Annotated in this window: 56 protein-coding genes, 1 tRNA gene and 1 other RNA gene (1 of these 58 cut by a window edge); 35 read left to right on the top strand and 23 right to left on the bottom strand. The window is 62.9% G+C overall.

Annotated features, from left to right (window positions below; genetic code table 11):
• From ACKAMS_RS11550 to ACKAMS_RS11510, 9 genes are all read left to right on the top strand, one after another.
• Nucleotides 1-1,044: the 3' portion of an ABC transporter ATP-binding protein gene (locus ACKAMS_RS11550; RefSeq protein WP_019748976.1), read on the top strand. The gene continues 51 nt to the left of window position 1, outside the view; the window shows 1,044 of its 1,095 coding nt (coding positions 52-1,095); its start codon lies off the left edge, out of view; its stop codon occupies nt 1,042-1,044.
• Between the two features lie 95 nt (nt 1,045-1,139).
• The gene (locus ACKAMS_RS11545) at nt 1,140-2,057 is read left to right on the top strand and encodes a carbohydrate kinase (RefSeq protein ID WP_060939197.1); all 918 of its coding nucleotides are present in this window, start codon (nt 1,140-1,142) and stop codon (nt 2,055-2,057) included.
• A 95-nt stretch (nt 2,058-2,152) separates the two neighbouring features.
• Nucleotides 2,153-4,369, top strand: coding sequence for an MMPL family transporter (locus ACKAMS_RS11540; protein WP_408989058.1), 2,217 nt, complete (start codon nt 2,153-2,155; stop codon nt 4,367-4,369).
• Nucleotides 4,370-4,387: 18 nt separating this feature from the next.
• Nucleotides 4,388-5,590: a sensor histidine kinase gene (locus tag ACKAMS_RS11535; RefSeq protein ID WP_019748973.1), complete on the top strand. Its 1,203-nt coding sequence runs from the start codon at nt 4,388-4,390 to the stop codon at nt 5,588-5,590.
• Nucleotides 5,587-6,261, top strand: coding sequence for a response regulator transcription factor (locus ACKAMS_RS11530; RefSeq protein WP_019748972.1), 675 nt, complete (start codon nt 5,587-5,589; stop codon nt 6,259-6,261). Before ACKAMS_RS11535 ends, ACKAMS_RS11530 begins: the two co-directional genes overlap by 4 nt.
• Before the next feature lie 64 nt (nt 6,262-6,325).
• Nucleotides 6,326-7,636, top strand: coding sequence for a DUF222 domain-containing protein (locus ACKAMS_RS11525; protein WP_408989057.1), 1,311 nt, complete (start codon nt 6,326-6,328; stop codon nt 7,634-7,636).
• 310 nt (nt 7,637-7,946) lie between these two features.
• The gene (locus tag ACKAMS_RS11520) at nt 7,947-9,074 is read left to right on the top strand and encodes an NDMA-dependent alcohol dehydrogenase (protein WP_019748970.1); all 1,128 of its coding nucleotides are present in this window, start codon (nt 7,947-7,949) and stop codon (nt 9,072-9,074) included.
• Nucleotides 9,075-9,110: 36 nt separating this feature from the next.
• On the top strand, nt 9,111-9,950 hold the full coding sequence (locus ACKAMS_RS11515; protein ID WP_408989056.1) for a serine hydrolase domain-containing protein: 840 nt from the start codon (nt 9,111-9,113) through the stop codon (nt 9,948-9,950).
• 128 nt (nt 9,951-10,078) lie between these two features.
• Nucleotides 10,079-10,588, top strand: a complete 510-nt coding sequence (locus ACKAMS_RS11510) for a DUF3145 domain-containing protein (protein ID WP_003941617.1) — start codon at nt 10,079-10,081, stop codon at nt 10,586-10,588.
• Nucleotides 10,589-10,698: 110 nt separating this feature from the next.
• Here ACKAMS_RS11510 and ACKAMS_RS11505 read toward each other — a convergent pair whose 3' ends face one another.
• From ACKAMS_RS11505 to aceE, 6 genes are all read right to left on the bottom strand, one after another.
• A complete protein-coding gene (locus ACKAMS_RS11505) occupies nt 10,699-12,132 on the bottom strand; it encodes an acyl-CoA carboxylase subunit beta (RefSeq protein ID WP_166502393.1) in 1,434 nt (477 codons plus the stop codon).
• A gap of 108 nt (nt 12,133-12,240) precedes the next feature.
• Entirely contained in the window at nt 12,241-13,491 is a 1,251-nt protein-coding gene (locus tag ACKAMS_RS11500) for a KasA/KasB family beta-ketoacyl-ACP synthase (RefSeq protein ID WP_003941591.1), read from the bottom strand.
• A 7-nt stretch (nt 13,492-13,498) separates the two neighbouring features.
• Nucleotides 13,499-13,774 (bottom strand): meromycolate extension acyl carrier protein AcpM, encoded by a 276-nt coding sequence (gene acpM / locus ACKAMS_RS11495; protein WP_003941649.1) that lies wholly within the window; start codon nt 13,772-13,774, stop codon nt 13,499-13,501.
• Nucleotides 13,775-13,858: 84 nt separating this feature from the next.
• Complete coding sequence (locus ACKAMS_RS11490; RefSeq protein WP_020908154.1) at nt 13,859-14,767, bottom strand: ACP S-malonyltransferase; 909 nt, start codon at nt 14,765-14,767, stop codon at nt 13,859-13,861.
• A gap of 127 nt (nt 14,768-14,894) precedes the next feature.
• The gene (locus tag ACKAMS_RS11485) at nt 14,895-16,223 is read right to left on the bottom strand and encodes a CdaR family transcriptional regulator (RefSeq protein ID WP_019748966.1); all 1,329 of its coding nucleotides are present in this window, start codon (nt 16,221-16,223) and stop codon (nt 14,895-14,897) included.
• 99 nt (nt 16,224-16,322) lie between these two features.
• A complete protein-coding gene (aceE, locus tag ACKAMS_RS11480; RefSeq protein ID WP_007735476.1) occupies nt 16,323-19,178 on the bottom strand; it encodes a pyruvate dehydrogenase (acetyl-transferring), homodimeric type in 2,856 nt (951 codons plus the stop codon).
• A gap of 233 nt (nt 19,179-19,411) precedes the next feature.
• On the opposite strand from aceE, the gene ACKAMS_RS11475 reads away from it, so the two are divergent.
• The 6 genes from ACKAMS_RS11475 (at nt 19,412) to ACKAMS_RS11450 (ending at nt 22,581) form a co-directional block, all read left to right on the top strand.
• Nucleotides 19,412-19,972, top strand: coding sequence for a hypothetical protein (locus tag ACKAMS_RS11475; protein WP_020908152.1), 561 nt, complete (start codon nt 19,412-19,414; stop codon nt 19,970-19,972).
• 177 nt (nt 19,973-20,149) lie between these two features.
• Nucleotides 20,150-20,575, top strand: coding sequence for a DUF3052 domain-containing protein (locus ACKAMS_RS11470; protein WP_003941575.1), 426 nt, complete (start codon nt 20,150-20,152; stop codon nt 20,573-20,575).
• A gap of 35 nt (nt 20,576-20,610) precedes the next feature.
• Nucleotides 20,611-21,075 (top strand): peroxiredoxin, encoded by a 465-nt coding sequence (locus tag ACKAMS_RS11465; RefSeq protein ID WP_019748962.1) that lies wholly within the window; start codon nt 20,611-20,613, stop codon nt 21,073-21,075.
• A 32-nt stretch (nt 21,076-21,107) separates the two neighbouring features.
• Nucleotides 21,108-21,179, top strand: a tRNA-Val gene (locus tag ACKAMS_RS11460).
• A gap of 92 nt (nt 21,180-21,271) precedes the next feature.
• Nucleotides 21,272-21,496 carry a hypothetical protein gene (locus ACKAMS_RS11455; RefSeq protein WP_003941648.1) on the top strand — a complete coding sequence of 75 codons (225 nt, stop codon included), beginning with the start codon at nt 21,272-21,274 and terminating at the stop codon, nt 21,494-21,496.
• Between the two features lie 65 nt (nt 21,497-21,561).
• Entirely contained in the window at nt 21,562-22,581 is a 1,020-nt protein-coding gene (locus ACKAMS_RS11450; RefSeq protein ID WP_020908150.1) for a cobalamin biosynthesis protein, read from the top strand.
• Here the strand turns inward: ACKAMS_RS11450 and ACKAMS_RS11445 are convergent.
• Genes ACKAMS_RS11445 through ACKAMS_RS11435 form a run of 3 tightly spaced genes read right to left on the bottom strand, consistent with a single transcriptional unit; the run spans nt 22,522 to nt 24,700 of the window.
• On the bottom strand, nt 22,522-23,460 hold the full coding sequence (locus ACKAMS_RS11445) for an SURF1 family protein (protein ID WP_020908149.1): 939 nt from the start codon (nt 23,458-23,460) through the stop codon (nt 22,522-22,524). The genes ACKAMS_RS11450 and ACKAMS_RS11445 overlap by 60 nt on opposite strands.
• Before the next feature lie 48 nt (nt 23,461-23,508).
• Complete coding sequence (locus ACKAMS_RS11440) at nt 23,509-24,018, bottom strand: low molecular weight protein-tyrosine-phosphatase (RefSeq protein ID WP_019748959.1); 510 nt, start codon at nt 24,016-24,018, stop codon at nt 23,509-23,511.
• Entirely contained in the window at nt 24,005-24,700 is a 696-nt protein-coding gene (locus ACKAMS_RS11435; RefSeq protein WP_019748958.1) for an HAD hydrolase-like protein, read from the bottom strand. The genes ACKAMS_RS11440 and ACKAMS_RS11435 overlap by 14 nt, the downstream gene beginning before the upstream one ends.
• A gap of 56 nt (nt 24,701-24,756) precedes the next feature.
• On the opposite strand from ACKAMS_RS11435, the gene cobC reads away from it, so the two are divergent.
• The 4 genes from cobC to ACKAMS_RS11415 all read left to right on the top strand — a co-directional run bounded on the left by cobC (nt 24,757) and on the right by ACKAMS_RS11415 (nt 28,888).
• Nucleotides 24,757-25,791 carry an Rv2231c family pyridoxal phosphate-dependent protein CobC gene (gene cobC / locus ACKAMS_RS11430; RefSeq protein ID WP_046378731.1) on the top strand — a complete coding sequence of 345 codons (1,035 nt, stop codon included), beginning with the start codon at nt 24,757-24,759 and terminating at the stop codon, nt 25,789-25,791.
• Complete coding sequence (locus tag ACKAMS_RS11425) at nt 25,788-26,921, top strand: Nif3-like dinuclear metal center hexameric protein (RefSeq protein WP_019748956.1); 1,134 nt, start codon at nt 25,788-25,790, stop codon at nt 26,919-26,921. Before cobC ends, ACKAMS_RS11425 begins: the two co-directional genes overlap by 4 nt.
• A 108-nt stretch (nt 26,922-27,029) precedes the next feature.
• Nucleotides 27,030-27,767 carry a zinc ribbon domain-containing protein gene (locus ACKAMS_RS11420; RefSeq protein ID WP_019748955.1) on the top strand — a complete coding sequence of 246 codons (738 nt, stop codon included), beginning with the start codon at nt 27,030-27,032 and terminating at the stop codon, nt 27,765-27,767.
• Nucleotides 27,764-28,888, top strand: a complete 1,125-nt coding sequence (locus ACKAMS_RS11415) for a bifunctional RNase H/acid phosphatase (RefSeq protein WP_019748954.1) — start codon at nt 27,764-27,766, stop codon at nt 28,886-28,888. The genes ACKAMS_RS11420 and ACKAMS_RS11415 overlap by 4 nt, the downstream gene beginning before the upstream one ends.
• A 29-nt stretch (nt 28,889-28,917) precedes the next feature.
• Here the strand turns inward: ACKAMS_RS11415 and ACKAMS_RS11410 are convergent, their stop codons facing one another.
• On the bottom strand, nt 28,918-30,153 hold the full coding sequence (locus ACKAMS_RS11410) for an SLC13 family permease (protein ID WP_019748953.1): 1,236 nt from the start codon (nt 30,151-30,153) through the stop codon (nt 28,918-28,920).
• Nucleotides 30,154-30,181: 28 nt separating this feature from the next.
• Nucleotides 30,182-30,709: a DUF1697 domain-containing protein gene (locus ACKAMS_RS11405; protein WP_019748952.1), complete on the bottom strand. Its 528-nt coding sequence runs from the start codon at nt 30,707-30,709 to the stop codon at nt 30,182-30,184.
• A gap of 54 nt (nt 30,710-30,763) precedes the next feature.
• Between ACKAMS_RS11405 and rnpB the strand changes: the two genes are divergently transcribed.
• From rnpB to ACKAMS_RS11390, 3 genes are all read left to right on the top strand, one after another.
• Nucleotides 30,764-31,178, top strand: an RNA gene (rnpB, locus tag ACKAMS_RS11400) — RNase P RNA component class A.
• A gap of 320 nt (nt 31,179-31,498) precedes the next feature.
• Nucleotides 31,499-31,684 (top strand): hypothetical protein, encoded by a 186-nt coding sequence (locus ACKAMS_RS11395; RefSeq protein ID WP_007735457.1) that lies wholly within the window; start codon nt 31,499-31,501, stop codon nt 31,682-31,684.
• Between the two features lie 108 nt (nt 31,685-31,792).
• Nucleotides 31,793-33,202, top strand: a complete 1,410-nt coding sequence (locus ACKAMS_RS11390) for an RNB domain-containing ribonuclease (protein WP_408989098.1) — start codon at nt 31,793-31,795, stop codon at nt 33,200-33,202.
• 4 nt (nt 33,203-33,206) lie between these two features.
• Here ACKAMS_RS11390 and pip read toward each other — a convergent pair whose 3' ends face one another.
• The 3 genes from pip to panB are packed head-to-tail and all read right to left on the bottom strand — an operon-like array spanning nt 33,207 to nt 35,533.
• On the bottom strand, nt 33,207-34,190 hold the full coding sequence (gene pip / locus ACKAMS_RS11385; RefSeq protein WP_029255612.1) for a prolyl aminopeptidase: 984 nt from the start codon (nt 34,188-34,190) through the stop codon (nt 33,207-33,209).
• Nucleotides 34,190-34,630 (bottom strand): hypothetical protein, encoded by a 441-nt coding sequence (locus ACKAMS_RS11380; protein ID WP_020969914.1) that lies wholly within the window; start codon nt 34,628-34,630, stop codon nt 34,190-34,192. The genes pip and ACKAMS_RS11380 overlap by 1 nt, the downstream gene beginning before the upstream one ends.
• Nucleotides 34,631-34,681: 51 nt before the next feature.
• Entirely contained in the window at nt 34,682-35,533 is an 852-nt protein-coding gene (gene panB / locus ACKAMS_RS11375; protein ID WP_133727521.1) for a 3-methyl-2-oxobutanoate hydroxymethyltransferase, read from the bottom strand.
• Nucleotides 35,534-35,740: 207 nt separating this feature from the next.
• Between panB and ACKAMS_RS11370 the strand changes: the two genes are divergently transcribed.
• From ACKAMS_RS11370 to ACKAMS_RS11360, 3 genes are all read left to right on the top strand, one after another.
• Nucleotides 35,741-37,312, top strand: coding sequence for an alpha/beta hydrolase (locus tag ACKAMS_RS11370; protein ID WP_408989055.1), 1,572 nt, complete (start codon nt 35,741-35,743; stop codon nt 37,310-37,312).
• Nucleotides 37,313-37,419: 107 nt separating this feature from the next.
• The gene (locus ACKAMS_RS11365) at nt 37,420-38,760 is read left to right on the top strand and encodes a glutamine synthetase family protein (RefSeq protein ID WP_003941637.1); all 1,341 of its coding nucleotides are present in this window, start codon (nt 37,420-37,422) and stop codon (nt 38,758-38,760) included.
• Nucleotides 38,757-41,771: a bifunctional [glutamine synthetase] adenylyltransferase/[glutamine synthetase]-adenylyl-L-tyrosine phosphorylase gene (locus tag ACKAMS_RS11360; protein ID WP_019748946.1), complete on the top strand. Its 3,015-nt coding sequence runs from the start codon at nt 38,757-38,759 to the stop codon at nt 41,769-41,771. The genes ACKAMS_RS11365 and ACKAMS_RS11360 overlap by 4 nt, the downstream gene beginning before the upstream one ends.
• A 9-nt stretch (nt 41,772-41,780) precedes the next feature.
• On the opposite strand, the gene ACKAMS_RS11355 is transcribed toward ACKAMS_RS11360, so the two are convergent.
• Nucleotides 41,781-42,641 carry a spermidine synthase gene (locus ACKAMS_RS11355; protein WP_029255610.1) on the bottom strand — a complete coding sequence of 287 codons (861 nt, stop codon included), beginning with the start codon at nt 42,639-42,641 and terminating at the stop codon, nt 41,781-41,783.
• 166 nt (nt 42,642-42,807) lie between these two features.
• Here ACKAMS_RS11355 and ACKAMS_RS11350 point away from each other — a divergent pair, with 166 nt between their 5' ends.
• From ACKAMS_RS11350 to ACKAMS_RS11335, 4 genes are all read left to right on the top strand, one after another.
• Nucleotides 42,808-43,935, top strand: coding sequence for an NDMA-dependent alcohol dehydrogenase (locus ACKAMS_RS11350; protein WP_020908136.1), 1,128 nt, complete (start codon nt 42,808-42,810; stop codon nt 43,933-43,935).
• Nucleotides 43,936-44,124: 189 nt separating this feature from the next.
• The gene (locus ACKAMS_RS11345; RefSeq protein WP_408989054.1) at nt 44,125-44,946 is read left to right on the top strand and encodes an alpha/beta fold hydrolase; all 822 of its coding nucleotides are present in this window, start codon (nt 44,125-44,127) and stop codon (nt 44,944-44,946) included.
• A gap of 43 nt (nt 44,947-44,989) precedes the next feature.
• On the top strand, nt 44,990-46,021 hold the full coding sequence (locus ACKAMS_RS11340) for a cupin domain-containing protein (RefSeq protein ID WP_205906327.1): 1,032 nt from the start codon (nt 44,990-44,992) through the stop codon (nt 46,019-46,021).
• 18 nt (nt 46,022-46,039) lie between these two features.
• On the top strand, nt 46,040-46,561 hold the full coding sequence (locus tag ACKAMS_RS11335) for a hypothetical protein (RefSeq protein ID WP_046378726.1): 522 nt from the start codon (nt 46,040-46,042) through the stop codon (nt 46,559-46,561).
• A 47-nt stretch (nt 46,562-46,608) separates the two neighbouring features.
• On the opposite strand, the gene ACKAMS_RS11330 is transcribed toward ACKAMS_RS11335, so the two are convergent.
• Nucleotides 46,609-47,295: a GntR family transcriptional regulator gene (locus tag ACKAMS_RS11330; RefSeq protein ID WP_021344625.1), complete on the bottom strand. Its 687-nt coding sequence runs from the start codon at nt 47,293-47,295 to the stop codon at nt 46,609-46,611.
• 128 nt (nt 47,296-47,423) lie between these two features.
• Between ACKAMS_RS11330 and ACKAMS_RS11325 the strand changes: the two genes are divergently transcribed.
• The 3 genes from ACKAMS_RS11325 to ACKAMS_RS11315 are packed head-to-tail and all read left to right on the top strand — an operon-like array spanning nt 47,424 to nt 50,342.
• Nucleotides 47,424-48,344, top strand: a complete 921-nt coding sequence (locus ACKAMS_RS11325) for a sulfurtransferase (RefSeq protein WP_279163947.1) — start codon at nt 47,424-47,426, stop codon at nt 48,342-48,344.
• 43 nt (nt 48,345-48,387) lie between these two features.
• Nucleotides 48,388-49,233 carry a hydroxyethylthiazole kinase gene (gene thiM, locus ACKAMS_RS11320; protein ID WP_408989053.1) on the top strand — a complete coding sequence of 282 codons (846 nt, stop codon included), beginning with the start codon at nt 48,388-48,390 and terminating at the stop codon, nt 49,231-49,233.
• Nucleotides 49,233-50,342 carry an LLM class flavin-dependent oxidoreductase gene (locus tag ACKAMS_RS11315; protein ID WP_020908129.1) on the top strand — a complete coding sequence of 370 codons (1,110 nt, stop codon included), beginning with the start codon at nt 49,233-49,235 and terminating at the stop codon, nt 50,340-50,342. The genes thiM and ACKAMS_RS11315 overlap by 1 nt, the downstream gene beginning before the upstream one ends.
• Here ACKAMS_RS11315 and ACKAMS_RS11310 read toward each other — a convergent pair.
• Both ACKAMS_RS11310 and ACKAMS_RS11305 read right to left on the bottom strand, forming a co-directional pair.
• Nucleotides 50,335-50,685, bottom strand: a complete 351-nt coding sequence (locus ACKAMS_RS11310) for an inorganic pyrophosphatase (protein ID WP_029255604.1) — start codon at nt 50,683-50,685, stop codon at nt 50,335-50,337. The two genes, ACKAMS_RS11315 and ACKAMS_RS11310, sit on opposite strands and share 8 nt — an antisense overlap.
• Before the next feature lie 2 nt (nt 50,686-50,687).
• Nucleotides 50,688-51,467, bottom strand: a complete 780-nt coding sequence (locus ACKAMS_RS11305) for a helix-turn-helix domain-containing protein (RefSeq protein WP_256064314.1) — start codon at nt 51,465-51,467, stop codon at nt 50,688-50,690.
• Nucleotides 51,468-51,523: 56 nt separating this feature from the next.
• On the opposite strand from ACKAMS_RS11305, the gene ACKAMS_RS11300 reads away from it, so the two are divergent.
• Nucleotides 51,524-51,916: a VOC family protein gene (locus ACKAMS_RS11300; protein ID WP_256064315.1), complete on the top strand. Its 393-nt coding sequence runs from the start codon at nt 51,524-51,526 to the stop codon at nt 51,914-51,916.
• A 72-nt stretch (nt 51,917-51,988) separates the two neighbouring features.
• Here the strand turns inward: ACKAMS_RS11300 and ACKAMS_RS11295 are convergent, their stop codons facing one another.
• From ACKAMS_RS11295 to ACKAMS_RS11275, 5 genes are all read right to left on the bottom strand, one after another.
• Nucleotides 51,989-53,017 (bottom strand): alpha/beta hydrolase family protein, encoded by a 1,029-nt coding sequence (locus tag ACKAMS_RS11295; protein WP_175413854.1) that lies wholly within the window; start codon nt 53,015-53,017, stop codon nt 51,989-51,991.
• 151 nt (nt 53,018-53,168) lie between these two features.
• A complete protein-coding gene (locus ACKAMS_RS11290; RefSeq protein ID WP_020908124.1) occupies nt 53,169-53,534 on the bottom strand; it encodes a DUF3349 domain-containing protein in 366 nt (121 codons plus the stop codon).
• Between the two features lie 11 nt (nt 53,535-53,545).
• Nucleotides 53,546-53,872 (bottom strand): DUF3349 domain-containing protein, encoded by a 327-nt coding sequence (locus ACKAMS_RS11285; RefSeq protein WP_408989052.1) that lies wholly within the window; start codon nt 53,870-53,872, stop codon nt 53,546-53,548.
• Between the two features lie 34 nt (nt 53,873-53,906).
• Complete coding sequence (locus ACKAMS_RS11280) at nt 53,907-54,188, bottom strand: hypothetical protein (RefSeq protein WP_408989051.1); 282 nt, start codon at nt 54,186-54,188, stop codon at nt 53,907-53,909.
• Nucleotides 54,189-54,202: 14 nt separating this feature from the next.
• Nucleotides 54,203-55,390 carry an inorganic phosphate transporter gene (locus tag ACKAMS_RS11275; RefSeq protein WP_003941590.1) on the bottom strand — a complete coding sequence of 396 codons (1,188 nt, stop codon included), beginning with the start codon at nt 55,388-55,390 and terminating at the stop codon, nt 54,203-54,205.
• Nucleotides 55,391-55,573: 183 nt separating this feature from the next.
• On the opposite strand from ACKAMS_RS11275, the gene ACKAMS_RS11270 reads away from it, so the two are divergent.
• Together ACKAMS_RS11270 and ACKAMS_RS11265 are read left to right on the top strand one after the other, a co-directional pair.
• Nucleotides 55,574-55,882, top strand: coding sequence for a F420-dependent protein (locus tag ACKAMS_RS11270; RefSeq protein ID WP_041815033.1), 309 nt, complete (start codon nt 55,574-55,576; stop codon nt 55,880-55,882).
• A gap of 96 nt (nt 55,883-55,978) precedes the next feature.
• The gene (locus ACKAMS_RS11265) at nt 55,979-56,437 is read left to right on the top strand and encodes a DUF5994 family protein (RefSeq protein ID WP_003941615.1); all 459 of its coding nucleotides are present in this window, start codon (nt 55,979-55,981) and stop codon (nt 56,435-56,437) included.
• Nucleotides 56,438-56,842 lie beyond the last annotated feature (405 nt).

Here is a 56,842-nt window from a genome sequence, read left to right as displayed (position 1 = left end):
ACCCTCGCTGTAGATTCACTCGATCTTGACATCAAGGACGGGGAGTTCATCGTGCTCGTCGGTCCGTCAGGTTCCGGAAAGTCCACGGCCCTGCGCATGTTGGCGGGGCTCGAGGACATCGATTCCGGTGCGATCACCATCAACGGCAAGGACATGACCGATGTCCCGTCGAAGGATCGCGACATCGCAATGGTCTTCCAGAATTACGCGCTGTACCCCAATAAAACCGTCGGCGAAAACATGGGGTTCGCGTTGAAGATGCGCGGTGTGCCCGTCGAGGAGCGTAAGAAGAAAGTTGCCGAAGCGGCCAAATTGCTTGACCTGACGGAATACCTCGACCGCAAACCGGCCAAGCTTTCCGGTGGTCAACGGCAGCGAGTTGCCATGGGCCGAGCAATCGTTCGTGAACCGCAAGTGTTCTGCATGGACGAGCCGCTCTCCAACCTCGACGCAAAGCTACGCGTCCAGACCCGCACGCAGATCGCGGCGTTGCAGCGTCGTCTCGGAACCACCACCGTCTACGTCACGCACGATCAGGTGGAAGCGATGACGATGGGTGATCGCGTGGCAGTGCTCAAGGGCGGCAAGTTGCAACAATTCGCTTCTCCGACCGAACTTTACGATCGGCCGGCCAATGCGTTTGTTGCCGGCTTCATCGGATCTCCAGGTATGAACTTGGTAACGGCGCCGGTCAGTTCGGGTGGGGTGCGTTTCGGCGACGTCGAGGTTCCGCTGGACCGCGAGCAGATGGCGGCTATCGCCGCGGCCGGTCTGGCTTCGGTCACAGTAGGAATTCGGCCCGAGCAATTCCAGGTGGTTGCTGCCGGAGACGGAATCGCAGCTCAGATCGACCTGGTAGAGGAACTGGGCAACGAGTCGTATATCTACGCACACGTGCCTGGTACCGAAGCCGACCCGATCTCGCTCGTTGCACGCACCGGCGGGCGATCGAAGCTGCAGTACGGCCAGACGCTGGGCTTCGAGCGGGTGGACGGTCCTGTTCACCTCTTCGACCCGACTACGGGTGAGCGCGTGGGTAGCTGAATCCCACCACAATCGTGACCTGCTCGGCACCCGAACTCGTTCGTGCCGAGCAGGTCACATCCATCTTCGACTGGTGAGAAGGTTAGGGTCTACCGATGAGTGATACACGCGAACGATCCGTCGTGGTGTGTGGTGAGGGACTGGTTGATCTGGTTCCGGTGGGGGAGAACTTCTCACCCAAGTTGGGCGGTGGACCGTTCAACGTTGCGATCGCGGTGGGTCGACTCGGATCCGACGTGGGATTCGTCTCTCGCTTGTCCACCGACGCCTTCGGAGATCGGATGATCGACTCGCTGGCCGCGTCGAATGTCGACACGACCGGAGTCGAACGTGGGCCCGAGCCGACAACTCTGGCCGTCGTGAACCTTGCAGCGGACGGAGGTGCGCGGTATTCCTTCTACCTCGAGGGAACGGCGGATCGACAGTTCGCGCTGCCGAAGCTTCCCTCTGCCCGGGCATTCTCGTTCGGAACGCTGTCGCTGGTGCTCGAGCCGGGGGCCTCTGCCTACGAAGCCATGCTGCACGAAGCACACGCCCGCGGTCGACTCACCATGGTGGACCCCAATATTCGTCCGGCGGTGATCTCGGACCCGGAAGCATATCGACGACGATTTCGTTCGTGGTTGCCCGCCATCGATATTCTCAAAGTGAGCGACGACGACGCGAAGTGGTTGGGTTCGGTCGACGGCGCCGAGTGGCTCGACGAAGGCGTCGGCGCCGTACTGCTCACCCGTGGTGGTGACGGGTTGCGGTTGATCACCAAGGAACTCGATGTTTCGGTGCCGGCGCCCGCGGTCGACGTCGCGGACACGATCGGTGCGGGCGATACCGTTCACGGAGCCCTGCTGGCCTACCTTGATCGTCACGATGCACTCGACGTCGCCGTTGTGCGCGGGTTCTCCGAGGCAGACTGGTCGGCCGCGTTGACCTTTGCCGCACGCGCGGCAGCCGTCACCGTGTCACGACCAGGGGCGGATCCGCCGTGGTCAAGGGAGTTGGGCCTGCCCATCTAGCACTGGGGACCACCGCCCTACTGCGAGCGCAGTACGTCGAACTGCCTACCTGTGCACGATGTGCGACGGGGTCGTGTATCGGCACAGTGATACGCATGTCGATATTCCTGTACAAACTCTCGCGACTCGCGTTTCGGCGCCGCTGGGCAATGGTGGGCTTCTGGGTCGTCCTGCTGGTGGCGGGCGGAGTAGGCGCAGCAACGCTGTCCGGTCCGACCGTCAATACGTTGTCGATCCCGGGCACAGAATCGCAAGCGGCACAGGACCTTCTGGCTGAACGGTTCCCGGAATCGTCCACCGGCGGAGCCAGTGCTCGCATAGTCTTCGAATCTCCGGCGGGCACGACGCTCGCCGATCCGGCCATTCGAGAATCCGTCAGTGGATTGGTCTCTGCGCTCGGGAAGGACCCCGAGGTTGCAGCGGTATCGGATCCGTATGCCTCCGGCGGAGTGTCTCCGACTGGGACGATCGGATACATGCAGGTCTCCTATACCGCCGACTCGATGGACTTGCCGGACAGTTCGAAAGAACTGCTCGAGTCCGCTGTCCACGACGCCGCGGATTCAGGGCTGGCAGTCGATGTTGCCGGCAACGTGCTGATGGAAAGCAGCGCCGAATCGATGGGAGAGGTGATCGGAGTCGCGATCGCCGCGGTGGTGCTGACCGTCACCTTCGGTTCCTTGGTGGCGGCGGGGCTTCCTTTGATCAGCGCGTTGATCGGCATCGGCATCGCGATCTGCACGATCACCATCGCAACTGGTTTCATCGAATTGGGTTCGAGCACAACCGTCCTGGCAATGATGCTGGGGCTCGCCGTGGCGATCGACTATTCGCTGTTCATCGTCTCGCGCTACCGCTCCGAACTACGTGACGGACATGATCCGGAAATTGCTGCGGGCCGCGCAGCGGGGACTGCGGGTTCGGCCGTAGTGTTCGCGGGGTTGACCGTCCTCATCGCACTGGCCGGACTGTTCGTCGTGAACATCCCGTTCCTGACAAGCATGGGTCTGGCTGCAGCATTCGCAGTTGCTGTTGCAGTGGTGATTTCACTGACGCTGCTGCCCGCCACACTCGGATTTGCAGGGTCGCGCGTCCTGAGTCGGTCTGATCGTCGACTGCTGGCGTCCGGCGGTGAACTGACACACCGGAAACAGTCGGAGGGGGCGGGCTCGCGATGGGCCAAGTTCGTGATCCGGCGTCGAGTTCCGGTTTTGCTCGCGTCAGTCCTCGGGCTGGGATTGCTGGCGATCCCCACCTTCGGAATCAACCTGAGTTTGGCGAGCCCACCAGTGCCCGACACAACTGCCGCCAGGGCTACCGACCGACTATCCGAGGGGTTCGGTGCCGGGTTCAGCGGTCCGCTCATGGTGGTTGTCGACGTTGCCGACGCCGCAGATCCGGCAACGGCATTGAGCGGCGCCCAGGAAAAGCTCGGTGCTCTGCCCGACGTAGCGGCAGTGACGCCGCCAGCACTCAATCAGGCCGGCGATACAGCAGTCATCACGGTGGTTCCCTCGAGTGGCCCGGAAACCGAGGCAACAAAGGCGCTCGTCGCAGATATACGTGAGGTCGCCGGATCACTGACCGACGAGACCGGAGCCACGATGTCGGTCACCGGTCAGACAGCGTTGACGATCGACGTCTCGGACCGCCTGGCCGATGCCCTCGTTCCCTACCTCGCATTGGTCGTCGGCCTCGCCTTCATTCTTTTGATGCTGGTGTTCCGCTCGATCTTGGTACCGCTCAAGGCAACTCTCGGATTTCTGCTCTCGATCGGTGCGACGTTCGGTGTGCTGGTCGCGATCTTCCAGTGGGGTTGGTTCGCCGGCATTCTCGGAATCGAAGGCCAAACCGGATCAGTTGTGGCGATGTTGCCCATCTTCATGATCGGCATCGTCTTCGGGTTGGCGATGGACTACCAGGTGTTCCTGGTGACCAGAATGCGTGAGGCCTTCGTCCACGGTGACGGACCGGACGAAGCAGTCGTGAAGGGCTTCGACCAGGGCGCGCGAGTCGTCACGGCCGCGGCGCTGATCATGATCGCCGTTTTCGCGGGCTTCATCTTCGGCGGCGACGCCTTCATCATGCAGATCGGACTCGGACTCTCGTTCGCGGTTCTGTTCGACGCCTTCGTGATTCGTATGACCGTCGTACCGGCCGTCATGTCCCTGTTGGGCTCGAAGGCATGGTGGTTCCCCTCATGGCTGGACCGGTTGGTCCCGAACGTCGATGTCGAGGGGGAGCAGTTGACTGCGCTGCTCGCAGATTCGAAGGAATCCAGTGAACCCACGAGCGACAAGTTGTCGGTATGACCCGGATACGGTAGATCGATGACTTCGACATCGACGTGGGGTCGATGGTGTGCGGAACACCCGCGCACCATCGATCTGGCACTGACGATCCTCGTGCTCCTTGCCACGTGGACGGCGCACCGCATCGCGCTCGATGGCAATGACACCCGCGAAGTAACAGTTGTGGGAGTCCTTGTAACAGCGATCGCAGCGGCAACCATCGTATTCCGGAGGCGTTACCCGTTCTCGGCGCTGGCGGTGGCAGTACTTCTCGGCGTATTGATGATTGCACTGTCAGCGCCGCCGAATGCCGGCACAGGTTCCGCGGCGATGGTGTGCCTCTACTACGTTGCCAGCACGAGTGACCGCCGGAGGACCTTCTTCGCAGCGGCGAGCACAGTCAGCTCGCTGATGCTCGTCACGATCTTCCTGGGAGTGGGGAACAATCTCCTGCAGGAGGCACTGGGGTTGTTGGCCTGGTTGCTGATGGCAAGTTTCGCCGGCGCCGAGGTCCGTTCTCGCCGAGCCTATCTGGAGTCCGTCGAGGCGCGCGCGGTGCAAGCGGAAAGAATGCGCGAGGACGAGGCCCGACACCGCGTCGTCGAAGAAAGGATGCGGATTGCGCGAGACTTGCACGACGTTGTCGCGCACCACATTGCCTTGGTCAACCTGCAAGTCGGGGTCGCGTCGCACTTAATCGGGAAAGACCCGGAGAAGGCGACGACTGCACTACGCGGAGTGGAGGAAACGTCCAAGGCGGCACTCGATGAAATTCGGGCCACGGTCGGAGTTCTCCGTGACGCTCAGGACGGTGATCGCTCGATGAAACCGGCACCGGGGCTTTCGGATCTACCGGCACTGGTGGATCAATTCGTCAGTGCGGGAATGGAAATCGAAGTGCGCGCAGTGGGTTCGTTGCGCCCTCTCGGGCCAGCAGTAGACCTCACGGCGTACCGAATTATCCAGGAAGCACTCGTGAATGCGAGCAAGCATGCGTTGCCAGGGGCCGTCACCGTGTCGTTGTCGTACGAAGCCGAGGTTCTGGTGCTGTCGGTCGAAAACTCCGGAACGGCAGTGCCTTCGACGTCACCGCCCGGGTACGGACTGCTGGGAATGAAGGAGAGGGCACAGGCAATGGGAGGCGAGGTCTCAGCAGGATTCCGCGCGGACGGGGGATTTCGTGTGGACGCCCAACTGCCGCTGGTCTCGGTCTCCAGCGGTTCGGAGCGTGAGGAGTCGTGAGTATTCGGGTGGTAGTGGCAGACGATCAGGCGCTCTTCCGTCAAACGCTTGCGCTGCTGATCGGTTCGGAAGACGACATGGAGGTGGTCGCCGAGGCGGCAGACGGAGAGCAGGCATTCCAGGCGGCGCTCGAGCACCGACCCGACGTTGTACTGATGGACATTCGCATGCCGGGCACCAGCGGAGTCGAAGCGACCGCCATGATCGCCGATCATCCGGATTTGTCCGACGTACACGTACTGATCCTGACGACCTTCGAAGTGGATGAACATGTGGCACAGGCGATCCGGGCGGGAGCGAGCGGCTTCATCGGCAAAGGAATCCGAGCGGAGGATCTACTTGATGCTGTTCGGACGGTCGCAGGTGGGAACTCTTTGTTGTCGCCGATTGCGACCAGTGCGTTGATTTCTCGATTCCTTTCCACTCCGTCGCGGGCCGACTCGACTTCCGGGATTTTCGGTCAATTGACACCACGCGAACTCGAAGTAGTAACCCTCGTTGCCCTCGGGATGTCCAACGACGAAATCGCCGCGGAATTGGTGATCAGCGCGGTCACGGCAAAAACCCATGTGAACCGGGCGATGACAAAACTGGATGTCCGCGACCGCGCGCAACTGGTGGTTCTCGCCTATCAATGCGGTGTGGTGATTCCGGGACGCTCGGTGGATTGACTCGAGAAACTCTTGACTCGAACGGGTGTTCGAGTATTGTTTTGGGTGGGGATCGGGGGATTCAATGAGTGTCTATCTGTCGGACGTGGTTTCGGGTTCTGCGGTGGGGTTGCGCGGACGTCTGTGGCGGTTGTCTGCTGCGGAGTTACGTACCGCTGCTATCGAGGCGAGTGCGGAGATTCTTCGTCTCGAGGCTGTTCGTGTGGCGGTGGTGGACGAGTTGTCGTTGCGGCCCGATGATCAGGTGATCGCCAGCCGCGGGGTGGGTTGCTGGTTGGCGGCGAATACGATGCTGCAGGTTCGGGACGGGAAGAAGATCGCCGCCCTGGGTGCGGCGCTGCGGCCGTTTCCCGCGGTGGCTGCCCGGTTCGATGTCGGGGACTGCTCCTTCGAGCACGCGGTGTTGATCGTGGCGTTCTGCGAGTCACCGCCGAAGGGCATGCCGGAGGAGGCGCTCCCTCGCTGTGTCGATTTGTTGTTGGCTGCTGCGTCGGGGGTGGAGGCGACGACGACGAAGGTGCGGAGTGTTATCGCGACTTTGGAGCGAGTGTTCGAATCGGATGACATTCCGCCCGCCGAGGATGTGGATCGTAACGAGTTGCGGATCGCGTCGACGTTGAATGGTCGGGTGGTGGTGCGCGGTGATTTCGATGCTCTCACCGGGGAAATGTTGTTGTCGGCGTTGTCGAATCTGACGATGCCGACGCCGGCACCGGATGGAACCCCGGATTCTCGGTCGGCGGCGAAGCGGACTGCGGATGGGTTCACCGAACTGATCCGCCGGTATTTGGACTGCGCGAAGACCGGTACGGACGGTGGGCAGCGGCCGCACGTGAATGTTCACATCAACGCCCGTGATCTGGCGGAGCACCGGAACTGCGCCGCAACATCCGCTGCTCCTGGTGGTGGAGTGGCTGTGGCTGTGTCGGATCTCGATGTCGGGCACATGCCCTGGCTGGGGCCACTGTCGGTGTCGCAGAGCAGACTCCTCGGTTGTGATTGTTTCCTCTCCACTGTCCTGCTCGACGATCACGGGGCGCCGTTGGATGCGAGACCCGGGAAACGGTTGGTCTCCGCCGAACAGCGCGTGGCGTTGATCGCCCGGGACAAGGGGTGCGCGTTCCCGGGTTGTGCGTGTGTTCCGGCGTGGACGGATGCGCACCATATTCGGCACTGGGCGAACGGTGGCCCGACGGTGATGAGCAACCTTGTCCTGCTGTGCCGTTCGCATCACCGGTTGATGCACCGGAAAGCCGGGTTCGTCGGGAAGTGGGTGATCCGGATCGGGGTCGACAAGAAACCGTGGTTCATCCCACCGCCCTCGATCGACCCGCAGCAGCACCCGCGACCGGCCAACACCACCTTCAAAACCTGAGGGGTTAAACCTCACACGCACCAGAACATGGCCAGGCCTGTCTCGGACCCGCTGCTCTGTGTCCGACCGATTGGTGGGAGGTGGAGTCGAATGGGTGCGTGCTTTGGGGGTGGCTCTACTTTTGGGTGCCCGTGTGGCCTGTCCCACTCAGTGGGTCATTCTTTCGTCGTCGCCGAGCCGGTTGTGCCAGGTCATTTGGACGTCTGACCTGCAGTTCAAAATCTTTCGTTAGAACACGTTCCAATTTCGTGGATTTGTGGCTATGGTCACAGAGATAGATGCGGGTGTGCGAATGAAAGGGTGAAGTGACGTGAAGACCAAGGGTGCAATCCTGTGGGGCCTCAATGAGAAGTGGTCCGTCGAGGAGATCGAGATCGGCGAGCCGGTAGCCGGCGAAGTTCAAATTCGCATGGAAGCGGCCGGAATGTGCCACTCCGATCACCACATCGTCACCGGCGCGACCCCGATGCCGTCGTTCCCGGTCATGGGCGGGCACGAGGGTTCGGGCGTCATCACCAAGCTCGGCCCTGAGGTCAAGGGACTGGAGGTCGGCGACCACGTCGTTCTGTCCTTCATTCCGGCTTGTGGAACCTGTCCGGCGTGTTCGGCCGGGCATCAGAATCTTTGTGACCTCGGGATGGGCCTCCTCAGCGGCCAAGCCATCAGCGACGGCACGTACCGGATCCAGGCTCGCGGCGAAAACGTGATCCCGATGTGCCTGCTAGGGACGTTCTCGCCCTACATGGTCGTGAACCAGTCGTCAGTGGTGAAGATCGACAAGGACATTCCGTTCGAGGTTGCCGCACTCGTCGGTTGCGGCGTCCCGACCGGTTGGGGATCGGCAACCCACATCGCCGATGTGAAGCCCGGCGAAGACGTTGTGATCATGGGCGTCGGCGGCGTCGGTATCAGTGCGCTACAGGGTGCGGTTGCATCGGGCGCTCGGTACATCTTTGCCATCGACCCCGTGCCGTGGAAGCGTGAGCAGGCTCTGAAGTTCGGCGCAACGCACGCTTTCGAAAGCGCTGCCGCTGCCATTCAGCCGATCATCGACGCCACGTACGGACGCATGGCGCAGAAGACGATCATCACCGTCGGCGAAATGAAGGGTGAGTACGTCGAAGAAGCCATGATTCTGACGGCAAAGGCTGGTCGTTGCGTTGTCACTGCAATGGGGCACCTGACGGACATGGATGTGAAGCTGAACCTGTTCCTGATGTCGATGCTTCAGAAGGACCTTCAGGGCAACATTTTCGGCGGTGGCAACGCTCGCCAGGACGTGCCTAACCTCCTCGCGATGTACAAGGCAGGCAAGCTGAACCTTGACGACATGGTCACTCGGACCTACACGCTCGAAGGCGTGAACGACGGGTACCAGGACATGTTGGATGGCAAGAACATCCGCGGCGTCATCCGCTACACCGAAGCTGACTGGTGATCGAAAGCGCAACTCTTGTGCCAGTAGTCTGATCGGGTGCCCAGTACTCACAGTCTCGACGTAATCCAGCAGTGGCCGGTCGACAATGCGGCAGCGGTCGTCCTCTCCGGGAATAATCCGGGTGAGGGCGACCGCATTCGTGGTTTCAGCGGCGACCAGTCGCATGTTTTCCCCCTGGCTTCGGTGACAAAACTGTTGTGCGCCTACGCGATTCTGGTGGCGGTGGAGGAAGGGGCGGTCGAGTTGGATGGGCCGGCCGGGCCTGAGGGGTCGACCGTTCGTCATCTCCTCGCACATGCTTCCGGGTTGGCATTCGCCGAACGTGTTGTTCAGGCGCCGGTGGCGTCGAAGCGGATCTACTCGAGTGCGGGATTCGAGGTGCTTGCCGAGTTGGTTTCCCGGGAGACCGAGATCGAGTTTGCCGACTATCTTGCCGAGGCGGTGTTCGCGCCGTTGGGGATGACCAGCGCGACTCTTGTCGGTCCTGCCGGTCACGGTGCACAGGCATCGGCAGACGACTTGGCCAAGTTCGCGGCTGAACTGCTCTCGCCGACCCTGATCTCGACGCAGACGTTCGCAGAGGCGACAACCGTGCAGTTCCCGAGGCTCAACGGAATTCTTCCGGGTTACGGCTCTCAGCGCCCCAACGACTGGGGACTCGGATTCGAAATTCGCGGCGACAAGCGTCCGCATTGGACAGGTCTCGCGAACTCGGCCGCAACTTTCGGTCATTTCGGCCAGTCCGGGACGTTCCTGTGGGTCGATCCCACGATCGATACTGCGTGCGTCGTGCTTACCGATCGCGACTTCGGTGATTGGGCCAAGCCTTTGTGGACCGAATTGTCAGATGGCGTGGTCGGTGAAGTTTCGCGATAGAGCACAAATTTCTCTCCTTCCACTGGCGCAACACGGGTAACACAAGGCACACTGTTCAATCGAGCGTGCTGCACGAACTCGACAGAGGTCGTTGGGGAAGACGTCCCTCGTCGAAGCAGGAGGCTCGAGTGCGCGAAATGAATCAATTCGCGGACGTGACGACTGGTGTGGTTTACATCCACTCGTCGCCCGCGGCGCTGTGCCCGCACGTGGATTGGGCTTTGTCCGCCACGTTGGACAGCCCTGCCAAGCTCAGATGGACCTCACAGCCTGCCTACGACGGACTTCTGCGTGCGACGACGGACTGGACAGGTCCCGTCGGAACCTGTGCCCGCCTGGTCGATTCGCTACGGGCGTGGCCGATGTTGCGCTTCGAGGTCACCGAGGACCCGAGCCACGGCGTCGACGGCGAACGGTACAGCCATGTGCCCGGTCTGGGCTTGTGGCGCGGATCCACCAGTGCGAACGGTGATGTCGTTGTTGGGGAGATGAAACTGCGGTCCATCATGAATTCCGGTGGAGACATCGCCGCGGAGATCGATCGGGCGATAGGCGCACCGTGGGACGAGGAACTCGAGCCCTTCCGGAGTTCGGGCGAAGGCGCCGAAGTGACATGGCTGCGTAGGCGTGTCAGTTGACCGAGGTCCATCCTGAACCCTGAGTGCTCTCGCGGATTGAACGACAAAGACTTGAATGACAAAGGTGGGCCCCGCCGTATCGGCGAGGCCCACCTTGCTGTCCAGGGTTGTCAGAGCGGAATGTTCTTGTGGCGCGCACGGACAGATGGTGCAGACGCGAGCGCAGCGGTGACGATGCTGCGAGTCTTCGCCGGGTCGATTTCCTCATCGACGACGCCGATTTCGACAGCGCGGTCGACGCCGCCTGCGATCGCCTCGTGTTCGGCAGCGAGACGGTCGTGCAATGCTTCACGCTCGTCGTCCGGTGCCGCAGCGAGAGCCCGCTTGTGCAGGATGCCGACAGCAGCCTTCGCGCCCATCACGGCCACTTCGGAGTTGGGCCAAGCGAAAACGGCCGTGGCTCCCAGTGCTCGCGAGTTCATTGCGATGTATGCGCCGCCGTAGATCTTTCGAGTGACAACGGTGACGCGGGGGACAGTCGCCTCGGCGAAGGCGTGAAGTAACTTCGCGCCGCGCCGAACCACGCCTTCCCACTCCATCGACACGCCAGGCAGATACCCGGGAACATCGACGACGACTACGAGCGGCACGCCGAATGCGTTGCACAGTCGCACGAATCGAGCGGCCTTCTCTGCACTTTCGGAGTTCAGGCACCCCCCGAGTCGCAGTGGGTTGTTCGCGATGACGCCAACCGTGCGTCCGGCCATCCGGCCGAAACCGGTGACGATGCTCCGCGCGTAATTGCCTTGCAGTTCTTCGAAGCTCGACTCGCCTTCGACGTTGTCGAGCATTTCGTGAACGATGGGACGAACGTCGTATGCACGTTTTGCGGACGCAGGCATCATGGCGCGCAGATCGCTGTCGCCGAGTTCCGCTGCCCGCTGATCGAATTCGCCCTGCTCGCACATCATCGAGACCAGGCGTCGTGCGCGGTGCAATGCGTCGGCCTCGTCGTGTGCGGCGATGTGCGCGACACCCGACTTCTTGGTGTGTGTGTCCGGACCGCCGAGTGACACCATGTCGACCTGTTCACCGGTGACACTGCGAACTACGTCTGGGCCGGTGACGAACACTCGGCCTTCCGGCGCCATGATCACGACATCGGTGAGGGCTGGACCGTACGCGGCTCCACCAGCGGCAAAGCCGAGCACGACGGAAATTTGAGGTATGAGACCCGACGCACGGACCATGGCCTCGAAGACCAGTCCGACTGCGTGGAGTGCTTCGACGCCTTCAGCCAGACGCGCGCCACCGGAGTGCCAGAGACCCACGATGGGGGACTCTTCCTCGATGGCGGTATCGATGGCTTTGACGAGGTGTTTGCAACCGTCGACGCCCATTGCGCCGCCCATGACGGTGGCATCGGAGCAGTATGCGATGGTGCGGACGCCGTCGATGTTTCCGGACGCAGCGAGCACGCCGGACTTGTCACGGGCGTGGAGCGGCAATGTTGTGCCGGGGTCGAACAGATTTTCCAGGCGCGCAAGAGGATCGCGCGGGTCTGTCGATGATTCGGACTTTGTCACGGGGGCCAGGATGGTCATCGCGTCCTCCTTCAGTACGAGCCTTGGGTGGAACGAAAGGTCGGTGTTGTCCGCGGGTGACGTTGTGTTGCAACGACACCCGCGGACAGGTGCAAACCGCGGTTCGGGCTAGGCCCGACCGAAGGCGAGCGCGACATTGTGCCCACCGAAACCGAACGAGTTGTTCAGTGCGAAATCGAAAGAGCCGGTTCGGGGTTCACCCTTGACGACATCGAGATCGATTTCTGGATCCTGGCTGTCAACATTGAGCGTGGGCGGGATGATCCCGTCACGCACCGCCAGAACCGTGAGGACTGATTCGAGGGCGCCGACAGCGCCGATCGAGTGTCCCAGCGCGGATTTCGGGCCGTACACCGCAGCGTGATTGCCGACCGCTGCGTTGATTGCCTTTGCCTCTGCGATGTCACCGATCGGCGTCGCAGTGGCGTGGGCGTTGATGTGCTTGATGTCGGACTTCGTCAGTCCGGCCATCTCGATTGCTCGGGTCATGGCTCGCGCCGCGCCCAGGCCTTCCGGATGCGGTGCCACGATGTGGTACCCGTCCGAAGTGATTCCGGAACCGAGCAGGCGGGCATGAATGGTGGCCCCGCGTGCCTTTGCGTGTTCCTCGGTTTCGAGGATCATCAGTGCGCCGGCTTCGCCGAAGACGAATCCGTCGCGGTCCTTGTCGAAAGGACGTGAAGCTGCGGCCGGATTGTCGTTGTTGGTGCTCATTGCACGCATCATGGCGAAGCTCGCGATCGGAACCGCGTCGATGAAGCTCTCGACTCCACCAGCCACAACCATGTCCGCGTCACCCATGACAAGCATGCGGTGAGCGTGAGCAATTGCCTCGGAACCTGACGAACATGCCGACACCGGGGTGATGACGCCGCCGCGGGCCCCGAGTTCGAGCCCGACTGTTGCGGCCGGTCCGTTGGGCATGACCATCTGCACCGAGAACGGGGACACCTTGCGGTATCCGCCGCCACGGAGCTTGTCGACGGCGTCGATGAGCGTGTCTCCGCCGCCGAGTCCGGTGCCGATGACAACCGCGAGGCGGTCCTGATCGACTTCGGGGCTGCCGGCGTTGCTCCAGACCGTGCGACTCAACGTGAGGGCAAGGCGTTCCACCCAGCTCATCCGTCGAATTTCGACGCGGGACAAGCCCTCGTCTGGTGAAACCTTCAGGTGCCCGCCGATGCGAATGGGAAGGTCGAACTCGTCGATGAACGGGTCATCGAGGATTCCGATGCCGCTTTCGCCGGCGAGTAGCGCCTTCCACGTGCCATCCACATCACCAGCCACCGAGGTCGACGTCGCGAGGCTCGTGACGACGATGTCGGGGAATTTCCCTTTGCGGGTAGAAGCGGAAGTCACGGTCGGCTCACTCTGCGTTCTTGGCTTCGGCGCCTTCGGCTTCGAGCTTCTGGATGTACGCGACGATGTCGCCGACGGTGCGCAGGCCTGCGAGATCCTCGTCGGGGACCTTCACGCCGTACTTGTCTTCGGTCTGAACAGCGATCTCGACCATGGACAGGGAGTCGATATCGAGGTCGTCCACGAAGGACTTGTCAACGGTGACCTCGGAAGGCTCGATACCGGTGACCTCCTCCACGATCTGGCCGAGTTCCGCGATGATTTCTTCCTGAGTGTGGGCCACTGGTGTGGCTCCCTTCTTGATCGATTGAGGTGGGGTGAAACGTCCGGCCGCCGTTCGGGCTGATCGGCCGGGTGGGCGTCCGAGCTAGGTCAGCTCGGACAGTGCGGAGATATCCTCCGGGTTCTTGAGGGCCACCGTCGGTGTGCCACGCATTTCGCGCTTGGCAATTCCGACGAGGGTTCCGGCCGGCGGGAGTTCCACGATCGCGCTGACTTCTGCTGTCCGCAACGACGCGGAGCAGAGGTCCCAACGAACGGGGCGGGTTACCTGCGCGGCAAGTTTGGTGAGGGCGTCGGCGCCCGAGGAGACGGGTGCGCCATCCGAGTTGGAAAGCAGCGTGCGCGTCGGATCGGACGGGGTGATCTTGGCGGCAGCAGCTGCGACGGCGTCCTGTGCAGGTGCCATGAAGCGGGTGTGGAAAGCGCCGGCGACGGGCAGTGCGCGGACTCGGGCCTTTTCGGGTGCGTTTGCTGCGAGTTCTTCGAGCGCGGTGAGCAGTCCGGCAGCCACGATCTGGCCGGCCGCATTGCGGTTGGCCGCTTCCAACCCGAGTTCTTCGAGTCGTGCGAGCACTTCGGCTTCGTCGCCACCGAGAACGGCTGACATGCCGGTGGGCTCGAGCGCACAAGCCTTGGCCATCTCGGCGCCGCGGAGGGCGGCAAGCGCGACCGCGTCGTCAGCGGAAATAACACCGGCGACCGCAGCAGCGGCAAGTTCACCCACTGAATGGCCGGCAGCGATGACGTCGGCGCCGAGGAGCCCACGTGATTCGATTTCCTCGTACGCCAGCAGAGCAGCGGCAACGACGAGGGGCTGGGTTACCGAGGTGTCGGTGATTTCTTCTGCAGTCGCGGTCGTGCCGAGTCGGACGAGGTCAAGGCCAGCCGCCTTCGACCACACTTCGAGGCGGTCTTGCGCTCCGGGCAGTGCCAGCCATGGGCTGAGCATGCCGGGTGTCTGAGAGCCCTGTCCCGGGGCGAGCAACGAAATCACTTATTAAGAGAACACCGCCGCGAGTGACCTGCGAGATGTCGGTCGCGATGAACTCTGGCGAAGTGTTTTGTAGGGTTCCCACAAAATCCCACGTCGCGCCCGGCCATCGAAATTGGACGCTCGGGGGTTACAGGTTTGTTTGTCCGGATGTTAAAGATGTGACTGAAGTAACCGAATTGTTCGATTTGAGATCGATTTGTGTCAATCGGCCCACGGTAGCGGCGATCCGTAGTACGTATGCGTCGCGTGGATTCGTAGGATCCCGGCCGGTAACTTCCGCGATTCGCTTCAAGCGGTACCGAACGGTATTTGGATGAACAAACAGAAGACGTGCACAAGTCTCAACCGCACCTCCACAGTCGAGATAACTGTCTAAAGTATCGGTCAAGACTGTGCCGGATTCCGCTAAAGGTGCGACCAGGAAATCGCGAAGAGCCTTTACGGCAGCGTCGTCTCCCAGTAGTGCCCGTTCCGGGAGCAGTTCAGTCGCGAAAACGGGACGAGGTGCGCCGCGCCACCCGGCGACGGCCTTGATTCCCGCGAGAGCTTCGGACGCACTGAAGTGTGCTGCGCTCAACGAGGGCGTTGTCGGGCCGATCACCACCGGCTCGTCGGCGAAACTCATGAGCAGGTCTTGAAGGAATTGGCTGCCTTCCGTCTTACTGCTCAGCTCGCCGCTGACGATCATCACCAGTCGCGGACCCTGCACCACGGCGAGAACAGCGCGCCCGTGCGCGGCGGCAGTGGCGTGGACGGTGCCGGCAACCGAGACCCGCTCGTCCGGCGGGGGAGACCCGACGATGACGGTGGCCGGAGCGGTGGCGTCCCAGTTCAAGGTGGCTGCGCGGGAGAGCATGTCCGATCCGGTGTCTCCCTGCACGACGGCGTCGACGACGAGCGCTTCCAGCCGCGTGTCCAGGGCGCCTCGCGACTCGGCGGCGCTTGCGTACACCGTCGCTGCTGCGAAACCGAGTTCACGCCCGTAGCGCAGGACGGCTTCTGTCAGCGCGATCAGCTGCTGATCGTTGCGGGCGAGAGCGGGCAGCCATTTCTCGAAGAACTCCATCGCCACCCGGACCATGTCGACGGTCTGGCGCAGCGTGAGCTGTCGAGCAAGATCCTGAGGGATGACCGGAAACGACTCGTATCCGAAGCTGATCTCCGAGTCGAGTTGCCGCAGCCATTCCAGGAAATTCACCACCGACGTCTGCACCAAGAGTTGAACGTCGGCACGTTGCGAAGCGTCGAGACTGTCGAAGAACGGAAGCTGCTCCTCCATCACGGTCACGGCCTCGGTGGAGAGCCGACCGGAGAACTGTTTGACGCGGCGGAGCAAGGCTTCTGGAAGTGGATCGCGAACCTGACGACGGCGGGCGAGTACAGCCTGCAACCCGGACGACTGTGGTCGAGTGCGGCGTACGCCCTCTTCGGGTTTCTCGGGATCAGGTTCGGGCATGAGAAAAACCTACGCCCATCGCCGCAGCGGATGTCGAGATGACACCCGCGGCGATGGGCGTAGGTCTGTTTTCGATCGCTGGGACTGTTGCCCTACGACTTAGGCGCTACCGGTGTCCCCGGTCTGCTCGGGAGCAGCATTCACGTCGTCGATGCGGTATCGGCTCGCTGCTTCGACGGCCTTCGACCGCTCGATCGATCCTTCCTTCGCCAAACCGATCAGCACGGCAACGACGATGGACTCGGCATCGACGTTGAAGTAGCGACGCGCTGCAGTGCGTGTGTCGGAGAACCCGAACCCGTCCGTGCCGAGCGTGGTGTAGTCGCCGGGAACCCACTGACGGATCTGATCCGAGACCGCCCGCATCCAGTCCGAAGCCGCGACGACAGGGCCTTGGGCCGAGGACAACGCCGTGGTGACGAAAGGAACCGGAGCATCCTCGGACGGATTGAGCAGCGCTTGACGTTCGCATTCGACGCCTTCGCGGCGCAGCTCACCCCAGGACGTGACCGACCAGACGTCGGCCGAGACGCCCCATTCGTCGGCGAGCAGCTTCTGCGCACGCAGACCCTCGGGCATCGCGACACCGGAGACGAGGATCTGTGCCTTCGGGCCGGCTGCTTCGGACGTCTTGTAGAGGTAGATGCCCTTGAGCAAGCCCTCGACGTCGAGACCTTCGGGCTCGGCCGGCTGAACGTACGGCTCGTTGTAGATGGTCAGGTAGTAGAAGATGTTCTCGCCACCGAAACCGTCGACGCCCTCGGTGCCGCCGTACATGCGGCGCAAGCCGTCCTTGACGATGTGCGCCAACTCGTACGAGAACGCGGCGTCGTACGTGACAGCGGCCGGGTTGGTCGATGCCAGGAGCAGCGAGTGTCCGTCGGCGTGCTGGAGACCTTCACCGGTCAGAGTGGTACGACCGGCGGTCGCGCCGAGAACGAATCCGCGAGCCATCTGGTCGGCGGCCGCCCACAGGCCGTCGCCGGTGCGCTGGAAACCGAACATCGAGTAGAAGATGTACAGCGGAATCATCGGTTCACCGTGGGTGGCGTAGGACGTGCCGACTGCGGTGAACGATGCCGTCGAACCGGCCTCGTTGATGCCCTCGTGCAGGATCTGGCCGATCGGGCTCTCCTTGTAGGCGAGCATGAGTTCGGCGTCGACGGAGGTGTAGAGCTGTCCGTTGCGGTTGTAGATCTTCAGCGACGGGAACCACGAGTCCATACCGAACGTACGGGCCTCGTCCGGAATGATCGGCACGATCCGCTTGCCGATCTCCTTGTCGCGCAACAGTTCCTTGAGGATGCGCACGATCGCCATGGTGGTGGCGACTTCCTGCTTGCCCGAGCCCTTGCGGATGACGTCGTACGTCTTGTCCTCGGGGAGCTTGAGCGGAGCAGCGTCGGTGTTGCGGGAAGGCAGGAACCCTCCGAGTGCTTTGCGACGGTCGAGCATGTACTTGATCTCGGGAGCGTCCGCGCCCGGGTGGTAGTACGGAGGCAGGTACGGATCCTTTTCGAGCTCGGCATCCGAGATCGGGATGTGCTGCATGTCGCGGAACGCCTTGAGATCGTCCAGCGTCAGCTTCTTCATCTGGTGTGTGGCGTTGCGGCCCTCGAAGTGCTTACCGAGGGTGTAGCCCTTGATGGTGTGCGCCAGGATGACCGTCGGCTGGCCCTTGTGTGCCATGGCCGCTGCGTAGGCGGCGTGGACCTTGCGGTAGTCGTGGCCACCGCGCTTGAGGTTCCAGATTTCCTGGTCTGTGAGGTCCTTGACCAGTTCCTTGGTGCGGGGGTCACGTCCGAAGAAGTGATCGCGCACGAACGCGCCGTCGTTGGCCTTGTACGTCTGGTAGTCACCGTCCGGCGTCACGTTCATCAGGTTGACCAGTGCGCCGTCGCGATCGGCGTGCAGCAGCGCATCCCACTCGCGACCCCAGACCACCTTGATGACGTTCCAGCCGGCACCGCGGAAGAACGATTCCAGTTCCTGGATGATCTTTCCGTTGCCGCGGACCGGGCCGTCGAGGCGTTGGAGGTTGCAGTTCACGACGAACGTGAGGTTGTCGAGGCCTTCGGTTGCCGCGACGTGAGCGAGGCCGCGTGATTCGGGCTCGTCCATCTCGCCGTCGCCGAGGAACGCCCACACGTGCTGATCGGTGGTGTCCTTGATGCCGCGGTCGTTGAGGTAGTGGTTGAACCGGGCCTGGTAGATGGCGTTCATCGGACCGAGGCCCATCGAGACCGTCGGGAACTCCCAGAAGTCGGGAAGCAGCCGCGGGTGCGGGTAGGACGGCAGTGCGCCGCCGAAGTCGGCGTGGGACTTCTCCTGGCGGAATCCGTCGAGCTGTTCCGCGGGGATGCGGCCCTCCAGGAAGGCGCGTGCGTAGATGCCGGGGGAGGCGTGACCCTGGATGAAGATGTGGTCGCCACCGCCCGGGTGGTCCTTGCCGCGGAAGAAGTGGTTGAAGCCGACCTCGTACAAGGCTGCCGAGGAAGCGTAGGTGGAGATGTGACCGCCGACGCCGACGCCCGGTCGCTGCGCGCGGTGGACCATGATCGCGGCGTTCCAACGGATCCAGGCGCGATAGCGGCGCTCGACCTCTTCGTCGCCGGGGAACCACGGCTCGTTTTCGGTCGGAATCGTGTTGACGTAGTCGGTCGAGGTGAGCGCGGGGAGTGCGACGTGCTTCTCACCGGCGCGTTCGAGCATGCGGAGCATGAGGTAGCGGGCACGCGTGGGTCCGGATCGATCCAGAAGTCCGTCGAATGATTCGAGCCATTCGGTGGTCTCGTCCGGATCGATGTCCGGCAGGTACGACGCAACACCTTCGCGAATGACGCGAACGCGACCGTCGGTTCCCCCCGGCGTGTTCGACGCGGGCGAACCCGACTCGCCGGCGGCGCCGGAATCGGCGTTCTGCCCGGACGCGGGACCCTGGATCAGGTCAGACAACGTGTGCTCCTCATTGGTTTGGGGACGCGTGGTGGGGCGTCCTTACATAGGTGATCGAGGCCTTGTTAGGTCCGACGCACTTCCATCGTGAATATGGCGCGTACCTCATCTTTCACCATCCCGGTCGGTCCGGCACACCTCGCCTCTGGTTACTCTCGGGTAGCGTTTTTCGGCGTGACGCAGGGGTGTGATGGTTCCCCGTAGTCACAGGCTTGGGGGATCGATCGGAACGTATGAAGGGGTGGGAAAAAATAAACAAAGAAATCAATTACGGCAGGGTCGGGGCGTGGGTCTCGGTCGGATCGATCGCAGTGGGACTGTCGGTGATCGTGGGATGTTCGGCGGCGGTGACCGGATCGGCAGTACCCAATGAAGCGCACGTGGCTGCATACCAATCCGAGGTGAGTGTTTCGATGGCCGCCGCGTCCTCGTCGAAAGCGGCGGCAGATGCGGCAGAGGCAGCTTTCGCGATCTGTGAGGAAGCGGTCTCTCGATCGAAAAACGACGTGGTCGCGTTCAATGCCTACGTCGACGCCGGAAATCATGGTGAGACCGACCTGAGAGCCGAAGCAAGCGCTGCTGCTTCGTCGGCCAGGGACACCGCCTCGTGGTTCGACTCGGTCGCGAGTGAACTTCCGGCGCAACTTTCCGGACTGTTCGACGAATTGGCCGCGAACCTACGTTCATCTGCAGTCGTGATCGAGAGTGATCATTCGGCGGATGAAATCAATTCGATCAGCGATACGAGCAATTCGATTCGCAAGTCGATCTTCGATGAATGTGGATCCCTGTGACCTGCGGTAATCCGCAGGCGTAAGGTTCGCCGTGTGTCAGAAGACGATCTTTGGTGAAAGTTTTCGGCGTGGTCGGCTTGCGCTAACGCCTCAGACCATGTTCGCTTTCCCTAATTGATCGTCAAACGGTAGGTGTGCGGGGTCGCCACACACCATCAACAAAAGGAGGACCCCACCGTGGTCGCCGCGGCGGATGCCCAGAACTACGCTCAGAAACTCGGGATTACCACTGACATGGTGGTGCAGGAACTGGGCTGGGATGAGGATACCGACGACGGCATTCGTGCCGCGGTTGAGGAAACCATCGGCGGGGAAATGCTCGACGAGGATTCCGACGAGGTCATCGACGTCGTGCTGCTGTGGTGGCGCGACGAGGACGGTGACCTGGTGGATGCCTTGATGGATGCCATCGGGCCCCTCGCCGACGAAGGCTTCGTGTGGGTTCTCACTCCCAAGACCGGTCTCGACGGACATGTCGAGCCCAGCGAGATCGCCGAATCGGCGCCGACTGCCGGCTTGACGCAGACATCGGCAGCCAACCTCGGTGACTGGTCGGGAAGTCGACTGGTTCAGCCGAAGGCTCGTCCGGCCAACAAGCGCTGACCCGGCCCTTTCCGCACTTTCCCAAGGAATTGCACATGCCTCTCGAAGTTGGTGCCCAGGCACCGGATTTCACCTTGAAGGACCAGAACAACCAGGAAGTCTCGCTCGCAGATTTCCGCGGTAAGAAGAATGTTCTGCTGGTCTTCTATCCGTTGGCCTTCACCGGGACTTGTCAGGGGGAACTCTGCAAGGTCCGTGACGAGCTTCCGAAGTTCGAGAACGACGACACTGCCATTCTCGCGATTTCTGTCGGTGCTTCGCCGACTCACAAGATCTGGTCGGCTGAGCAGGGATACACATTTCCCTTGCTGTCGGACTTCTGGCCGCACGGTGAAGTCGCTCAGAAGTACGAGGTGTTCAACGACAAGTTGGGCTTCGCGAATCGTGGCACCTTTGTCATCGACAAAGACGGAGTCATTCGTTTTGCCGAGATGAACGGCCCCGGAGAAGCCCGTGACCACGGACTTTGGGCAAACGCGCTTGCCGCGCTAGAGTCTTAGAGCACTCCCGGTGAGGGTCTCACCGGGAGTTCGGGCGTGTAGCTCAGTGGTAGAGCTCTGGTTTTACACACCAGCGGTCGGGGGTTCGAAACCCTCCGCGCCCACCGAAGAATTCAAACCCCGATCTGCATGTCGACGCAGATCGGGGTTTTTCATTTTCGGCAACGAATTGTCCGCAATACGCCATTCTGGACGCATGTCCAGTTCTGTGATCGAAGTAGCCGTCGACCCGACGCGCGTGCATCCCACCCGTCCGCACATACATATCGCCGAGATGCCCAGTCTCAGTGTTGCGTTGTTCCCGGGGCAGACGATCCGGGTTCGTTCCCAAAGCGACGCACTGGCGACCGGGATTGCCCGAGTCTGGGAAATCAACCGAATGCACCGCTTGATCTACCTGACGATCGACTGGGACGGATAGAGCTCAGCTCGGGCAGACATGTGACGGTTGGCCAGAGAACGAGCGTCGCTGCTACAACTACGCTCGTGCAGATTTCGGTTCGTTCGTCCCAATCTCGATTCAATGCGCGAGCTGCCGGGCTTCTCCTCGGCTTCGTTGCGGATCGGGCATTCGCCGATCCGGGGCGGTTCCATCCGGTTGCCGGCTTCGGAACCGCGGCTATCGCGCTGCAGAAGATGTCCTACCGGGACTCGCGCGCGGCCGGAACACTTCATGTTGCCGTGCTCTTGGCCGGCACCGCAGGACTTGGCCTCACAGCCGAAGCAGCGTCGCGCCGGGCCGGTTGGGTGGCCGTCACGGGTACGACGGCGATAGCTACCTGGGCCGTGCTCGGCGGAACGTCGCTTGCACGCACCGGCATCGACATGGCCGCTCGATTGGAGGCGTCACAGGTCGACGGCGACCTGACGACAGCGCGTGAGCTACTTCCTTCACTCTGCGGACGCGATCCCTCGGTGCTGGGCGAGGAGGGCCTCACGCGTGCAGCGCTCGAGTCGGTTGCCGAGAACACCTCGGATGCAACCGTCGGCGCAGTGTTCTGGGGTGCAATTGCGGGCGTGCCAGGTCTGTTCGTCTACCGCGCTGCCAACACACTCGACGCGATGATCGGCTACCGCTCCGAGAAGTACCTCAGATTCGGGTGGGCTGCGGCGAGGTTCGACGACCTGGTCAACATCGTCCCGGCTCGGCTGACCGGTGCGCTGACGGCTGCGTGTGCCCCGGTGGTGGGCGGCTCGGTTCAGGAATCACTGGCAGCGTGGAAACGCGACGCAGCGGCTCATCCAAGCCCCAATGCGGGCGTCGCGGAAGCGTCGGCGGCAGGGGCGTTGGGCATTTCGTTGGGTGGTCGGACCGAGTACGCGCACGGGGTGGAGATGCGTCCCGTCCTCGGCCGCGGGCCTGTGCCGACGCCGAATGATCTGCGCCGCGCGGCGAGGCTTTCGTCGGCGGTGCAGATCAGTGCAGCTGTGGTGTCAGCGGGTATTTCAGCGGGTATTGCCGTATCGATCGGCAAGTTTGGCTTCCTGCGCCGTGAGCGGCACTGATTCCGGCTCCGGCTTCTTGCGACGGCTGAAGGTTCGAGCCGGTTCGCCGGGGGGTGCGGCAGGCGCGGACACTGCCGCTTCCGGGGTCGTCTCGGCAGCGGCGTCGTCGGCTGCGAAACCGTCCACAGCTGCTTGAGCTGCCTTTTCCTTGCGACGTTCGCGCCACTCGGCGCGAATGAAGTAAGCCAGTCCGAGCGGCGCCATGATGCCGAACGCCAGCCATTGGAACCCGTACGAGAGGTAGGGGCCCGCGTCGAGTTGGGGGAGCGGGATCGTGCCGAGACCGCCGGGCTGGTCGGGTTCGAGTTGGATGTACGCGTCGATCAGGTCCGTTCCGATGAACTCGCCGATCGGCTGTGCGTCGATGGAGTAGACCTGCTTCGCACCGTCCTCGAACATCGGAACTCGGCCGGGAGCAGTGCCTTCCGACAGGCGCACACGGCCGTTGAGAGTGACCGGATCGGTCGGCGGCGCAGCGATGGGCGGTGCCTCGGCGCCGTTGATCGGCCGAACGTATCCGCGATTGACGAGGATTGTGCGACCGTCGTCGAGGCGGAAAGGCGTCAGGATCTCGTACGACGGCGCGCCCTCGATGGACTGCAGGCGGACGAGGATATCGGCGTCGGGTAGATAGGTACCTGCCGCGGTGATGTTTCGCCATTCGTCGTCCGGTGCGACCGTCGAATCGGCGACGACATCACCGATCGGCACGGTCTCCGCGTTGATCGAGTTCGAGATCAAATCATTGCGGTGCTCGGTCTTCGTGTTCTTGCCGAGCTGCCACGGAGCGAGCACGGTGAAGCACAGGTAGGCGAAGAGCCCGACCACAGCTGCCAGTACCAACCAACCGGGCCGCAACAGGAATTTCAGTCTTCGCACACGTCCACGGTATCCGTTGCCCGAACGGGAGTGAATTTTGCTCCGGGTTCAGGCTCGCTCGCGGATCCAGTCGAGTATGTCGGGAATGGCCGCTTCGATCTGGTCTCGAACCAGTTCGAAGTCCTCCTGATCCCCGTAGTACGGGTCCGGAACCGATTCTCCGTCCGCCTCGGGGTCGAACGATCGCAGTAGGCGCCGACGCTCGGTGGGCACGCCGAGATGAGCAAGCTCACGTTCGTGCCCGGTGTCGAGGGCGACGACAAGATCGGCGGCGAGATGATCTGCATTGACCTGCGCGGCGCTGTGGCCCGTCGGATATCCGGCCGATCGGAGCACGACGTTGGTCCGCTCGTCGGCCTCGCTACCGGTGTGAAACCCCTCGGTACCGGCGCTGCTGACACGCACCCGGTCGGCGAGGCCTTCACGGCCCAGATGCGCGAGCAAGATCTTTTCGGCCATCGGTGACCGGCAGATATTGCCGGTGCACACAAACGTCACGTGGAGTGGTTCAGTCACGTGGAGTGGTTCAGTCACGTGGAGTGGTTCAGAGGCGGCCATCGAGAAGTCCTCCCAGTTCGGATGCCGACGATACGGAGCGAAACGCTTGCCGCGCTTCCTCGGCGGAACCGTAGCCCCATTCGACGACGACGGTGGGGATGCCGTACTTCGCGGCGCCGAGCACGTCGTGATCACGATCGCCGATCATGAGCACGTCGGGGGTTCCGCCGTCGGCGGCGAGGACGGGAGTGATCCCGAGTGAGGTCAGCGAGTGCGCGATCACATCGGGTTTCGCCCGACGAGTTCCGTCGTCACTTGCGCCGCCGATGAACTCGAAGTGCTCGGCCAGGCCGAAATGCTCCAGGATTCGAATGGCGAATCGCTCCGACTTCGAGGTGGCGACGGCCAGTCGGGTGCCGCTCGCGCGAGCTTTACCCAGGACGACGTCCATACCCTCGTACACCGAGTTCTCCTGCCACCCGGTCGCGTCGTAACGCTCGATGTACGCGGCGATCGCCCGATCCACGTCCGCCGGGGCCATGCCGAGTGACCTGAAGGTATCGACCATCGGCGGGCCGATCACCGATGCCAACATCGCTTCCGTCGGCTCCGGATGGCCGACAGTTGCCAACGCATGTCGGAAGCCGCCGTGAATGCCGGGAGCGGAATCGGTGATGGTTCCGTCCAGATCGAACAGAACTACAGGAAAACGGTCGAGGGGTGGTGTCGTCACGGCACTCATTGTCCCGGACGGCAGGGGTGATGTCCGCGCACGGTGCTCGACCGTAGGCTGACCGGGTGAGTACCGGAACGGTTGACCTGGAGAGCTTGCGACATCACGGAGATGTCGAAGCGGAGCCCGGGTTACTCGATTTTGCCGTCAACGTTCAAGGCTCCGGCCCACCGAAGTGGTTGCGGGATCGGCTGGCCGCAGGGCTGTCGACGCTCGGTTCGTACCCGTCGGCTGCAGCGGAACTGAAAGCCCGCGAAACCGTCGCGCAGCGGCACGGGCGCCGGCCCGAAGAGGTGTTGTTGCTCTCGGGCGGTGCCGAGGGATTCGCGATGCTGCCGCGCCTGGGCTCTCGGTCGGCAGCGCTGATCCATCCGTCCTTCACCGAGCCGGAACTGGCGCTGCGAGAGGCCGGTGTACCGGTGACGCAGGTGATTCTGGAGCCGCCTTTCGAGCTTCGGGCCGCGCAGGTACCAGAATCCGCGGACCTTGTCGTTCTGGGCAATCCGACCAATCCGACGTCCGTGCTTCACCCCAAGGCCGATGTGTTGGCATTGCGTCGGCCGGGCCGGATCCTGGTGGTGGACGAGGCATTCGGCGACGCGATCCCCGGCGAAGCGGAGAGCATCGCAGGTGTCGAGTCGGCGGATGTACTCGTGCTTCGGAGCCTGACCAAGACGTGGGCACTCGCCGGATTGCGGTGTGGGTACGCGATCGGCTCTCCGGATCTTCTCGCTCGACTGGCTCAGGGCCGAGCCCACTGGCCATTGGGCAGTCTGCAGATCGAGGCCATCACGGCGTGCTGCGAACCGTTCGCGGTCGAGCAGTCGAGGATCAAAGCCGAATCGATTGCCGCAGACCGCCGAGACATGTCCCGGCGACTGACCGAGATCGGGATTGCCGTGCACGAACCCGCTGCGGGGCCGTTCGTGCTCGTCGACGTCCGCGACGGCGCCTCGATGCGAGAGCACCTGCGTGCCCGCGGTATCGCCGTCCGCCGGTGCGACACCTTTCCCGGACTCGGGCCCGATCAGTTGCGCGTTGCCGTCCGTCCAGCCGAGCAGGTCTCGGTACTGATCGAAGCGATGAAGGAGATCTTGTGAGCGGCCCAATTCTTGCGGACGTCATAGCCGTGCTGGAATCTGCTTATCCGCCCGCCCTGGCGGAATCGTGGGATTCGGTCGGTCTGGTCTGCGGCGATCCTGCGGACGCGGTGACGAGAGTGGTTTTCGCGGTGGATCCGACCGAGGCAGTGGTCGACGACGCCATCGCCTCCGGTGCCGACCTTCTGGTCGTTCACCACCCACTTCTGCTGCGTGGGGTGGACACCGTCGGTGCTCACACACCCAAAGGTGCGTTGGTCCACAAGCTCATCAAGGCGGGGTGCGCACTGTTCTCGGCGCACACCAATGCGGACTCCGCCGACCCCGGAGTGTCCGACGCGTTGGCGCAGGCCCTGGGCCTGACCGTGCTGCGCCCGATCGAACCCAAGCCGACGCAGCCGCTCGACAAGTGGGTCGTCATGGTTCCGGTGGAGAATGCATCGGCCGTGCAGGATGCACTTTTCGAGGCCGGGGCTGGGCGGATCGGCGACTACAGCCAGTGCAGTTGGACGGTCACCGGTACGGGTCAGTTCTTGCCAGCCGACGGTGCGAATCCGACGATCGGGACTGTCGGCGCTGTGGAGCAGGTTCGCGAGGATCGTGTGGAAGTGATTGCCCCACGCGGAAAGCGAAGTGCGGTGCTGGGCGCATTGCGTGCCGCCCACCCGTACGAGGAACCAGCCTTCGATGTCTTCGAACTCGCAGCGTTCCCCAGTTCGCTCGGTCTGGGGCGGGTGGGTGAGCTCGAGCACCCCGAAACATTGCGAGAGTTCACGGCGCGAGTGGCGCGCTCACTGCCCTCGACCGAGTGGGGTGTTCGCGCTGCCGGAGATCCGGACGCGACCGTTCGTACCGTGGCGGTGTGCGGCGGTTCCGGCGACTCGTATCTGGACGTGGTGGCGGCGCTGGGCGCCGACGTCTACGTCACTGCGGACCTGCGGCATCATCCCGCGGACGAGCATCTTCGTGCCGGTGGCCCGGCACTGGTCGATGTCGCCCATTGGGCTAGTGAATACCCGTGGTGTGCGCAGGCGAAATCGGTGCTCGACGCCGCGTTTGCCGACAATCCGGGGTGGGAAAGCCGGGTTTCGACAATTCGCACCGATCCGTGGTGTTTGAGTGCGCATTAGTGCAGCGCTCTGCAAGGTACGGTTGCACGAACAATTCAAGAGCAGTTCTTCGAGAGCCGTCCTTCGCGAGCACTGCCGACATCGGACTTACAGCAGGAGTTATACAGCGTGAACGTCGAACCACAGGTGCAATCCAAGCTTCTCGACCTCGCCGGGGTGGATGCTGAGCTCACTCGGATCACCCACCGACGCGGAGCGCTTCCCGAGCAGCAGGAAGTCGAACGTCTCGAGGCCGAGCGAATCAGCCGTAAAGATGCGTCCGTAGCCGTCGAAATTCAGATCGACGACATCGATCGCGACATTCGCAAGCTCGAAGGCGAGGTCGACGCGGTTCGTCAGCGCGAGGATCGTGACCGCACTCTGTTGCAGAGTGGGTCGGTCGGGGCGAAGCAGCTCACCGAACTCGAACACGAACTCGGCAGCCTGGTCAGGCGTCAGGGGCTCCTCGAGGACGAGTTGCTCGAAGTGATGGAGCAGCGTGAGGCGTTGCAGGCCGATCACGATCATGCCGGTGCCCAGCTGTCTCAGGCCGAAGAAGAGCTGATCGACGCCAAGCGTCGCCGCGACGACGCCGTCGCCGATCTGGACAAGGCGCAAGAGCGTTGCGCCGCCGATCGTGAACGACTTGTCGGTGAATTCCCCGCCGATTTCCTTGCTGTCTACGAGAAGCAGCGCACCCTGGGCGGACCGGGCGCGGCGCTTCTGCAGGCACGCCGATGTGGCGCTTGCCGGATCGAGATCGACCGCGGCGAGATCTCCCGAATCGCCGCGACACCGGCCGACGTCGTCGTTCGTTGCCCAGAGTGCAATGCAATCATGGTGCGTACCAAGGAGTCCGGTCTGTGACTCCCACGCAGGTCATCGTCGAGGCCGACGGTGGATCACGCGGCAACCCCGGCCCGGCCGGCTACGGCGCCGTGGTCTTCGACTCCACCCGCTCGGTGTTGGCCGAACGCAAGGAAAGCATCGGAATTGCGACCAACAACGTCGCCGAGTACCGCGGGCTGATCGCAGGGTTGACCGCTGCCGGTGAACTCGGAGCGTCGACGGTCGACGTCCGTATGGACTCCAAGCTGGTCGTCGAGCAGATGTCCGGGCGCTGGAAGGTCAAGCACCCGGACATGATTCCGCTGCAGCGACGCGCAGCCGAGTTGGCGACGCAGTTCTCGCGAGTGACCTACACGTGGATTCCGCGCGGCGAGAATTCTCATGCCGATCGTCTTGCCAACGAGGCGATGGACGCTGCTGCCGGCATCGAAACCGCGACCCCCGCACCAGCTGCACCCGCCGCGCCGTCAGAAGAGACGTCGGAACCGCAGATCGCCGGCTCTCCGGGATGGATCGCCACCACCGGCAAGCCGACACGAATGTTGTTGCTACGTCACGGACAGACGGCGATGTCGGTCGATCGCCGCTACTCCGGACGCGGCAATCCCGAGCTCACGGAATTGGGCCGCGCGCAGGCCGCCGGCGCGGCTGCACGCTTCGGGAACCGCGGCGGTATCGACGCCATCGTCTGCTCACCCCTCGGCAGAACCCGTGAGACGGCAGAGGCATCGGCCCGCGTGCTCGGTCTTCCCGTCGTCGAGCACAAAGGTTTGATCGAAACCGATTTCGGCGACTGGGACGGACTCACCTTCCGCGAGGCAGCCGAGCGCGATCCGGACCTGCATCGCGAATGGCTCTCGGACACTTCGGTGCGCCCACCCGGCGGCGAGAGTTTCGACGAGGTACGAGAACGAGTCGTCGCCGCGCGCGACGACCTGATCTCGACCTACGGCGGCGCGACGCTGTTGGTCGTTTCTCACGTCACCCCGATCAAGACGTTGGTGCAACTGGCCCTCGATGCCGGGCCGTCGTTGCTGTACCGGTTGCATCTGGATCTGGCGTCGCTGAGTATCACCGAGTTCTATCCAGACGGGGGAGCCTCGGTCCGGTTGGTCAACGACACGTCACATCTTCGCTGAAAATGCCCCGACTGCTGATCATCCGTTGATCAGATCACCAACCACAGGGCGCTCACGGCGGCGAGCAGCGTCAGTGGCGTCGTGATGACCCCGAGCAGAGTGAACGTCGCCAGCGTGGGCGGTGCGCCCGCGCTGGTGGCAACTCGTCGCCAGAGCATTGTCGCGAGAGAGCCCACGTAGGTGAGGTTGGGCCCGAGGTTGACGCCGATCAACATCGCGAGCACCAGGCCTGGAGGTGCTCCCGTCCCGAGCGCCGCGATCATCAGCAAGGTTGCCGGCAGGTTATTGACGAGGTTGGACGCGAGCGCAGCGACCACGGCGACGAATAGCAGTGATCCGTAGCTGGTGTCGCCTGGCAGGATCTGCGCAATCCATTCTCCCACCGGCCCGTTCGCGACTCCGGCGACGATGATCCCGAGAACCAGGACGAACGCGCAGAACCAGAGGTCGGCAGCGTAGAGCATCTTGGCGGCGGTCGTACGGTGCCGAGCCAGAGCGATCGCTCCCAGAACACTCGCACCCACCACAGCGATCCAGGCGGGTTCGATCCCGAAGAAACCCGAAACCGCGAAACCGACCAGCGTCAGTCCGATCACCGCCAGCGGCAGACTCGGCGCAGGCGAGGAAGTTTTACTTGCCGGTGGCTCTGTGTTTTCCGAGCGGACGAGTTCGGAACGGAAGAACAGTCGGAAGATCAGATATTCGACAGCGATCGTCACGACCCACGGCAACGCCATCAACGCGGTGAAGTGCAAGAACGTCAAACCTGTTGCAGCAAAAGCGATGAGGTTGGTCAGGTTCGACACAGGCAGGAGCGTCGACGCCGAGTTCGACAGGTGCGCACTGGCATACGAATGGGGCCGCGGACTTGCTCCGATGGATCGTGCGGCGGCGATCACTGCGGGTGTCAGAAGTACGACGGTGGCGTCGAGGCTCAGGACCGCCGTGGTCAGGGCAGCCGCGCCGAATACGTAAATCAGCAACCGGTGCGGATCGGCGAGGGATTTTTGCTGCAGGATCTGGCTGACCCAGCGAAAGACGCCGAGAGCGTCCGCGGCATGAGCGAGAACCAGCACGGCAACCAGGAAGACGACGGTGGGTGCCATGCTCGTCAGTTCTTCGCGGGCTTCGTCGAGAGTGACGACACCGGTCAGGAGAACGACGACAGCTGCCGGCCCGGCGATGACGATCTCGGGAAGCCCACGTGGACGCACTATCGCGAAGACGAGGACGACGGCGACGAGCAGGATCGGTAGAAGAGTCACGCGCTGGTGCTCCGTGTCGGGGCAAGCGTCATTTGAGCAGTTTGTAGAGCGTGTTCAGGTTTCGGGTTGTGGTGAACGCCTTGAACTTCGGTTTTCCGGTGTTCCTGCCGAACGCGCTCTTGACGGTCTGCCCCTTCTCGACCTCCCAGTACAGGACTCCGTCGCCGGCCACCACGCGTTCGACCGAGGCATCGAGTTGCGCTGCCGCAGCACTCAATTCCTCGAGGATTTCCGGCTCGGAGGCAACCATCGCGTAAGCATGCCAACCCTCGCGTTCTCGGTCGAACGGGTAGTTGTCCACGATCGCTTGCAGTGTCGGAATGTCGAGGACGAATACCCAAGCCTCGTAGCCGAACTCGCGGGCGAGGGCGGATTCGATCTGTTTCTTCAGCGACGAGATGTCGGTGCTCGGACTGTCGAACAGAACGTTGCCCGAGGCCAGGACGGTTTTCACGCCTTGGAATCCGAGGTCGCCGAAGACTCTCGCGAGGTCCGCCATCTTGATGTTGATGCCGCCCACGTTGATACCGCGTAGCAGGGCCACGTACCGAGTCATAAGGTGACCATAGTGCCGGCCACCGACAGGCGCCCGGTAGCATACGGGGGCGGACGAGTTGGCCGGGCGGCCGCGGCTTCTGGAACCAGCGTGTACCACGCACAGGCCTGGGGCCGAGGAAAGTCCGGACTCCACAGAGCAGGGCGGTTGTTAACGGCAACCCGAGGCAACTCGCGGGACAGTGCCACAGAAAACAGACCGCCTGCCTTTCGAGGCAGGTAAGGGTGAAACGGTGCGGTAAGAGCGCACCAGCACCTCGGGTGACCGGGGTGGCTAGGTAAACCCCGCCCGGAGCAAGGTTGAAGGTCGCATCGCTCGCGGTGCGGCTGCGCAGGTGTTCGAGGGCTGCTCGCCCGAGCCTGCGGGTGAACCGCTCGAGGCACCCGGCGACGGTGTGCCCAGATGGATGGTCGCCACTCGGCACTTCGGTGCCGCAGGACAGGATCCGGCTTACACGCCGACTCGTCCGCCCGTGATCTGCACAGTGAGAAAAAGAAGACCCCCACCGGATCGGTGGGGGTCTTCTTTTGTTCGAAAAGCTGTCAGACAGGCTTGATGACCAGCAGCGTAGCCCAGTACGTTGCCGCGTCATGGCCCATGAGCGGGAGGAGGTAATCGTAAAGAATTGCGGACATGCGCACTCCATTTTCTGTTCGTAGCTTGTGTTGGGCATTCAAGCAGAACTCACCGTTCGAATGTCCGGTTCTCACCTGCCAGGCCAAGTAGAAAGAATATCAGTCTCACAGCGATCTACAAGCTTCTATCTCACTCTGATGTCACACTGTGGATATGACTGATGAAGATCGACTCTGGTACTTCGACGTGTCCGACGGTTCCGTCACGCAGGGAAAGGGCGCGTCCTCGTTGACGAGGATGGGGCCGTACCCTGATCGGGACTCTGCCGAGCATGCATTGAAGATCGCTGCCGAACGCAACAAAGCCGCCGATCGGGCAGACGAAGACTGGAACAACTGAGACTTGGAACAACTGAGACTTGGAACAACTGGGACTCGAACAACTGGGACCGGTACAGCAGCTACACCGGCCCGAACCGATCATGGAGGATGCGTGCCCGCAAGTCGAATGATGGTGCAGGGAATCGACTTCGGAGTGGTTCGGGCGGAGTTCGACTTGCCGGGAGCATTCTCGGCCGCGGCGCAGGCCGAGGCCGAGAATGCCGTGGATCGTTTCGGTGCCGGGCGTGTCGACGAAACGGGTATCGCCTTCGTGACCATCGACCCTCCCGGATCGATGGACCTCGACCAGGCAGTGCACATCGAGAAGACCTCGACCGGGTACGTCGTGCACTACGCGATCGCCGACGTCGCGGCGGTGGTGACGCCGGGCGGTGCGCTCGACGTCGAAACCCGCAAGCGTGGCCAAACCTTCTATCTCCCGGACGGTTCCGTTCCGCTGCATCCTCGGGCGTTGTCGGAGGGATCGGCGAGTCTGCTGCCGGACGTGGTTCGCCCCGCCGCACTGTGGCGTATCGAGTTGGACGCCCAGGCCGAGCCCACGTCATGGCAGGTGAGACGCGCTCTGGTGAAATCGGTGGCGCGTCTGGATTATTCGACCGTGCAACGTGACGCCGACGCGGGCACCTTGCATACGTCGATCGCCGCACTACCGGAATTCGGACGATTGCGCAGTGCCTCGGCGGTTGCCAGGGGCGCCATCGAGCTGAAACTGCCCGAGCAGTCAGTGGTTCGGGATCAGCCAGAGGACGAGTCCTCGGCTCGCTGGCGGATCGAGCTCGAGCCACGCACCGAAGCGGACGACTGGAACGCAGAAGTGTCGCTGCTGACCGGGATGTGTGCCGGCCGCATGATGATCGACGCAGGTATCGGGCTGCTTCGCACGCTGCCGCCGGCCGAGGAGTCCGCGGTTCGCACCCTGCGGAGAACTGCAGTGGCGCTGGGTATCACGTGGCCGGAGGGTCGAAGCGTCGGGCAGATTCTTGCCGGACTCGATTCCAACGAGCCGTCGACGATGGCGCTGATGTCGGTTGCGCCGTCGTTGCTGCGCGGCGCAGACTACGCGGCCTTCGACGGCCAGCTACCGGAGTTGACGGTGCATGCGGGGATCGGAGCGCCCTACGCTCATGTGACGGCTCCACTGCGCCGGCTGTCCGATCGCTTCAGCACCGAGGTGTGTCTGGCGATCACAGCTGGTACGCCAGTACCGGAATGGGTGCGCACCGCCCTTCCCGAGTTGCCCGACATCATGAGTGGGTCCGACTCACTGGCGAACAAGGTCGACCGCGCGTGCATCGATCTGACCGAGTCCACGCTGCTCGACGGTCGGGTCGGCGAGGTCTTCGACGCGGTGGTGATGCGCGCCAAGGACGGAAAGCGCTCGGCGGAAGTGTTTGTCCCGTCGGTCGCAGTGATTGCGAAATGCGTCGGAACGCCCGACGACGGTGAGCGCGCAAAGGTGCGACTCACCGCCGTCGACACGGTCAAACGGACGGTGGAATTCACGTTCCCGGCGTAGGGCGCTACCGGTACGAATCGGTGGCTTCCACCAAGTGATGTGCGATGCCGGGCTCCATCGCGGAGTGTCCCGCGTCGTCGACGATCACGAGCTTGGATTCGGGCCACGCCTTGTGCAGCGCCCAGGCGCTGGTGGCGGGGCAGACGACGTCGTAGCGGCCCTGGACGATCGTCCCCGGAATGCCGTGCAGTGCGGAGCTTTTGCGTAGGAGCTGGCCCTCGTCGAAGAATCCGCCGTTGACGAAGTAGTGGTTCTCGATACGAGCGAAGGCCAAGGCGAACCTGGTCTCGGAGTTCTGTTCGATCTTGTCCGCCTGGGGGTACAGGTAGCTCGTCGATCCTTCCCAAGCCGACCAGGCGATCGCTGCCCGGGCCGCGACGTCGGGGTCTTCGGAATGGAGCAGTTGGTGATAGACCGCGACGAGGTCTTCGCCGCGCTGCGCCTCGGGTACCGGTTCGAGGAATTTGTCCCAGCGCTCCGGGAAGATGTTTCCCGCGCCGCCGTTGTAGTACCAGTCGATCTCGCTACGACGCAGGAGAAAGATCCCGCGCAGAACCAGTTCCGTGACGCGCGTGGGAAACGTTTCGGCGTAGGCGATGGAAAGCGTGGAACCCCAGGACCCCCCGAATACCATCCACTTGTCGATCGAGAGATGTTCGCGCAGGGCTTCGATGTCGGCCAGCAGCTTGTCCGTGGTGTTCACCGACAGGTCGGCGCCGTCGGCAACGTGCGGGGTGGATCGCCCGCAGCCGCGCTGGTCGAGTAGAACGATGCGGTATGCGGCCGGATCGAAGAACTGGCGTACCGCCGGTTGTGCACCGCCACCGGGGCCACCGTGCAGGAACACCACCGGCTTGCCGTCCGGATTTCCGCTGACTTCCCAGTACATGCTCTGGCCGTCACCGACGTCGAGGAAGCCGGTGACAAAGGGTTCGATCGGGGGATAGAGACTCCGCAGAGTCGACGGCTGTGCTGACGTTTCGCTCATCAGAAGCCCACCAGTCCGGAGGCGAGATCGGGGATCTCGAGTGCGGAAATCGCGCCGCCCCGGACGTCCGGGCACGCGGCCGAGGTTGCCGCGTCGATGCTTTCGCGGTTCTGGGCGAGATCGAGCAGGTTGATGCCGTTCTGCGTCGCCCACGTGATGACGATCGTGTTCAGTCCGCCCTTGCCGAGCGTCGGGGTGACGGTCCGCCAGTTCTGCAGCTGCCCTTCCATATCCGAGCACAACTGCTGGACCTGAGCGTCGGTGAACGTCGAACCGGACGCGGAGGTTGTTGCCGGCGCCGTCTTGGTGGAACTCGCGGGCGTAGTGCTGCTGGGCGCGGGAGAGTTGGTGGACCCTCCCGCGCATCCGCTCAGCACCGTGACGAGAGCTGCCGCGCCGACTACAGCTGCGGCAGTAGAACTTCGACGGTTACCGATCATTGAACGCACCCCTGGCTGGTTGAGAGACAGGCGGCGTTCGCCGGTCTCGGATCAGAAACTGTGTTCTGCGGCCGGGAAAGCGCCAGTGCGAACTTCTGATGCATAGGCGGCGGCTGCGGAACGCAGTTCGTCACCGACGTTACCGAAACGCTTGACGAACTTGGCTGTCTTACCGCTCGTGTAACCCGCCATGTCCTGCCAGACGAGTACCTGAGCGTCGCATTCGGAACCGGCCCCGATGCCGACGGTGGGGATGGTGAGTTTGCGGCTGACCTGGCCCGCAATCTCGGCCGGAACCATTTCCATGACGACGGAGAACGCCCCGGCTTCCTGGACTGCAATGGCGTCCGCCACAAGCTGCTCGGCCGCGTCGCCGCGACCCTGGACGCGGAATCCGCCGAGCGAGTTCACGCTCTGCGGGGTGAATCCGACGTGAGCCATGACGGGGATGCCGGCCGAGGTGATAGCCGCGATCTGCTTGCTCATCCGTTCGCCGCCCTCGAGTTTGACGGCGTGCGCGAGGCCTTCCTTCATGAACCGTGTCGCAGTCGCAAGGGCCTGCTCGGCGGAACCCTCGTAGGTGCCGAAGGGGAGGTCGGCGACGACGAGTGCGTGCGGGGCGCCGCGAACCACGCCACGCACGAGCGGGAGCAGTTCGTCGACGGTGATCGGCACGGTGGTGTCGTAGCCGTAGACGACGTTGGCGGCAGAGTCGCCGACGAGCAGCACCGGGATGCCTGCGTCTTCGAAGATGCGTGCCGTGGAGTAGTCGTAAGCGGTGAGCATCGACCAGCGTTCGCCGTTCTGCTTCATCTCGGCGAGGTGGTGAATGCGCGTCTTACGCTTCGGTGCATCAGTAGTGCTTGCAGTGGGTACAGAACCATAGAGAGGTGTTTCGGACATCGTTGTCCCTTTCTGGCCTCGAGGCCCTGAGCGTTGATCGCCTTCGGGTCCCCGGGTGTGGGTGATGACGTGTTCAGTCTGCCACCGGACATCGCCGACACGAATAGTTGACGGGGTGCAATGGGTCACATCACCGCGTGCCTGTCAGTTAGGTGCCGAACCGAGGCGAACCGCTGGCTACCGAGGTTTCCTGGCACCATCAATGGCATGTCGAAGTTCGTTCGCCTCTCCGGTGCCCTCGCCGGAAGCGCAGCAGTGCTCGTGTTGGTTGTGGGTTGCACCAGTTCGGAAGGCACGCCCGAATCAGTGGAACCTGCTGGTTCTGCCGCGTCCGCGGTGCCGTCCGGCCTCGAGAAATTCTACGAGCAGACGCTCGACTGGGGTTCGTGCGACCAATTTGTCGAAGAAGGAACTGCGCCGCTGGGGCGTGGGGTCGACTGCGCCGAGGTGAGCGTTCCCGTCGACTACGCGAATCCGAACGGCGACACCGCGAAGGTGGTGATCTCGCGTTCGAAGGCAACCGGCGACCGCATCGGCTCACTGTTGCTGAACCCCGGCGGGCCGGGTGGGTCCGGGCTGTCGATGGCGACATCGGGTTCGGGCACCGAACTGCAGGAACGTTTCGACATGATCGGCTTCGATCCGCGGGGGATCGGGGCATCGACCCCGCAGGTTCGGTGTTTGACGCCGGTGGAGACCGACGCGGAGCGTGCGGAGGTCAACGTCGACATGACGCCGGAGGGCATCGCTCTCGCCGAGGCGGACAGCAAGGACTACGCCGCCAAGTGCGCTGAGCGGACCGGTACGGAGTTCCTCGCTCATGTCGGTACCTACGAGGTGGTGCGAGATATGGACGTCATTCGGGGCGTTCTCGGCGATCCGAAGATGAACTACCTCGGGTTCTCGTACGGGACCCGGCTCGGATCCACGTACGCGGAAACCTTTCCGCAGAACGTCCGAGCGATGGTCCTCGACGGCGCGCTCGACCCCGAGCAGGATCCGGTCGACGAAGTGGTCTTGCAGGGGCAGGGCTTCCAAGGCGCGTTCGACGCCTTTGTCGCCGACTGTGTCTCGCGAACGGATTGCCCGCTGGGTGATGATCCGGCGCAGGCGCAGGCACGCTTTCAGGCACTCGTCGATCCGTTGATCGAGAAGCCGGCACAGACCACCGATCCGCGCGGGCTGAGTTATTCCGACGCGATCACGGGCGTGCAGCAGGCTCTGTATTCGCCACAGTTGTGGACGCCGCTGCGTGGGGGTCTGTCGAGTCTGGCCGACGGACGCGGCGACTCGCTGCTCAATCTCGCCGACATGTACGAAGGCCGTGAGGATGACGGCAGCTACTCCAACATCAACGACGCGTTCAACGCCATTCGCTGCGTGGACGATCCGGCAACCACCGACCGCGCCGAGGCCGGCGAATCCGACACTCGGTACCGCGAGGCGGCGCCGTTCCTCGACGACGGCCGCGGGACGGGTCAAGCGCCGCTCGACCTGTGCGCGTTCTGGCCCGTTCCGGCTACCGGCAGCCCCCACGCGCTCGACCCCCAGGCGCTCGCCGATGCCGGCCTGCCTCAGTTGGTCGTCGTCTCCACGACGCAGGATCCGGCAACGCCGTATCAGGCCGGAGTGGATCTCGCCAAGCAGTTGGGCGCTGCCCTGATCACGTTCGACGGAACCCAACACACGGTGGTTCTGGACGGAAACTCCTGCGTCGACGATGCCGTCGTCGACTACTTCGTTTACTTGAAGGCACCGGAAGAGGGTCTGACATGTTAACCGGCGCGACGCCGTACGCTGCGCCTATTCGATGGTGACCAATCACTCTGTTAACCGGGACCACTGATGTAACACAGATTTAACGTGGCTTGCTTAGTCTCGCGTGCATGGATCGCCAAAAAGAATTCGTGCTTCGTACCCTGGAAGAGCGCGACATTCGGTTTGTCCGCTTGTGGTTCACCGATGTTCTCGGGTACCTCAAATCGGTGGCGATCGCCCCCGCCGAACTCGAAGGCGCCTTCGAGGAGGGAATCGGATTCGACGGTTCCGCCATCGAGGGATTCTCACGAGTCTCCGAAGCCGACACCGTCGCTCGGCCCGACGCCTCGACATTCCAGATCCTGCCGTGGGCCCACAAGGACGGTGCGCAACATTCCGCGCGCATGTTCTGCGACATCACGATGCCCGACGGTTCGCCGTCGTGGGCCGATCCGCGCCACGTACTGCGTCGCCAGTTGAGCAAGGCCAGCGACTTGGGCTTCAGCTGCTACGTCCACCCGGAAATCGAGTTCTTCCTTCTGGAGAACGGCCCGATCGACGGCACTCCGCCGATCCCGGCCGACTCGGGCGGATACTTCGACCAGGCCGTGCACGATTCGGCTCCGAATTTCCGCCGCCACGCCATCGACGCACTCGAGTCGATGGGCATCTCGGTCGAGTTCAGCCACCACGAGGCCGCGCCGGGTCAGCAGGAGATCGATCTGCGCTACGCCGACGCGCTCTCGATGGCCGACAACGTCATGACGTTCCGATACGTCGTGAAGGAGGTCGCGATCGGTGAAGGCGTCCGGGCGAGCTTCATGCCCAAGCCGTTCAGTGATCAGGCCGGCTCCGCGATGCACACCCACATGAGCCTGTTCGAGGGCGACACGAACGCCTTCCACAATCCTGACGATCCGATGCAGCTCTCCGAGACCGGCAAGGCGTTCATCGCCGGCATCCTCGAGCACGCCAACGAGATCAGTGCGGTCACGAACCAGTGGGTCAACTCGTACAAGCGACTCGTCCACGGGGGAGAGGCACCCACTGCTGCGTCGTGGGGCCCGTCCAACCGATCGGCTCTCATTCGCGTCCCGATGTACACGCCCAACAAGGCGTCCTCGCGCCGCGTCGAGATCCGAAGCCCAGACTCGGCCTGCAACCCGTACCTGACTTTCGCGGTCCTGCTTGCTGCCGGTCTTCGCGGCATCGAGAAGGGCTACACCTTGCCGCCCGAGGCAGAAGACGACGTGTGGTCGTTGACCTCCGCCGAGCGCCGCGCCATGGGTTACAAGGAACTGCCGAGCAACTTGGACAGCGCTCTGCGCGAGATGGAGAAGTCGGAACTGGTGGCCGAAGCACTCGGCGAACACGTCTTCGATTTCTTCCTGCGCAACAAGCGTCGTGAGTGGGAGGAATACCGCAGCCACGTGACGCCGTTCGAGCTCAAGACCTACCTCGGTCTGTGACGGTGAAACCGCCCGCTGCGAGATCAGCAGTTCCAGGACCGGGTCGACTCGGGCTGGTCGAGCCCACCGCTGCCGACGAGTTGCGTCAGCTCGGTTGGGTCGACGCCGAGAGCATCGAACTCTTGTGGTCGCTTTCGCGTGCCGCGAATGCCGACCTCGCTCTGCGCACCCTTGTACGGATCAAGGACGGGCTCGACGACGGGTGGCGCGAACTCGATCAGGCATTGCGCAAGGACAAAAGCCTGCGAGGCCGCTTGTTCGCACTCGTGGGTGCGTCGTCGGCCTTCGGCGATCACCTGGCCGCGGATCCGATCGGCTGGAAACTGCTCGACGGAACCGCTCTGCCGACCAAGGACGAGGCCACCGCAGCGTTGCTCGAGGCCGTGGGCGCCACCCTCGACGAGGGCGCTACCGAAGGCTCGCTGACCTACCGCGCCACCCTGACCGGGCCGGAAGCTGTTGTTGCTCTGCGTAAGAGCTACAAGGACCAGCTGATGCTGCTGGCTGCGGCTGATCTTGCGGCGACCGTCGAGAACGAACCAGTAGTGCCGTATCAGACTGTGGGTCACCAGCTTTCCGATCTCGCGGACGCTGCCCTGACCGCCGCACTGGCGGTGGCTATCGCAACGGTGTGCCCCGAGGGCAGTTGTCCGATCCGGCTCGCCGTGATCGCCATGGGCAAATGTGGTGCGCGCGAGCTGAACTACGTCTCCGACGTCGACGTCGTGTTCGTCGCCGAACCGGCCGATGCGACGGCCAGCCGCGTTGCCGGCGAGATGATGCGTATCGGTACTTCCGCATTCTTCGAGGTCGATGCTGCGCTGCGCCCCGAAGGCAAGCGCGGAGAACTGGTTCGCTCCCTCGAATCCCACATCACGTACTACAAGCGCTGGGCCAAGACCTGGGAGTTCCAGGCACTGCTCAAGGCTCGTCCGATGACCGGCGACATGGAGCTCGGTCGCCAGTACTCCGAGGCGATGAGTCCGATGGTGTGGATCGCCTCCGAGCGCGAGGACTTCGTCCCCGAAGTCCAGGCCATGCGTCGACGCGTCGAGGAAATGGTTCCCCCCGAACTGCGTGAGCGTGAACTCAAACTCGGCCGCGGAAGTTTGCGCGACGTCGAATTCGCCGTCCAACTCCTGCAATTGGTGCACGGGCGCGCCGACAGTTCGTTGCATGTCCAGAGCACGGTCGATGCACTGACCGCATTGGCGGCGGGTGGATACGTCGGCCGCGACGACGCCGCCAACCTGACTGCGTCGTACGAATTCCTGCGTCTGCTCGAGCACCGTCTGCAGTTGCAGAAGCTCAAGCGCACGCACACCCTGCCGCCGCCGGACGACGAGGAAGCGCTGCGTTGGCTGGCCCGCGCCGCGCACATGCGACCCGACGGTCGTCTGGATTCCCTGGGAGTCCTGCGCGCCGAGATCAAGCGGAATTCGCATCGGATTCGCCGCCTGCACGCAAAGTTGTTCTACCGCCCGCTTCTCGAATCGGTGGCGCGGATGGACAAGGAAGCACTGGTCCTGGGACCAGAAGCCGCGGTTCGGCAGTTGGCCGCTCTGGGTTACACGGCACCCGAGCATGCTCTCGGGCATCTGACTGCACTGACGAGTGGCGCTTCACGCAAGGGTCGCATTCAAGCGCTCCTGTTGCCGACTCTGCTCGAATCACTCGCGGACACACCGGATCCCGATGCCGGGCTGCTCGCTTACCGCAGGCTCTCGGACGCGCTCGTCGACCAGACGTGGTTCCTGCGCCTGCTCCGCGACGAGGCTGCGGTGGCCGAGCGTCTGATGACCGTGCTGGGCTCGTCGGCGTACCTACCCGACCTGCTCATCAAGGCTCCCGACGTGATTCGCTTGTTCGCGGATTCGCCGAGTGGACCGCGCCTTGTCGAGCCGAAGCCCGAGGACGTCGCTCGCGGAATCCTCACCGCCTCCGGCCGACACAGTGATCCCAATCGTGCTGTTGCCGCGGCCCGCTCGCTGCGGCGACACGAACTTGCGCGCATCGCGTCGGCCGACATCCTCGGCATGCTCGATGTTCCCGCCGTCTGCAAGGCGCTGTCCTCGGTGTGGGCCGCGGTGCTCAATGCATCGCTCTCCGCGGTGATCAAGGCCAGCGTCACTGAACTCGGGACCGAGGCGCCGGCCAGTTTCTCCGTCATCGGCATGGGCCGACTCGGCGGCGGCGAACTCGGCTATGGATCCGATGCGGACGTGCTGTTCGTGTGCGAACCCCGCGAGGGCGTCGACGAGACCGTTGCGGTCAAGTGGGCCAACAGCATTGCCGACAAGGTGCGCAAGCTTCTCGGGGCACCGAGCACGGATCCTCCGCTCGAAGTCGACACCGGATTGCGTCCGGAAGGTCGTAACGGACCGATGGTTCGCACGCTCGAGTCGTACGACGCGTACTACGCGAAGTGGGCTCAGGCGTGGGAGATTCAAGCGCTGCTTCGTGCGCACCCGGTTGCCGGTGATCCTGAACTGGGACTGCGGTTCCTGCACATGATCGACAAGACGCGCTACCCCGAAGGCGGCGTCAGTGACGCGGCGGTGCGCGAGATCCGGCGCATCAAGGCGCGCGTCGATTCCGAAAGGCTTCCTCGCGGAGCCGATCCGGCGACGCACACCAAACTGGGTCGCGGTGGCTTGGCCGACATCGAGTGGACTGTGCAATTGCTGCAGCTGCGCCACGCGGACAAGATCGAGTCGCTGCACAACACGTCGACGCTCGAGACTCTCGACGCCATCGGCGCCGCGGAACTGCTCAGCGAAGGCGACGTCGAACTGCTGCGTGACGCCTGGATCACCGCGACGAAGGCACGCAACTGCCTCGTTCTGGTGCGAGGCAAGCCGACCGATCAGCTTCCCGGCCCGGGCCGTGTTCTCGCGGCGGTGGCGCAGGTCGCTGGATACGGCGACGACGCAGGGGAGTTCCTCGACAACTACCTGCGCATCACACGACGGGCAAAAGCTGTGGTGGAGAGGGTCTTCGGCGGGGAGTAGCGTTTTCGCTCAGTCCTGCCGAACCGGCGCGTTCGCGGCGAACTTGCGGACTTCGGCGTCCTGCCACACGTGGGCGGGAACGCCGCCGCCGAGTAGCTCGCGCGCGAGCGCGGGTTGCCCGCCGATCGGTACGTCGCTGCCCGCGATGATCATGTTGCCGTAGCGACGGCCCTTGAGCATCGCGGGATCGGCGATGATCGCCATGTGTTCGAACTGCGCACCGATCGTTGCGGCTTCACTGCGCGCGCCCTGAAGATCCGGGGTGTCGCCGCAGTTGACGATGTAGATACCGCCCGGTGCCAGCACGCGTCGTACGTGGGTGGTGAATTGCGCCGTCGTCAGCGGAGTCGGAGTTGTGTTGCCGGCAAAGACATCTCGAATCACGACGTCTCGGGTGGACTCGGTGAGAGTTTCGGTGACGGCGCGGGCTTCACCGACACGAATGCGCAGCAGCGGTGCGCGCGGTAGGTCGAACCAATCGCGCACCAGTTCGGCCAGGGCGCCGTCGATTTCGACAACCACTTGACGCGCGTCGGGGTAGGTGGCGGCGAAGTACCTGGCCATGGAGCAGGCTCCGCCGCCGAGATGCAGAACCCGCAGACGCTCGGTCTTGTCACGTTCGGAATCGACCAGATGCGCGATCCACCGCATGTACTCGAAATCGAGCACCGTCGGATCTGCGACGTTCACGTGGGAACTGGGCACTCCGTTGATCTGGATGATCCAGCTGTCGTCGGAGTACTGGTCGCGGACAAGTTCGCACGTCCCGGTATCGATCGGAAAAGTACCGGCGACGGGACCGGACTCGCCTCGCTCGGGAGTACCGCTGCGAGTTCTTGTCTTGCGAGTTCCCTTGGCCACTGTGTTGATACTAGCCGTGCGCGTTTCCGGTAACGCCGAGTACCAAAAAGGCGCACGGACCGGCGGTATTCTCGAGTAGTTTCAGGCACACTCGTAGGTGGAGTGTGATCGGCGACACAAATGCCGGCGCGTTCTTTCGTCGTCCGTGCATCACGAAGAATTTCGAGGAGTGCAGGTGAAGGTCAAGGCAGCGGTAGTCAAGGCGCCAGGTCAGGCATGGGAGATCGAAGAGGTCGAGCTGGGGGACCCAGTCTCGGGTGAGGTACAGGTCCGACTCGCCGCATCGGGGCTGTGCCATTCGGACGAACATTTGCGTACGGGCGCCAGCCCGCTGCCCTTCTACCCGGCCTTGGGCGGGCACGAAGGCGCCGGAGTGGTGACGAAGGTCGGCCCGGGTGTCGCGAGCGTCGAAGAAGGCGACCACGTGGTTCTCGCCTTCATCCCGGCGTGCGGACGTTGTCCGTCTTGCGCGAAGGGTCTGCAGAACATCTGCGACGAGGGAGCCGGCCTGTTGACCGGGCAGGCGATCTCCGACAAGACGTACCGCGTCACCCTCAACGACGAGCCGGTCATCCAGATGTGCCTGCTCGGAACATTTTCGCCGTACGTAACCGTCAACGAGGCGTCGGTGATCAAGATCGAGAAGGACATCCCGCTCGACAAGGCGGCCTTGCTCGGCTGCGGTGTTGCCACCGGTTGGGGATCGGCCACCGCGATCGGTGGAGCCAAGGTCGGTGACACGGTGGTGGTCGTCGGCGTCGGCGGCGTCGGAATCAACTCGGTGCAGGGTGCGGCGTCAGCCGGAGCACGATTTGTGATCGCGATCGATCCCGTCGAGTTCAAGCGTGACAAGGCAAAGGAATTCGGCGCCACACACACGTTTGCCTCCCTCGAGGAAGCGCTACCGGTGATCGGCGAGATCACCTGGGGCAAGATGGCCGACGTCACCGTGATCACCGTGGGCGAGATTCACGGCGACATCATTCAGCCCGCGCTCAGCGCGACGGGCAAGGGCGGGCAGGTCGTGGTCGTCGGAATGGGGCACTACGCGGATTCGCAGGTGACGCTCAGCCTCTTCGAGCTGACCCTTCTACAGAAGCGTTTGCAGGGAGCCATCTTCGGCGGGGTAGGACCACGGTCCCAGATTCCCAAGTTGCTCGATCACTACCGAAGCGGCGCACTCAAACTCGACGAGTTGGTGACCAAGACCTACAAGCTCGAGGAGATCAACGAGGGTTACGCCGACATGCTCGAGGGAAAGAACCTGCGCGGAATGATCGTCTACACGGAGGACGATTACTGATCGTTCCCCCTCTGCCTGAAGGGTCCGGCCCGACACCACACTTCGTGGTGTCGGGCCGGAGTCTTCTGCCCCCATGCAGATTTCTGTCGATCGATGAGTCGACTGCCCCGATAGTGGGCACTCGCAGAGTGAGGAAACCGGGCACCGCGTCCGGACCTCAGTCCACGACTCGACAGAGAAGAGCAGAACATGCCCTACATCACCACTTCCGACGGAAGCGAGATCTACTACACCGAGCACGGGGTCGGCCGGCCGATCGTCCTCAGCCACGGGTGGCCGCTGAGTTCCGACGCGTGGCAGGTCGAGATGAAGCTGTTCGCCGACGCCGGATACCGGACCATCGCGCACGATCGTCGAGGGCACGGTCGCTCGTCGAAGACGTACACCGGCAACGACATGGATACATATGCCAAGGACCTGGCTGAGCTGATCGACACGCTCGACCTGAAAGACCTGATCGTGGTGGGCCATTCGACCGGCGGCGGGGAAGTGGTCCGCTACGCGGCGCAGCACGGCAAGGGGCGCGTGGACAAGGTGATCACCGCCGGCGCCGTTCCGCCGATCATGGTCAAGTCGGACGGCAACCCCGAAGGCACACCGATCGAGGTGTTCGACGGCATTCGTGAGGGAGTTCTGCGAGATCGATCGCAGTTCTACAAGGATCTCAGCGAGAGCTTCTACGGCGCGAACCGCGAAGGGGCCGACGTCTCGCAAGGGGCGAAGGACGACTTCTGGCGACAGGGGATGTTGGTCAACCTCGCCGCGGCCTACGACTGCGTCAAGGCATTCTCGGAGACGGATCAGACCTCCGATCTCGAAGCCATCGACGTTCCGTTCCTCATCGCTCAAGGCGACGACGATCAGATCGTGCCGATCGGCGCAGCGGCGGAGAAGGCGATCAAGCTGGTGAAGAAGGGCACGCTGAAGGTGTATCCGGGCGCACCGCACGGAATTTACGGCTCGTATCAGCAGACCCTGGACCGGGACATTCTTGCCTTCATCGAGGACTGACGTCAGCGATTCGGAAGGATAAGAGTCGAACGGATCAAAGGCCATGTCCACACACGTTGCCTCGCTGCGCGATGGTCCCAGTGTCTTCGAGAACGAACTCGGATCGATCTCGCAACTCGACACGAGTTCGTTGCCGATCCTGTCCGGTCTGTCGATCAAACGAATTGTTCTCGGCCCCGGCGCGATCCGCGAACCACAATGGAACGTCAATGCGAACCAGATCGCCTACGTCACCAGCGGAACCGTGCTCGTCTCGATGTTGGGCAATGCCGACGAATTCGCCAGTTTCGTGGTGCGAACGGGGCAGATGTATCACGTCGAATCCGGCGCGATTTATCACATCGAGAATGTCGGAGAGGAGGAGGCGGAGATCATCGCTGCCCTGCGTACTTCAATCCCGCAGCACTTTTCGTTGCAGAGTAGCGTCAGCGCAATGTCGAACGCGGTGCTCGGCAATACCTACGACCTCGCCGCGTCAGCCTTCGACGTCTTCGGTAGGGCCGATGCGTCCCAGATAGTTCGGCGGGACGGCGCCGCCGTCGTTCCCGATACCGCCGGCTTTCCCAACGCGCATCTCTTCGATCTCGACGGCCAGATCGCGCCCCTCGCATACCCGTACGGACAGGCGAAAGTGGCACGCAGGCAGTATTGGGCGGCGCTGGAGGATCTTTCGATGTACTCGTTGACTATTCGCGAGAGTGGAATGCGTGAGCCACACTGGCATCCCGTCACTGCCGAAATGGGATACGTGCATCGTGGTCACGGGCGGATGACGGTCCTCGATCCGGACGGTTCGCTCGACACCTACCTACTGGAGCCCGGTCAGGTGTATTTCGTTCCGCGTGCCTATCCCCATCACATCGAGGTTCTAGGTGACGAGGACATCAACTTCCTCATCTTCTTCGACCAGCCGACGCCGGGCGACATAGGCTACCGTGCAACGGCTTCCGCGTTCTCGCGCGGCGTTCTCTCGGCCTCGTTCGGTGTTCCGGAACGCGATCTGCCGCAATTTCCTTTCACGCCGGTCGATCCGCTCATCGTCTCGCGTAACAATCCGATCGACCGCCAGCACTGACCGGCAAGGACGCCCATCATGACCGACTCGCTGATCGTGACCGATCACGGTACGACGCTCGACTTCACGTACGAGGATGCTCTGCGCTATCACGGGCCGCAGGCACCGGGAGGCGTGGCGCATGCCTACAAAGTCCTCGAGCGCGCACTCGGTGTGCTCGGCGGGGAAGGCTCCGTCGAGCGTCGCGAGTTGGTCGTCACCACTGCACACGGCGGACCAGGAGTGCGCGACGCGTTCGAGTTGGTCACGCGCGCAGTGACCGAAGGGCGGTACACCGTCGACAGTTCCCTGGCCCGGCCTGAACGAGGAAATACGCTCGCACTGTATGTCTTTCGGGTCGGCTATCGTGGCGCGAGCGCCACGCTGACTGTTCGGGAGGGATTTGTCGTCGACGAGTTGATCACTCTCTCCCGCAAGACTGACCGGACAGCCGAAGACGAGTCACGGCTGACAGTGCTCAAGCAGGAGATGGCGGACCGAGTGATGTCGAGCCCGGCCGAGAGCGTGTACGACGTCGAGATCGGCACGCTCCCCGCCTGACTGACGGCGGGTAGGCGTCAGTGTGCATAACTCGGGGCTGTCTGAAGTCAGCGGCTGGCGAACATCCTTATCCGCTGGTCGCGACTGCGCTCGAGATGGTTGCGCATGTGGCCACGCGCGGACGATTCGTCCCTGGCGCGGATGGCGTTCAGGATCTCTTGATGTTCCGAATTGAGCAGGTCCGGTTCGCCGTAGTTCGACGGCGGGCCGCTGTCGTAGATTCGCAATTGGGTGGTGAGGCGGATCAGCAGTGCCGTGATCGTGGAATTGTGGGCGGCCTGCCAGAGGGCCTCGTGAAACTTGAAGTTCCCGGAACGCGCCTCGGTGCCTTCGGTTGCAGTGCAGCAGAACTCGTGTAATCCGTCCAGGCGAGCAAGGTCGAGATCGCTGTGGCGTAGTGCCGCGGCGCCTGCCGCTTCCGATTCGAGGGCTACCCGCGCCGCGTAGATCTCGATGACGTCCTCGGGTGTGCCGGAACGGACACGAAAACCGCGAGCGGCTCGTTCGAGTAGTCCGTCGTGTGCGAGCCAGTTGAGTGCTTCCCGGATCGGGGTGCGGGATGCGCCGTACGATTCGCACAATTGAGTCTCGTGCAGCGGAGCGCCCTGGGGGAACTTGCCGGCCAGGATGTCGGCTCGCAGGCGCAGGTACTGCCGCGAGGTCTGATCGGACCGGCCGAGCGCAGCCTCCGGCACCAGCAGATCGGTGGTGCTCGTATCGGCGTCGAGATCCATGTGTCCCCATTCCTGTGCATGCAAGTAGAGCGCGTTCGATTATGCCATCGACGACGAGTGAGTACTTGCGTATACGCTAGTACTCATTTAGGTTCGTGCTTGTTCGTTTCCGAGGGAGAGGGTCCGAAGTGGCTGGAGAGACCGCGTCGCCGCTGGTGAGTGCCGTTGAACTCGACGCGATGCTGCGTGAGGGAGGCGTCGCCGTGCTCGACGCGACGGTTCATTTTCCTCCCGCGCGATTCGACGGCGACTACCGCCCGGAATCCGGGTACGGCGGCTGGGTCTCCTCGCACATCCAGGGTTCGCGACATGTCGACCTCATGGACGTCTTCTCCGAAAGGGAAGCGGCGCTGCATTTCACACGCCCGTCAACGGAGCAGTTGGTTTCCGATCTCCAATCCAGTGGTATCGAGCCGGGCGCGACAATCGTGATCTACGACCAGGGATCGACCACCTGGGCATCACGGCTCTGGTGGGTGTTTCGCAACGCCGGCATCGAAGCAAGAGTTCTCGACGGTGGCCTCGCCGAATGGACTCGACGCGGCTTCGCGCTCGCGAGCGGTGACGACGTAACCCACACGTCGGCGTCGACGCGTTGGAGCGTGACGGATCTGGGTCTGTGGGTCGATTTACCTCGCGTTGCGTCGCTGTCCAGCGGAGGCGAAGCCGGAACGCTGGTGTGCGCTCTCGCGCCTGAGCAGTACGAGGGAACCGAGAAGACGCGATACTCGCGACGCGGGCACATTCCGTCAAGCGTGAATCTGTCCGCGAAGAGTCTTCTCGACTCCGACTCCCGGATGCTTCCGGTCGAGGAAGTATTGTCGAAATCTGCCGACGTTCTACCAACCGCCACCGGCCCTGTCGTGATCTATTGCGGTGGTGGAGTTTCGGCGTGTTTGACCGCACTTGCGCTGATCCGCAGCGGCCACGCGGACGTCAAAGTCTACGACGGTTCGTTGGAGGAATGGACTGCAGATCCGGTTTTGCCGATGGTTGTCGGCAGTGAGCCCGGTGGCGCGAATCCGGATGTGCGATGTCCGCGGTCCTGAATCGCCGCAGTCCCCAAATACCTCCCGTCCTGAAGGAATTCTCATGTCTGACACTGTCTCTGTCGAAACCGTCGCGTCGGCGATCGAAGCACTCCGCGATCAGGTACCGCTCGTCCAGTCGCTGACGAACATCGTTTCGGCGAACTTCTTGACCAATGTTCTGCTCGCTGCCGGCGCAAGCAACGCTCACATCGACAACGTTCATGAAGCGGGTGGGTTCGCTGCCATCGCCGGGGGAGTGCTCGTCAACCTCGGAACGCCGGACGACGGGACAGCCGAAGCCTTCCTGATAGCCGCAGAAGCGGCCCGAACTGCCGGTACGCCATGGGTTTTGGATCCAGTCGGTGTCGGCGGACTACCCTGGCGGAGCGGTATCGCTGTGGATCTGCTGCGCTTTCACCCCAGCGCCATCCGCGGGAACGCATCGGAGATCATCGCTCTGGCCGGACTCGGCGGTGACACCCGCGGCGTCGACAGTGCCTCCGACTCCGCCGACGCAGTGCCCGCCGCTCTGTCACTTCTGAAGCATGCGGATGCCGTGTCGGCATCAGGCCCGGTCGACTACATCGTCGGCCGCGATGGTGGCGGCGACGTTCGGGGCATCCGAGTCTCCGGTGGCAGCGCTCTGTTGCCGCGCGTGACCAGTACCGGTTGCTCTCTGGGAGGCCTGGTCGCTGCCTACCTCGCCGTGACGCCGACCGCGCTGGACGGATTGGTTGCCGCGCATACGCATGTTGCCGTGGCATCGGAGATCGCCGAGGAAAATGCCTCAGGTCCTGGTTCTTTCGCGGTCGCGTACCTCGACGCGCTCTACAACGTGAATGCGGACACCATCCGCTCACGTGCCCGAATCGAATCGTTCGACCTGCCGGCTGGAGTGCAGAACTGATGGGCGTCAAGACATTTTGGTATCTCACCCAGGCCGACGGGGACTACCCGTGGAGCCCCGGTGGGCTGTTCCCCGTGGACGGGGCCAGGCAGATCGAGCTCGCGAAGACCATCGACGACGGCGGATTCGAAGGTGCGCTTGTTGCCACCTGGCCGAACGATCCGTTCATTTCGGCGACGTGGGCGGCAGCGCACACCACGCGCATGAAGTTCCTTGTCGCCGTCTACGCGAACATGACGCCGGCGCGACTGCTGGCGGAGAAGGCATTGACTTTCGACGCCTTCAGCGGTGGCCGACTGTTGATCAACTCGGTCAACGGACGCGAAAACATCCTGACCAAGTACGACATGAACGTGCCCCACGACGAGCGTTACGAGTTGGGGGAGCAGTACTGGGCGGACTTCCGCCGCATCTACGCCGAAGGCACGGAGTCGAACTTTCCCAACACACCACTGCGTATCGATGCGCCCGCTGGGCATCAGGTTCCGCTGTGGGGTACCGGTGATTCGCCTGCAGGCCTGGCGAATTCAGGCAAGGTGCTCGACACCTATCTGGCGATGTTGCGCGAGACTTCGTTCATCGAAGACAAATTCTCTGCCGCACGGGCGGCGGCGGAGGCAGCCGGGCGCGAGTTCACCGACTTCGGTGCGCTGACCGGGGTGATCGTTCGCCCCACCAAGGCGCAGGCGCACGACCGGTTCCGTTCGTTGTTCGAGAAGACGGGCGTCGAGCAGATCGCTCATGTCTTGGACAACGCAGTGCGTCGTCGTACTCAGGGGAAGCAAGACCTCAAGACTTTCACCGCTCGCGACGCACAGCGACAGGGCTGGGCGGACAAGATTGCTTCCGGCCGACTTCCGGAACCGGAGGAGTTGTACGTCGGTGACGGGCTGTACGCGGGTATCACAGCGTGGTCGCCTCTCGACATCTTCGGCACCGGGTCATCGGCGGTGTACTACGTCGGCGATCCCGATTCGATCACGGACTCGGTACGCACGCTTCGCGGCCGAACCGGTTTGACTGCACTGATCCTGGCAGGTTGGCCGCTGATCGAGGAGGCGAAGTGGGTTGCGGAGCATCTTGTTCCGCGATTCGACGAACTCAGCTGACTTCGCGCCGCAAGACAGTGGTACCGAGACCCAAAGTGTCGCGGAGAAATGCTGCGGCAGTGCCGATTTCATCGGCAGTGCAGTCGAGAAGGATCTTGACTTCCACGTCCTTCTTGTCGATGTCGGCAATAACGGCCATGGCAACAACGCCGTTGCCGACGGCAGAGCCTCGGAACAGATCGATCCCGTCGCCGTCCGCGCTGACGGTCCCGTCGAGATAGCCGTAATCGAGCGGATAAATCGCAGCGGGGTAACGCGGGTGTGCCGACCCTCGGGGGCGATCGATCACGACAGTTGACGTGGTAGCCAGGTGATCGAGGGCGGAGAACAGGTCTTCGCTCATCGTTATCGGTGCTCGCGCAGTAGCTGAGTCGGTGTCAGGCCTGTCAGTGCACGCGTATCGCGTGCGAGGTGGGCTTGGTCGGCGTAGCCGGCGCGACCGGCCAGCGACGACAGCGTGAGATTTGCATCGCGGCTGAGAGTCAACACGTCCTGGATACGTTGCACTTTCTGAATCATTTTGGGGGACAGCCCGATCGACGACGTGATCGAGCGTCGAAAATGACGTTCGGAAACACCGAGGTCTGCGGCGATCTCTCGTATCGGAGTCGAAGGGGAGGAGATGAGCGCGGAGTAACCACGCTCGATTCCGTGGTCGGGTTCCAGTCCGCGCCACAACTGGCCCAGTAGGTGAGCGTCGACTGCCTCGTGGCTAAGGGCGTCGGCAAGTACCCGCGCTTGTCTGGAAGTGAGGATGTCGTCGAAGGCGATCTTCGAATCCTGCACCGCGTCGGCCGCTGTGCCGAGCAGGCTCCGCAGAGCCGGCGGATTGATCCGGATGCCCCACATGGTTGTACCGGCGGCGACCGAAACCAGATCGGCACCGGTGGCAGGTCCGACGAGCCACGACTTTCCGGTGCTGTCGACGATGAAGTCTGCGCAGAGATCGGGAAGAATCCGCTTTGCTTCCGTGGGCGCATGGGGGTCGGTAGCGCTTTTCCACGTGCAACTGAAGAGGCCGGCCGAACCTGTGATCCGAGTCTCGACATAGGTGTGGCCGTTTTGTTCAAGACTCGACGCTACCGTCCGACTACCGTCAAGAGCGAGGGTGTCAGTGCCGGTCATCAGATCATCGTCACACACTCGCCGATCACTTCTCGACCCGAAACAGGAGAAATACCGTGTCCGTCTCTCCGAGACTCGATCTCGTCGGAATCGTCACCAACGATCTCGCGCGTTCCCTCGCGTTCTACCGAACCCTCGGGCTCGACATTCCGGAAACACCCGCTGACGCTCCACACGTGGAGTTCACTTTCGACAGTGGGCTTCGGCTGGCCTGGGACGCGCTGTCCACCATCGCGAGCTTCGATCCTGACTTCGTTGTCGGGGAAGGTCGACACCCCATCGCTTTGGCCTTCGATTTCGGGACACCCGCTGCAGTCGACGAGGCGTATCAGCGCATCACAGCCGACTTCCCCGGACATAAAGAGCCATTTGATGCCGTGTGGGGCCAGCGTTACGCCGTTCTTCTCGATCCCGACGGCAATACCGTGGATCTCTTTGCCGCGCTCTGATTTCGAACGACGCAGGCCCCGACCGAAATTCGGTCGGGGCCTGCGATTGTCGGTGATCGAGTCGTTGTCAGTTCACCAAGCGTTGAGGGTGTCGAGGATCTGGCCTCGGGCCTTCCACAGTTCCGCGCCCCAGTACGGCCACGAGTGAGTGCCGTTGGCCGGGAAGCTGTACGTTGCCGGAATTCCCAGGGAGTTCATGCGCAGCTGGAATGCCCGTGAGTTCATCAGGGCAAGGGCTTCGAGGCCGATGGCGCTACCGGTATTCACGAAGTCGACGGGACGACGCGGTTGATCGAACTGCCCGGGTAGGCCGCTCGCGGCGGAGATGTACAGAGAGAGCCCAGCCAGCTCGGGTGCAAACACGAAGGGGTCGTTGCGGAGCCAAGCGGGGTTCCATGGCGGTCCCCACATGGCATCGACATTGAAGGACCCTGCGCTGACCATGGCCACGCGGATTGCTTCACGCATGCCGGGAGCTGAGATGTTGAGGTATCCCGAGAGCGATCCGGCGAACTTGAACTGATCGCGGTGATAGGCGGCGAGCGTCAGTGCCGCGCTGCCACCCATGGACAATCCGAGCACACCGTTGTTGGTTCGGGAGACGCCGCGCGATTCCAGATATGCGGGAAGTTCCTGGGTGAGGAAGGTTTCCCATTTGTACGTGACCGGCTGGCGATTCAAATTGCTGTTCGCATACCAGTCCGAGTAAAAGCTGGACTGCCCGCCGACCGGCATGACCAGGGTGACGTTGTCGCCGCGATACTGCTCGAGAGCGTTGGTCTCGAAACTCCATGCGTTTCGGTCGTCGCGTGCTCGTAGACCGTCGAGAAGATAGAGCGCCGCGTTGCCGCCGCGCGAAGCCCACTGGATCTGAACCTTGATCGGCCCCATCGAGGAGTCGACGAACACTTCCTCGTATCCACCGGCCGGGGCGGTGCGCGCGGGCGCTGCGGTCGCTACTGATCCGCTGATCAGGCCTGCGGTCAGGGGGAGTGCGAGTGCTGTCGCGGCGAGGCCGAGGATCCGACGCTTGATTCGTTTCGAAATGCGGTTTCTCGAAATATCTGGGTTCTTCGCCAAATCTGTGTGAGCCTCGTGCATGTATTACTCCCGCCCCAAAAGGTGCTTGCACACCGAAATCCGACCGAGCCCCCCGAGGCACGGAATTCCTGATGACACTAAGTGGTCTGTATTGACGTCGACGGCTCCGTTACCGTTTCGTTATCAAACTGGTCTGATTTAGGTAGTGCCGTCATGCGTCGTCGACCGGAGGTTGCGCGTCGATTTGCCACCCTCCACGAATCAGGTGTTCACGTACCCGGGCGACGTCCGATTCGTGCGGAATATCGTCGGTGACCTTGGTGATGAGGACGCCGATGTCGATCGGATCGACCGAACCGGGAAAGTCGATCGGATCGACCGAACCGGGAAAGTCGATCGGATCGACCGGAACCGGAAAGTCGGCGACGAGATCGTCGGCAAGAACGGCGATCTCGTCGTCGGACAGCTGTCGCCGGAGCAGGGCCATCAAAGGGACGTAGTCCTGCTCCGGCACGCCGTTCGGATACCCGGCACGCAGCCAGCCGAGTATCGAAGCCAGAAGTGGTGGAAGACTCAACGAATCGAGCTTCAGTCGTTGTCGAGATCAGCGAGGGGCCACCCGGCGGCGGCCAGGACGGAGGCAACGCGCGCGATGTCCTTGTCCGAGGGAGTCTGGCTCGTGAGATCGGCGATCTGAGCGCTGATCTCGTCGCTCGAGATCACCTGGTCGCTGTTGACGTCGCTCAGTTCTGCGAGTGCAGCGCCGATGGCAATGTCTCGAATTTGCGCGTCCGAGAGCTTGCGTCGTAGCAATGCGACCAGCGGAATGCGGTCCTTGGGCGGTATGCCTTCGGGGTAGCCGGCGCGAAGCCATTCCAGAATGGACTGAGGAAGGGATGGAGTCGGTGCAGTCACGGTGATGTCTTTCCGCTCGTGAGGGCGCAAGGGATCAGAAGATCTCGATGCCGAATGTGTGGCTGAGGAAGCCCTGCATGATGAAGAGGATTCCGGTGACGATTGCGATGAGCACTACCGCGAAGCACACCACTGCGCCTGCCACGGCCAACGGACTGCGAGCCGCGACGGCAGTGCTCCCGCCGCCACTGCCACGTTGCTCGGCGTCGAGGGACTTCAGGCCGATCGCGAAGATCGCCGGAAGTCCGGCGCCAAGCAGGAGGCCGACAAGCACGACCTGCCAGAGCGAGTCGACGGTGTTTTTCAAGATATCCATGTCGATTCCCTCTTTCAGGCTTTGACGTCGGTGGTGACGCGGGCGTCCGGACCGGGGACCTCTGCAGGCACCAGGCCGCCGTCCCACTCGGCGTTGACGTTGCTCGGATCGATGGGCTCCTTGCGGGAGCGCAGATACATCCAACCGGCCAATGCGATGAGCACAGCGAAGACGACCAGGACACCGGGTAGGCCGCCGACGATGTTGGCCAGTCCCCAGCACAGAGCGCCGACGATCGCAGCGGACGGGAGAGTGATCAACCAGGCGACCGCCATACGTCCGGCGACGCCCCAACGAACCTCGGCGCCCTTGCGTCCCAGACCGGTTCCCATGATGGAACCCGTCGCCACATGGGTGGTCGAGAGTGGAAGACCGAGGTGGCTGGAGGTGAGAATGATGGCAGCAGAAGATGCTTCGGCCGCCATGCCCTGCGGCGCGGCGATCTCGACCAGGCCCTTGCCGAGTGTGCGGATGACTCGCCACCCGCCGAGGTAGGTTCCGGCAGCGATCGCGAGTGCGCAGGTGAGCTTGACCCAGAACGGCATGTCCGCGTCGGCGGAGATGGTTCCATGGGCGACCAAGGCGAGGAAGATGACGCCCATTGTCTTCTGAGCGTCGTTGGTGCCGTGGGCGAGGGAAACGAGTGAAGCCGAACCGATCTGGCCGAGTCGGAAACCCTTGTCCTTGGTTTCCTCACCGACGTTGGAGGTGATGCGGTAGATGAGCCAGGTTCCGGCCGCTGCAACCAAGCCGGCTACGACGGGAGCGAGAACTGCGGGGATGACAACCTTGCTGAGCACGCCGCTCCAGGCGACACCGCTCATTCCGAGGGACGCGATGGCGGCGCCGATCAGGCCGCCGAACAGTGCGTGTGAGGAACTCGAGGGGATGCCGAGCAACCACGTTGCCAGGTTCCAGATGATGCCGCCGACAAGGCCGGCGAAGACGATGGTGAGCAGCGCTTGGCCACCCACATTTCCGAGGTTCACCACGCCCTTGGCCACGGTGGCAGCAACCTCTACCGAGAGGAAAGCTCCGACCAGGTTCAAGGAAGCAGACAGAGCGACTGCCACCTTGGGCTTGAGGGCGCCGGTTGCAATCGACGTGGCCATAGCGTTGCCAGTGTCATGAAAACCGTTGGTGAAGTCGAACCCCAGAGCGGTTACGACGACGACGAGGAGAACGATGAGTTCCGCATTCACGAGAAGTCATGTTCCAACACATGCGGGCCACAAATCGACCTGAGACGTGGTCGTTCCGCGACATTTCCATCACTCGGCACCTGTTGTTCATCTTCGTCCGGATAATTGTCCGTTTCGAAACGCGCGAGGCATAGAAAATTCATTCGTGTGCATGGTCGTGGAGTTTGTGGAGGCATACGCCAATTGCCGGACGGACGTATCGGGTTCTGGACTTCCTCGAAATCGGGTAAGGCCAAGCGGCTGCGGAACAACCCACGCGTCACCGTCGTGCCGTGCAACAACCACGGAAAGGTTGCCGACGGCTCTTCGCCGGTTGCCGGGACCGCTCACTTGGTGAGCGGCGGACCTGAATTCGACGAGATCCGCAGCAAAGTGAAAGCGAAATACGGTGTGATGGTGCCTATTTCGAAATCCTTCAACACCCTCGGTCACATCGGTAATGGTCCGTTCCCGTACGGCGACACCGGCGTGATCATTTCCGTCGATGCCTAGTCCGGATTGCGCAGCGGAGTAGCCTGAAAGTATGGAACCCACGACCGGGCGCCTCTGCCTGACGGTTCCACGAATCCTCCGTTAAGGAGCCTCGTCATGGCGCACATCAGCACTCTCGACTATGCAATGGAAGCGCCGCAGCGCCATGTCGGGCAACCTTTCCCGTCGCCGACGCGGACTCCGCGGTTCCTGCTTCGTGGTCAAGGCGCCGTCAAGGCATCGGTAGACGGCGCGTGGTTCCCGTGGACCACCAACGTCACGGCGGAGCTTCACGATCTGATATCCGCACTTTCGCTGAGGTTGGGGCCGATCGCACGGGTTGCGTTCGACTGGAACACGATCAGCAGCGCGCAGCGTCGTATCGACGAGGTCGACGGACTGGAAGTGCGGGGTCCGTACCCTGGCCAGCCTCACGATTTGATGTATCTCGACGACATCTATGGTCGTCAACTCGTTCTGATGATGATTCCGCCGTACACGGATCCGGACCGTGCGTACGAGATCATGCGGCGGTTGGTTGATCCTGGCCGCAGCGAAACCTATCGGGTGCAGTGAGATCTTTTCTGACGTGCGGGGTCGAATCTTTCAGTTCCTGAACATGCGTCCAGTTTGTCTGGTTTGATGGTTCTCGTAACCACAATCTCAGGCGCATTCCTTCAGGTCAGCGCTTGGGCGCGGCAGCTTGACTCCCTGCCGTGTCGTCGGTCCGGCATGTCCACCACCCTCCCACTGTGCGTGAGCGCCGGATCGAATGAAGCCCCGCCCTCCCCACGGGGGTGGGGCTTCTACTTTGTTCGGGCTGACCGGCGTTCGCATCGCCGAATCTGCCGGGCTGTTCGGCAGTTTGGGACGCGTTGCTCCGTAGCATCCTCACTGTGAACATTTCCCTACTCGGTGCGGCGGGGCTTCAGGACTGCGCCGACAGTGGAATGGACTGTATGGACGGATTTGGGGCGTTCG

Origin of the sequence: Rhodococcus sp. 5A-K4 (assembly GCF_046097995.1) — a bacterium.
In the GTDB taxonomy this organism is placed as follows: domain Bacteria; phylum Actinomycetota; class Actinomycetes; order Mycobacteriales; family Mycobacteriaceae; genus Rhodococcus_F; species Rhodococcus_F erythropolis.
The sequence above is the reverse complement of the archived record's forward strand: the minus strand, read 5'-3'. Positions and strand labels throughout refer to the sequence as shown.

What these genes read in the sequence shown, in the direction of transcription:
- ACKAMS_RS11545 (WP_060939197.1), top strand. Translation starts at nt 1,140, where the DNA reads ATGAGTGATACACGCGAACGATCCGTCGTGGTGTGTGGTGAGGGACTG.
- ACKAMS_RS11540 (WP_408989058.1), top strand. Translation starts at nt 2,153, where the DNA reads ATGTCGATATTCCTGTACAAACTCTCGCGACTCGCGTTTCGGCGCCGC.
- ACKAMS_RS11535 (WP_019748973.1), top strand. Translation starts at nt 4,388, where the DNA reads ATGACTTCGACATCGACGTGGGGTCGATGGTGTGCGGAACACCCGCGC.
- ACKAMS_RS11525 (WP_408989057.1), top strand. Translation starts at nt 6,326, where the DNA reads ATGAGTGTCTATCTGTCGGACGTGGTTTCGGGTTCTGCGGTGGGGTTG.
- ACKAMS_RS11505 (WP_166502393.1), bottom strand. Translation starts at nt 12,132, where the DNA reads ATGACCATCCTGGCCCCCGTGACAAAGTCCGAATCATCGACAGACCCG.
- ACKAMS_RS11485 (WP_019748966.1), bottom strand. Translation starts at nt 16,223, where the DNA reads ATGCCCGAACCTGATCCCGAGAAACCCGAAGAGGGCGTACGCCGCACT.
- ACKAMS_RS11475 (WP_020908152.1), top strand. Translation starts at nt 19,412, where the DNA reads ATGAAGGGGTGGGAAAAAATAAACAAAGAAATCAATTACGGCAGGGTC.
- ACKAMS_RS11465 (WP_019748962.1), top strand. Translation starts at nt 20,611, where the DNA reads ATGCCTCTCGAAGTTGGTGCCCAGGCACCGGATTTCACCTTGAAGGAC.
- ACKAMS_RS11455 (WP_003941648.1), top strand. Translation starts at nt 21,272, where the DNA reads ATGTCCAGTTCTGTGATCGAAGTAGCCGTCGACCCGACGCGCGTGCAT.
- ACKAMS_RS11440 (WP_019748959.1), bottom strand. Translation starts at nt 24,018, where the DNA reads ATGGCCGCCTCTGAACCACTCCACGTGACTGAACCACTCCACGTGACT.
- ACKAMS_RS11435 (WP_019748958.1), bottom strand. Translation starts at nt 24,700, where the DNA reads ATGAGTGCCGTGACGACACCACCCCTCGACCGTTTTCCTGTAGTTCTG.
- ACKAMS_RS11405 (WP_019748952.1), bottom strand. Translation starts at nt 30,709, where the DNA reads ATGACTCGGTACGTGGCCCTGCTACGCGGTATCAACGTGGGCGGCATC.
- ACKAMS_RS11395 (WP_007735457.1), top strand. Translation starts at nt 31,499, where the DNA reads ATGACTGATGAAGATCGACTCTGGTACTTCGACGTGTCCGACGGTTCC.
- ACKAMS_RS11390 (WP_408989098.1), top strand. Translation starts at nt 31,793, where the DNA reads ATGATGGTGCAGGGAATCGACTTCGGAGTGGTTCGGGCGGAGTTCGAC.
- pip (WP_029255612.1), bottom strand. Translation starts at nt 34,190, where the DNA reads ATGAGCGAAACGTCAGCACAGCCGTCGACTCTGCGGAGTCTCTATCCC.
- ACKAMS_RS11380 (WP_020969914.1), bottom strand. Translation starts at nt 34,630, where the DNA reads ATGATCGGTAACCGTCGAAGTTCTACTGCCGCAGCTGTAGTCGGCGCG.
- panB (WP_133727521.1), bottom strand. Translation starts at nt 35,533, where the DNA reads ATGTCCGAAACACCTCTCTATGGTTCTGTACCCACTGCAAGCACTACT.
- ACKAMS_RS11370 (WP_408989055.1), top strand. Translation starts at nt 35,741, where the DNA reads ATGTCGAAGTTCGTTCGCCTCTCCGGTGCCCTCGCCGGAAGCGCAGCA.
- ACKAMS_RS11365 (WP_003941637.1), top strand. Translation starts at nt 37,420, where the DNA reads ATGGATCGCCAAAAAGAATTCGTGCTTCGTACCCTGGAAGAGCGCGAC.
- ACKAMS_RS11345 (WP_408989054.1), top strand. Translation starts at nt 44,125, where the DNA reads ATGCCCTACATCACCACTTCCGACGGAAGCGAGATCTACTACACCGAG.
- ACKAMS_RS11340 (WP_205906327.1), top strand. Translation starts at nt 44,990, where the DNA reads ATGTCCACACACGTTGCCTCGCTGCGCGATGGTCCCAGTGTCTTCGAG.
- ACKAMS_RS11335 (WP_046378726.1), top strand. Translation starts at nt 46,040, where the DNA reads ATGACCGACTCGCTGATCGTGACCGATCACGGTACGACGCTCGACTTC.
- ACKAMS_RS11330 (WP_021344625.1), bottom strand. Translation starts at nt 47,295, where the DNA reads ATGGATCTCGACGCCGATACGAGCACCACCGATCTGCTGGTGCCGGAG.
- thiM (WP_408989053.1), top strand. Translation starts at nt 48,388, where the DNA reads ATGTCTGACACTGTCTCTGTCGAAACCGTCGCGTCGGCGATCGAAGCA.
- ACKAMS_RS11315 (WP_020908129.1), top strand. Translation starts at nt 49,233, where the DNA reads ATGGGCGTCAAGACATTTTGGTATCTCACCCAGGCCGACGGGGACTAC.
- ACKAMS_RS11310 (WP_029255604.1), bottom strand. Translation starts at nt 50,685, where the DNA reads ATGAGCGAAGACCTGTTCTCCGCCCTCGATCACCTGGCTACCACGTCA.
- ACKAMS_RS11305 (WP_256064314.1), bottom strand. Translation starts at nt 51,467, where the DNA reads ATGACCGGCACTGACACCCTCGCTCTTGACGGTAGTCGGACGGTAGCG.
- ACKAMS_RS11295 (WP_175413854.1), bottom strand. Translation starts at nt 53,017, where the DNA reads ATGCACGAGGCTCACACAGATTTGGCGAAGAACCCAGATATTTCGAGA.
- ACKAMS_RS11280 (WP_408989051.1), bottom strand. Translation starts at nt 54,188, where the DNA reads ATGGATATCTTGAAAAACACCGTCGACTCGCTCTGGCAGGTCGTGCTT.
- ACKAMS_RS11265 (WP_003941615.1), top strand. Translation starts at nt 55,979, where the DNA reads ATGGCGCACATCAGCACTCTCGACTATGCAATGGAAGCGCCGCAGCGC.